Raw genomic sequence first — 56,350 nt, 5'->3', positions numbered from 1 at the left:
GGAGAAAGCAGCTTCACAAAACCTTCGATATATTCTCTCGGCAGTTCATTCGCTTTGTAGGCTTCATTAATGAAGACCATCAGCTGAGAAATGCCCGTGTTAAAACGAAGGGCTTCGAAGTTTTCTGTCACTTTCATGACCGTTTCATGATAGACGCGCTCAAGAGTTTCGCCCGCGCCTTCTGTCACTTTGCCCGTCAGCTCGCCGTTTTCCTCGATAAACAAACGCCATACGCGGTCAAGGAAGCGGCGCGCTCCGTCAAGACCTGATTCAGACCAGGCGATAGATGCGTCAAGCGGCCCCATAAACATTTCGTACAGGCGGAGCGTATCTGCTCCGTGAGACGCCACAATTTCATCCGGATTGACGACGTTTCCGCGGGATTTACTCATTTTTTCATTGTTTTCCCCGAGAATCATTCCTTGGTTATACAGCTTTTGGAACGGTTCTTTCGTCGGCACGACACCGATATCGTAGAGGAATTTATGCCAGAAACGCGCGTACAGAAGGTGAAGCACGGCATGCTCCGCTCCTCCGATGTAAATATCAACGGGCAGCCATTTATCCAGTTTCTCAGGTGAAGCGAGCTGATCCGGATTTTTCGGGTCGATAAAGCGGAGGAAATACCAGCAGCTTCCCGCCCATTGCGGCATCGTGTTCGTTTCTCTTCTGCCTTTTTTGCCCGTTTCAGGATCAGTGACTTCCACCCACTCTTTAATGTTGGCAAGCGGTGATTCACCTGTTCCGCTCGGTTTGATCTCATCGGTTTTCGGCAGAATCAGCGGCAGCTCTTCCGCAGGAACGGCTGTTGACGTGCCGTCTTCCCAATGAATAACCGGAATCGGCTCGCCCCAATAGCGCTGGCGGCTGAACAGCCAATCACGCAGGCGGTATGTCACTTTTTTCTCACCGTTTTTCGTTTCTTCAAGCCAGGCGATCATTTTTTCAATCGCTTCCGCTTTATTCAGTCCGTTCAGAAAGCCGGAATTGACATGCTCTCCGTCTCCCGTGTACGCTTCTTCTTCCGTGTTTCCGCCTTTTACGACTTCTTTGACAGGCAGGCTGAACACTTTGGCGAATTCAAAATCACGTTCATCATGCGCCGGCACGGCCATTACAGCGCCCGTTCCGTAAGAGGCGAGGACATAATCCGCTATCCAGATCGGCAGCTTTTCTCCGTTTGCAGGGTTTACGGCATATGCGCCCGTGAAGACGCCCGTTTTTGTTTTCGCAAGATCCGTCCGTTCCAGGTCACTTTTCGCCTGAACTTCTTTAACATAAGCGTCTACCGCTTCTTTTTGTTCAGGCGTCGTGATGGCCTCCACAAGCTCATGCTCAGGAGCCAGTACGGCATAAGCCGCGCCGAACAGCGTGTCCGGTCTTGTCGTAAACACCGTAAACGTGTCATCAGTGCCGTCGATCGCGAAATGCACGTTTGCGCCTTCTGAGCGTCCGATCCAGTTGCGCTGCATGTCTTTAATGCTTTCCGGCCAGTCAAGTTCTTCTAAATCTTCAAGAAGCCTGTCCGCATAAGCGGTGATTTTCAGCATCCATTGTCTCATCGGGCGGCGTTCAACCGGATGGCCGCCCCGCTCGCTTTTGCCGTCAATGACTTCTTCGTTCGCAAGCACCGTTCCGAGCGCCGGGCACCAGTTGACCGGCACTTCGTCTACGTAAGCGAGCCCTTTTTCGTACAGCTTAGTGAAGATCCACTGCGTCCATTTGTAATAGTCCGGATCAGTCGTATTGATTTCACGATCCCAATCATATGAAAATCCGAGTGATTGGATCTGGCGGCGGAAATTATCTATATTTTGTTTTGTGAACTCAGCCGGATCATTCCCCGTGTCAAGCGCGTATTGCTCGGCAGGAAGCCCGAACGCGTCCCATCCCATCGGATGAAGCACATTGTATCCTTGCATGCGTCTCATGCGCGAAAGGATATCGGTTGCCGTATAGCCTTCCGGATGTCCGACATGAAGGCCGGCTCCTGAAGGATACGGAAACATGTCAAGCGCGTAAAACTTCGGCTTGTCATTCTCTTCACTGACGGCAAACGTTTTATGATCCAACCAGTAATTCTGCCATTTCTTTTCTATTTTTTCGTGCTGAAAACTCAACGTAAAAACCTCCTTCTGATTGAATACGGCGTATGTAGTCCAAGTATTGACGGGATGAGGAAGATTATATTCAGATTATTCTAAAACTAAAAAAAACTCCCTCATCCCAAAAAGGGACGAGAGATTTTTGTTTCCCGCGGTACCACCCTCGTTAGCGCGCTTTTAAGCCGCACTCACTTGATACTTTTAACGCAGTTATGCGTCAGCGGTTTTGCCGCTGCAACTCTGAGGCGAGTTCGGAAACAGACTTGATTGACTTGCACCGGCCGTCAACTCTCTGATTGCAAAATCTGCTTCTTACTGCTCCTCTTCACTGTTCTTATCGCTACCGTAATCTTACCTGTATTTTATAGAATTCTGTTCATAAGTGCAAGCAGGTTTGTATACAATGGGAATGTACCCGGAACGGGTCGTGAGCGGGGATATTATTTTGATGGAGGATTTTTTTGCTGGTGTGGTTTTGCTTCGGCCGAATCACTGTTTTGTTCTCTGACAAAATCAAAGCTCCTGAGAACAGCTTCTCCGCCGTAGCCTGCGATTATGGATAAGATGACGAGTTGAATTCCTGAATCGGGGTCAGCGGATAAGACAAGTAAGATGGAAGCAGCCATTCCGATAAAACCATCTTCCAAAAAACCGAGATAGATAAACCGCTTTGTCATTCTGGGTTTCTCCAGCCTGCCTCTCTTTTTCACATGACCGAGAACCCCCATGATTCCTCCAATTACACAAGCAATTATTACCTGATGCAGCATCTTCATCACCTTCCTAAAGCCCTTATTTAGTAAAGCGACTTCAGGCCATCCAGCCCCCTTACGAATACGATGATTTTCGATATCTACATACCGGCGATTGAGCAGGAAAGTAAAAAGCTTGTTTCTTCCATTATATGTGAACACATGATCGGTAAGCTTGATGCATTAGATTCATTTTTCACCCAGTGACAATGACCTAGTCACTTACTTAGCGATGATGTGCCTTCCCCTTATATATTCAGTGTATATGAGGACAAGCCCGAATGACAAATTGCAAACTTCGGCTGCTTGAATCAGAACATATGTTATGCTACGGTTACTGTAGATTCATTTAAAAAGGGGAGAAACAATGGCTGAAAAAGCGCGCAGCTTTACGGCCAAAAGGGGGTTTTACATGGCTGACTCAAATGTATTCGGAAAACTGGAGCAGCTGGAGCTTATCAAAAAGGCGCTTGATCACGCACGTATCGGCGTGGTGATTACAGACCCCTCTCTTGAGGACAATCCCATCATATATACAAATCAGGGATTTATGGATATGACAGGCTACTCTTCCGAAGAGATATTAGGTAAGAACTGCAGATTTCTGCAAAGCAAAGAAACCGACCGTCAACAAGTCGCGAAAATAAGAAAGAGCTTAAACCAGAAAGAAAAGATCACGGTGCGGCTGAAAAATGTCAAAAAAGACGGCACCCCATTTTGGAATGAACTCAACATTGATCCTCTGTATGTTGAAGACAAGCTCTATTTTGTCGGTTTTCAAAAAGACATCACAGAGCAGAAAGAATACGAAAAGCTCCTTGAGGATTCCCTCGCAGAAATCACGACGCTGTCAACGCCGATTGTTCCGATCCGAAACGGCATCTCCGCTTTGCCGTTAGTGGGAAACTTAACGGAAGAACGATTTGATTCAATCGTGACAACTTTGACGGACATATTAACCGCATCTAAAGATGATTACTTAATTATAGACTTATCAGGTCTGGCCGAGGTAAACGAACAGACCGCAGACCGGATTTTCAAATTGCACCACCTGCTTAAATTAATCGGCACGGAATTGATTATCACCGGGATCAAGCCTTCCCTCGCCATGAGAATGAATCAGCTTGATGCCAGCTTTTCTTCATTAAAGACATATTTAAACGTTAAGGACGCGGTCAACGTGCTTCCGGTCGTATAAACAAAAAAATCCCGCCGAAACAGCGGGATTTTTTTATGTCGTCATCGCACTTGGACGTTTTGTTTACTAACGGTTTTCAGGCGTTTGTCGTACAGTACCGTCGCTGCGATGCTGACAACAAGAAGCACCATCAGGATCAACAGCAGCACGCTCATTCCGTACTGATCGACCAGCACGCCGCCAAGGAGCGGCCCGATCATTCTGCCGCCCGTCGCCGCACTGTTGACGAATCCTTGGTAAAACCCTTCTTTCCCCTTAGGCGCAAGCTGATTGGCAATGGTAGGAACGGCAGGCCAGACAAGCATTTCTCCGACGGTTAAAATCACCATTGCGGTGAGGTACATCGGAAATTGCTTGGCGCTGAGAAGCACGCCGAACGAGACGATAAAAATACAAAAGCCGATGACCATCTGCGTTTTTAACGCACCGGACCATTTTTTCAGAACCGCTCCTATGAGAGGCTGTCCGGCGACAATTAATATTCCGTTTACGGTCCAGAGCACACTGTATAATGAAAGCGGCATACCGATGCTTTGAGTATGTGACGCAACGGTTGTGGACCACTGCGAATAGGCAATCCACCCGAGAACATACCCGCCGCTCAATATGAGAAGCGCCGTAAATTTCGTTCTGCTGCTGACAGGCTCGTAGTCCAGGACAGAAACCTGGCTCGCATTTCCGGTTTTGATATTTCGAAACCCGAAAAATACGATAAGGAAAAACAGCACATACAGCATAGCATTGGCTAAAAACACGTACGTAAACGAGTACGCCGCAACCATCCCGCCGAGTGCCGAGCCGACGGCGACACCTGCGTTCTGAGCTACATAAATCGCATTAAAAGCTCTCCGCCCGCCTTCTTTCCATACCGCTCCCGCCATGGCGTAACTGGCCGGAAACACGATACCGGAACCGAAGCCGACAATGATGAGCAGCCAAATATAAACAGGCCATTGGTGAAACAGAACGAGTCCGAGAAGACTTGCCAATGTGATCATAATGCCGAGCATAATGGATTTGAATCCGCCGATTTTATCAAACAAAAATCCGCCGCATAAATTCCCCGCCACACTGGCACCGGAATTCAGCATCAGAACAATCCCCGCAACAGTCAGCGATTTCCCTAAATGATTATGAATATAGATCGTATTCAGCGGCCACAAAAAAGATGCGCCCGTCACATTGATAAACATTCCGATGATTAATATCTTCAAAGCGCGCGGCATACCGATCCCCCTCTCTCTATAAAAAATCCCATGAAAAAACGGAAACCGCAAGCCGCGGCTCCGTATCGAACACGTTATCATAGCACATTCATTCTATCGCCGCGGACGTCTTTTTTCAACACCAGAATCTGAAAAAAATAATGCCGGAATGTTGAAAAAATTACAAATGATTGTATTCATAAAAACAGGCCGGCCTCATGCTCTTTTCCTCAGCAGCCAAAACGGGATATACAGAATGAAAAAGCTCAATATCACCGCCGCTTCCATTGATAGAAGATACCACGGCCAAGGTCCGAAAACGTTCAGAAGCGAAGCGGTCTTCGGTTTTTTCATTAAATATAGGTAATTTGCATTCAGCACACGGTCAATAAAAAAGACACACGCCCCGTACAGATTTACGATCAGCACCGATACCCACAGCCCGCGCGCCGACGGCCTGTACCTTTCTGAAGCGGCCATGAATAGACAGGTAAGAAAAACACAGCCGTGGGAGACGAAAAACACGATGTACCGAAAATGCGGGAAAGAATACGCCCCTAAATCAGGTGTTGCCATCGCCTGTACGGCGCTGCCCAAACCGGCAAAATAGAGGAAGGCGAACAGTTTTTCGCTTTTTGTCATGACCATCAGCATCGCCAAATAGACGGAAAGGTCGCTCAGCTGCAGCGGCAGAGCTGTTTTCAGCGACCAGGCATGATGACATAGCAGCCATATATGATAGCTGATCTGCGACACGGCAAGGAGAATGAATAGTACATAGCGGAAAACGCGATTCGGCCGGCTGTGGTTGAGCTTTTTCCGGAACATGATCACGCCCGTCCCCAGCAATCCGATGATCAACAGCGTGAAAATGTGTTCCTTGGAAAAAAGATGAAAGGCCCCTGTTTCAGATTTCAATTGAAAGTACTTCTGCATAAGGCTCCCCCGCGCGAAAAAATGACGTATGTCTATTCTTTTAAAAATCGCTTTCTTCTATTCATACAAAAAAAGCCTCCGCTTATGCGGAGGCTCCTCAACTTGTTTTACAAGGCGGATTGAATGACCTTTTTATAGTATAGCACCGACAGCATGCCGAAGATGGAGTACAGCAGCGTATACAGCGCCATGACGATGATCATCGGCGTCCACACTTCCGTTCCGAATAAAAACCATCCTGACTGAACGGCAAAATAGCTGTGGAACAGCCCGAGAACGAGCGGAATCCCGAAATGATACGCCTGCTTCCGGCGGATGCCTTTCAGCAGATCCCCCGTTGTGAAGCCGAGCTTCCGCAATATTGTGTAATCAGCCTTCTCATCCTCACACTCGCCCATTTGTTTAAAATAAAGGATACAGCCTGAGGTGATCAGAAAGGTTAATCCCAAAAAGCCGACAATAAACATGATCAGCCCCATATTTTTCTTTTGGGTGTCAGCCGTTTCAAATTGTGAAAGCGCGCCGTCAGAATAGTGCTGCGCCTGAAACAGACCATCAGCTTTTTGGATGTCCTCTTCACGTTTGAGTGTAATGCCGAAAAACCGATTTGATTTTCCCTGGATGGACGGGTCGATATCTTTCTCGATCCGATCAAATACCTGCTGCGTGACGATAACGGTCGGCAGCCCTCCGCTTGTAAATGTATATGACAGGAGGAAGTCGTTCTTCAAGCCCTTATACGCCAGCGGTATTTTATCCGTTTTGCCGTTTATATCAATGGAACCTGACGTTTTCAGGTCGAGAAATCTTTTCATCATATCATTATATCCGGTAAACACGGCTTCTCCGTCAGAAAGCTCCGTCCCTTCTGCGTCTTTCTCGCTTATAATCGGCAGCGCCAAGCTGGACGGGTCTTGTTGAAAGCTTTTCATATCGCCGTTTATGATGTTCTTCATATTGACACCGGCTTGAATGGTCTTGATTGTTTTCACTTTGTGTTCAATTCCGTTTTTCTTCAATAAAGCGGTAAATGAGTCAGTCTCCTTTTGGTTATCAAAGGCAAAGTCCGCGGCTGTATTTTGCTCAGCCGATTTTTCCGCGGAATAGTACGAGATATAGCTTAGAGACAGCAAACCGATTGCCAGCGCCGAAAGAGTCGTAATAATCGTCAGCAGGACGGCGTTTGACTTCATCCGGAACATGATGGATGACAAAGACAGCACTTCACTGACATTCAGATATCCGCCTTTTGATTTCCGGATGAGATTTGCCAGAAAGCTGACCGAACCTTTATAAAACAGATAGGTTCCGATAATGACCGAGCCGAGAATAAACACCATTGCCGAAAACAGTTCATTCATGCTCGTAAAACTGCCTCCAAATAAATCCGCGGACACGGCATAGCCGGCGATAATGGCCCCGATACCGACAACGCCGATCGCCATCTGCACCCAAGAGAGCCGCCTTATGCCGCTTTCTGACGATGACGCGGTTTTAAATAAAGACAAAATGCTTTGCCGTTTAATAAATAAGTAATTCATCATCATAATCAGCAGGTAAATTGCCCCGAACACAATTAACGTCTGAACGAGCGCCTTGCTTGAAAAAAACAGTGAGACAGAGGCTTTCACACCGACTGTATGAAACAGCATCATCATACATAATTTCGAGAGAGAAAAGCCGGCAAAAATACCGATCCAAATCGATCCGAAATACAAAATGAAATTTTCTGTGCTGAGTATGCGGAAAATGTGCATTTTCGTCATGCCGATTAATCGGAATAAGCCGATTTCCCGGCCGCGCCGTTTAATAAAAATGGTGTTGGCGTATAAAAGAAATACCGACACGATCGCCACAAGCAGTACAGAGGCGGCCCGGATTGCCGCCGCTCCTTTTATGGAGCTTTTCATTTCATCAAGCGCCGGATCGTATTGCATCGTGACAAACGCGAAATAAAGGGCGGCGCTGAACACCAGCGCAAAAACGTAAAGGTAATAGTTTTTCATATTCTTTTTCAGGTTCTGGAAGATCAAATGATGAATACTCATGCCTGAACTCCGCCCAATACACTTTGCGTTTTCATAATATCCTGAAAAAAGTCCGGTCTGTCCTGGCCGCCTTTATTCAGCTGTGTATACACACGGCCGTCTTTAATGAAAACCACACGTCCGGAATAGCTGGCGGCAACCGGATCATGCGTCACCATCACAATGGTGGCGCGGCGTTTTTGATTCAGACGGCTGAGTTTATTCAGTAAATCCATGGCAGCCTTTGAATCGAGCGCTCCGGTCGGCTCATCAGCAAAAATAATGCCCGGCTCGTGAATAACAGCTCTTGCGGCAGACGTCCGCTGTTTTTGCCCGCCGGAAATTTCACTCGGATACTTATGTCGCAAATCATAGATCCCAAGCTCCTCTGCCGTCTCGGCAAATCGCAGGTCCGCCTCTTTCTTAGACATTTTCGTAATGGATAACGGCAGGAGTATGTTTTCTTTCACGGTCAGGGTGTCCAATAAATTATAATCCTGAAAAATAAAGCCAAGATGCCGTTTTCTGAATTCGGCAAGCTGTTTTTCTTTCATGGATGTAATCTCCGTCTCATTCAGTTTAATGGTGCCCGCGCTCACTTTATCAATGGAGGAAAGCACATTCAAAAGGGTCGTTTTCCCTGATCCCGATGGGCCCATAATGCTGACGAATTCCCCTTTGTGAATCTGAAGATCAATTCCTTTCAGCACCTCTTGTTTATTCAGCTTGTTTCCGTAGCTTTTTTGTATATTGCCTGCTTCTAAAATCATCACGTTATGATTCTCCTTTTACATTGGTTATCTTTATTTTAAAAACAGAAACCGTTTTTTTCGTTTGATTAAGCGAACAAAAGAGAAAAGCATGTGACACTTTTGTCACACGCTGAACATGCTGACGGCATCGTTCTGTTTCGGAAACACCAAGGTAAAAACCGTGCCGCTTTCCGGCTCAGAGCGCACGCTGATCCGGATAAGAAGCGGAGCCGCGGCTTTTCGAGCCAAATACAGGCCCATCCCCGTTGACGCGTGATCACGCCTCATTCGCGTCGAGGTAAATCCCTTTTCAAAAATGCGCGGAAGATCTTTGGGCTCGATGCCGATGCCGCGGTCTTCGATATCCACATGCACCCGGCCGTTTTGTTCATAGCTTTTTACGGTAATGTCATCCGCTTCACTGTATTTGACGGCATTGCTTAACAGCTGCCTGATGATGAAGGAAAGCCATTTTCCGTCACTGTGAACGTCTGGTGAATCAAGCTGAATGTCAAACCCGATCCCTTTTTGTATACACCATGATTGCAGATTTTTAATTTCTTTGAAAACGAGCGGTCTGAGCTGAATTCGCTGGAATGATAAATCATTTTCAATAAAGGACAATCGTTTCTGATGAAGCTGCTGGTCCAGGAGATGGTGAATCCGCAGCCATTCATACAGCAAAGGGGCTTTCAGCTGCTGTTCATCAAGGCGCTCGATCATGAGATGCATCGCTGTCAGCGGTGTTTTGACCTCGTGAATCCATGACATCAGATCGTCCTTTTCATGCTCTGACGCCGCCTGAAGATGAAGTGAGCTTTTTCTTAACTGCTCCGTCTGCCCTTCAATGCTTTCTTCAACGATAGACTCAAACGGACTGTCAGGCGCTTTAAGATAAGACATGTCTAAATTGGCGTCCCATTCTCTTAAGCTTTTATAATAGGCGGTCTCTTTACGATAGCGGAACAAGAGAAATACAAGAAACACAAGAAGCGACAGGTAAACGAAATACAGCACCGAAAAAAACGGAATAGACGGATCAATATATGCCGCAAAAAGGAGCACAGCCTGCTGCAAAAGAAACATCGCGATCCAGCTTTTTCTTTCGAGCAGAAATGATTTAATCATAAAGACCGTCTTCTTCCTTTGCGATGTATCCCTGCCCCACCTTGGTTTCAATCATTTTCCCGATGCCTAATTGATCGAGTTTTTTCCGCAGCCGGTTGACATTCACCGTCAGCGTATTATCACTGACGAAACGCTCATCATTCCATAGGCTTCTGATGAGTTCTTCCCGGCTGACGATTTTATTTTTCTGCTCAGCCAGCAGTTTTAAGATCAGCATTTCGTTTTTGGTCAGCTCGACCGAACCGTTTTTACGGCTGACCGTGTTGGTTTCTGTGTCAATGACCGCCCCGCACCATCTTTTCATCAGCGCCGGTTCTGTGCCGTATTGATGCACACGGCGGAACACCGCCTGTATTTTCGCGATTAACACATCAAAGTGAAAAGGCTTCTGAATAAAATCATCTGCCCCGAGCTGCATCGACATGACCATATCCGCGGGATGATCGCGCGAGGACAAAAAGAGAATCGGCACGTTTGATTGGGAGCGTATCATTCTGCACCAATGAAAGCCGTCAAATTTCGGCAGCTGTACATCAATGATCACCAAATCAGGCTTAATTTCGGAAAACTCCCGGATGACACGGCTGAAATCTTTTATTCCGTGCACCGCAAATGACCAGCCCGTTAATCTCTCTTTCATCTCGTGAAACAAAGTGTTATCATCTTCTATTAACAAAATGTGAAACATGGTATCCGCCCTTTTCTGATAGATAGAGGAAAAACCGGCTGATGTTCAGCCGGCTCTTTTCCTTTACAGTTCTCTTCTTAATGCAGTCAGAACATCGGTTTTTGTCGCTTTGCGGGCCGGATTCATACCGGAAATCACCGCGACCCCCGCACAAATGACAACTGCGATCACAACGAGGCTGAGCGGGATATAGGAGAAGGTATAATGAAGATCTTCAGCTCCGGTGTTTCCCCCTACCGCTTTCAAGATAACCGGCACAGCCAGATTGACGGCAAAACTCACTCCGTAAGAAATGATAATCCCGATGACAGAACCTAATATCCCGATATAGGCGCTTTCCATCAGGAACATTCTGCGGATGATGGACGGGCTTGCGCCGATCGCTTTCATAATCCCGATTTCCTGCGTTCGTTCCGTCACCGCCATCGTCATCGTATTGAAAATACCGATGGCAGAAATCACGACGGCGATAAAGCCGACAAAGATCAGGCCGATTTTAAAGACGAGGAAAAAGGTATTGACGCCCTTCAGCTCGGTTGTGACAGATCTGACATAAAAGCCGTCATCCGTGAGGTCATGGGTAAGCTGATCGACATGTTCGAATTTGTCCGCATACACATTGATGTTTTTTTCCACATTTCCATTCTTCAGATCCAAGAATGTTGAGAAGTCCTTCTTGAATTGATCACTCACAAAAATATTTGTATCCTCTATCCAATCTTGGGACGGTTTTTTTGTAATTCCGACTACTTTAAAGTCGTACGTTTTCGTTTTCTCAACGTCTCCGTCTTTGTTTGTTTTGGAGATGCTCAGCTGTATCGTTTTATTAAGCAGGTCTTTCGTATAGCCTTTTGGTTTTTTCACCTCCGACATGTCGCCTTGGTGATCCTTTAACTCTTTGTCGTAAGCGTCAGCCTCTTTTTTCGTCAATAAGTTCTTCGCAAAATCATAGCCGACCACGATTTCATTCTCTGTACGGGCGACCCTTCCCTGATCAAGCTCCATATTGGCTTTGACTTCATCGTTCATGTTTGTCAGCACAATGGCTGAATCTTCATTTGTTCGGTTTCCTAACGACGCTTTATTCGGTTCATACACTTGTGTTCTTTCAACGACAGACTTGACATTTTTATACTTTTCCAAGTCTGATTTCTTCACGGCTTTTCCGTTCTCTTGGCCGAGCACATTGATTTCCGTAACAATCTGCTGGCTCATCGTAATGTCTGTAATCGTTTTTTGGATGCCGAATCCGACGGACGCCAGCACGACCAAAAACGCGCACGCCATTGTCGTTGCCAGCACCGTCATGAAAACACGCAGCCGGTTTTTCTTCATATTTCTTCTGATAAAGTGAATCTGATCCTTAAATCTCAACAGTAACGCCCCCTTTTAATACACCGTCATGCAGCTGGAATTTTGAATGCGCGATTGAAGCGACTTCATCGTCATGCGTAATGATGACAAATGTAATCCCGCGCTCCCGGTTCAGCTGCTGAATTAACGCAAGCACCTCAAGCTCCGTTTCTGAATCGAGGCTTCCCGTCGGCTCATCAGCTAAAATAATCGACGGATTTAAAATCAGGGCTCTTGCGATACTGACACGCTGCTGCTGGCCGCCTGACAGCTCATTCGGATAATGATTCGCATGATTCTCAAGTCCGACCCGTTTCAGCATGTCCGCGACTTTTTGCTTGCGTTCAGACGGTTTGACGCCTTTTAAGGCAAGCGGCATTTCAACATTTTCATAGGTTGTCAGACTCGGAATGAGCTGAAAACTTTGAAAAATAAAACCGAAATGCCCGAGGCGGAACTGCGCCCACTCTTTTTCACTGAAGCCCGTCACATCAGTGCCATTAATGACGATACGGCCCTTCGTCGGCGCTATGTATCCGGAAATTAAATTCAGAAGCGTTGATTTTCCGGAACCGCTCCGCCCGACGATACAGGCGATTTCCCCTTTTTCAACGGTCAAAGAGACATCCTTCAGCACCGGAACCTCACTCTCTCTGCCTTTCCTGCCGATTTTAAATGAATGATCAATATGCTGTACTTCTATCACGTACACCACTCCCCCTTATATCTGTTTCGTTTTTTTATAGATGAAGTAATAACTGATGAAAAACCCGATCACCGCGCCGATAAGCATGCCGAATATGTAACCGGTATACGAACCGTTATAAGCATATCCGCATACCCCCGCACTTCCCAGCATACTGAGCACCATGACGAGCACTTGAATGGTGCGTTCAATGTGTTTGCTTAGGATAAAATGTCCGCTTCGTTCACTCGGCATTTTCAGGAAATTCGCATAGCCGAATAGATAGAAACAAAATCCCATAATTGCGGAGATTAACAATGCGTGTTTCATGTAATACATCCATGAGGTATGGATGTAAGCGGCAGGCATGAAATAGATCAGAAATCCGCTCCAAGGGAAATCAATATCCGGCACAGCCTGCCTGCCAAAAAGGAACTCAGCGTTTAACAGGTAAATCGTCATAACCACGATCGGAAAGACGGAAACCGTGAACGCCGTGATCAGCTGCGCCGCTAAATTGCCCGTTATCGTGCCGGCAGCTGTCACTAATGCATAAATCATCAAGCTGATGACCAGCATCCCTGCGCTGAATGATTGAAAATGATGGACAGCATCAGGTTTAAGCGCTAGAAACAATATGTCAGATACTCCGTAAGAAACAAACTGCGAGCCGGCTAACACGGCTGCTCCCAAGAAAAACTTCGTATGAAATATCCGGCTTCTCGAATACGGAAGACTCAGTGTAAACATCCTTTCAGCCCGGCCTGCTCTTATCAGAAAAAGCCCTATCATAACCGGAGGAATGAAATGCAGCCCAATCAAATTTTGATTGCTGTAATCAATGCTGAACGTACAAACTGAACCTGAATATTGATGAAGTGTTTTTAAACAATCCTTATAGTGAAAATACTCATTTATAATTGCCAAAGGGCCTAAAATAGCTAAGAACCCCGATGTAAGAAGCAGCAGCGTCTGCCGCTGCTTCCATTCTTTATAAAGCAAACCGCTAATCGGCACCTTGCCTTCCTCCAAACTGCTCATTTTCAAACAGATCTACATATGCTTTGACTGCCTGTAAACCGTAAAATAACTGATGAAAAACCCGATAATCGCGCCGAAGATAATGCCGGCTAAATAGCCGAACATCGTGTCTGTGACCCCATATCCGAAAACGCCGAAACCCATAACGGCAAAGGCAATCACCAATATCTGCACCGGCCGGTCCAATTTTCTCCAAAGAAAGAATCTGCCGTTCCGTTCATTCGGATGTTTCAGAAAGCTGACGTAACCGATCAGATAAAAGACAAGGCTCATCACAATCGGAATGATTAAAACCAAATCTCTTTCTCTGATCCAGTCGTTAAACACATATCCAATAGGGGTTACAAATATAAAAAGACGGGATTCGATATAACTGCTGATGAAAGAAAATTGATTTCCCACACTAATATCGAAAACGACCTCCAAATTCGCGGCCGGCAGACCGATGAGTAAAAAGGGCAGAACCGTGACGGTAAACGCCGTTAACAGCTGGGCGAATATCTGTCCCGTTAATGCACCGGATGCCATTAACAAGGCGTAAGCCATAAAACTGATGACAATCATTCCGATTGAAAAATGATCAAAATCGTACGTATGGCTCGGTTTCAGCAAAGATATCAGCAATGACGCCGCTCCATAGCCTATCGCCTGAGGAGCAACAATGACTGCCCCGCCGAGCCAGAATTTCGTCTGAAAGATTTGGCCTCTGCTGTAAGGCATGCTTAACAAAGCATCCATCGTTCCCTTTGTCCGTTCCAAGCCTAATAAGAAGACAGCAATGATGACACTCACAATCCAGCTGAAGGAAAGAAGCGACCCATTCGTATAATTGACAACGAATTCACAATCTTGAAGAGCTGGGTTATTCAAACATTCTTGATATGTTGAGTAGTTGTTATAAACCATAAAAGGGTTTGCCGCCATTAAAAGAATGCCGCTGCATAAAAACAACCACTGATTTTTCTTCCATTCTGTGTACAACAATCCCCGCGGTATCATTCCGGCCCTCCTCTCTTACACATGCTTCGTTTTTTTATAAATCACAAAATAACTGACCAAAAATCCGATCGCTCCTCCGACCAGCATCCCGGCCACATACCCTGTCATCGTATGTCCCGTCGAGTACCCCGCCAGGCCAAAACTGAGAACGGCGATTATGATCACCACAATCTGAATGGGCCGGTCAAGCTGTCTCCAGAGAAAAAAACGGCCGTTCCGTTCCACCGGCTGCCTGACATAGCAAAAGTACCCGATGGCATAAAATACAATGCTCATCACTGCCGGAATGATTAATATATACTTGCTGGCAGATACCCAGTCCGTATTAACATACATGATCGGAATCAGATATTGAAACGAATCGTTTAGGTAAGCATTGACTGATGGCATCAGCTCATGCATGCCGACCCTGAAGATAACTTCCGCATTTGTCAGCGGCAACGTAATAATCAGGTAAGGCGCTATCGACACGGCAAACGCCGTTAACAGCTGGGCGAACGTATTCCCCGTTAAGCAGCCCGCGCTCGCAACCAATGTAAAAGCCAAAACACTCACAATAATCTCTCCGACGCTGTAATGGTGAAAGAAATATACGCGCTCAGGCTTTAACAGAAGAATGAGCAGCTCAGCCAGCCCGTAGCCGATCACCTGAGCGCCGGTAATGAGCGCCGCCCCGAGCCAAAATTTAGTGTGAAACACCTGAGCGCGGGAATAAGGCAGACTGAACAGCGCATCAATCGTTCCTTTCGTACGCTCCAGTCCGAATAAGCAAACCGCCAAAATGACAGCGGGCGCCCAGTTCAAGTTCAGCATTCCGCTCTCCAAAGAATTCACATAAAACTTACAATATGCTCCGTGGGTATCCAGACAGCCCTGATAGACCAGATAGGTATTTAACACTTCAAATGGATTGACCGCCGCTAAAAAAATACCGACCATCACAAGAACAGTTCGATTCTGCACCCATTCTCTGTACAGCAATCCCCTGTCTACCATCTCCGGTTCCCTCCAAACTTCGCGATGAAGACTTCTTCTAAGTTCACAGGAAGTTCGTTCCATACTTTCGGCTGCAGCTCTTGCAGAAAGTTCTTTTTCTTTTCATCGTTCTTTTGAATCAGCACCGTATAAAACACACCGGCATGGTCGAGAATCGGTATGTTTTGTTCTCTGATCTTCAAGGCGACGTCCTCTTCAAATGCCATTTGAATTTTCATGTACTCTTCCTTCATATCATCCAAGTCCATCACATTCGTCAGCTGATTTCCTTCCAAAAACCCGATCCGGTTGCACATTCGCTCAATATCTTCTAAACGGTGTGAGGTAATCAGAATGCTCGTTTCCCGTTCAGCCACTTCATCCACCATAAGCTGAAGCACGTCATGACGCGTTACGGCGTCAATTCCGTCCGTCGGTTCATCCAAAAGGATAAGAGCCGGACGTGAAGCAAAGGCAAGGACGAGCGCAAGCTGTTTTTTCAGGCCTGTCGATAATTCACGGTATTTCTTCGTTTCTGGAATGCCGTACCTGTTCATCAGCTCATTGGCGTAAGTCACATCAAAATTCGGATAGATTCTGCTTACAATCGCAACAAGCTGTTTATATGTATACTTGTCATAAAAAGGATTTTCAACAGGCATATAAATGATGTTCTGTTTTACTTTCGGATGCCGCTTTATTTCCACCTGATTAAATAAAACCGTCCCTTGATCCGGCAGCAGAATCTGCTGAATGAGCCGGAGCAGCGTTGTTTTCCCTGATCCGTTTCGCCCGAGCAGCCCGAAAATTTCCCCTTTTCCGATGGTGAGCGAAATATCCTTGAGCACTTCTTTACCGTCTATTGTTTTTGAGAGATTCCGCAATTCAATCATGATCCTTGCCTCCTTTCAGATCAGCGCTGATTTCCTTTATCCATTCCTGCAGCTTCTCTAGCTCAACTCCCGCGTAATGGGCATCGATGATGAGCTGTTTCAATTGCTCTTTTATCATCGTCATCTTCCCTTCAACCAATGTCGTTTTTGCATTCTCCGATATATACGTTCCTCTTCCCCTCAGCGTTTCAATGACACCATCGCGTTCGAGCTCCTTGTACGCTTTGCTGACTGTGTTCGGATTGGCGATAATGATCGTTGCCAATTCCCTGACAGAAGGAAGTTTATCCCCCGGCTTCATGATCCCTTTTAAACAAAGCTCTTTCAGTTGCTGTATGATCTGCTCATAAATCGGAGTTGAGCTTCTCGGATCGATTTGAATCATTTACTTCCCTTCTTTCTTTTACGAGCTGCTCTCTTTCTTTAAATGTTCTGCCATTGAAATCCGATGACGACAAGAACGGCAAACAGACTGCTGGCCAAAACCGAGGCGGCGATAATAAGAGGCACATCTTGTTTTACGGATCTTTTGTTTTTCATGAAAGTTCCCCTTCCCTATGCTTAACATTTATATGTCGATTTCATTTTTTGAGTGTTTTATGTGTATTACATCAAGTAGTACACGTAATACAATAAACACACTCAGGCCTATTGTCAATTCTTTTTTAAAAGAAATACAAAAAACCCGCCGGGATTCCGGCAGGTTTGCTGAACCATTTGAAACGGCGCGGTCAGTAATCAAAATTACGCTGCAAAATCATATTGTTTTGCAAGGTCTGCAGCTGCAATCTCATTCGATAAAGCTGCTCTCTTTGCTGATCATTCGCAGATAATGACAGCTTGTTTAATTCATTCACCGCGTTTTCAAGCATCATTTGCGCTTCACTGTACTCATTATCATTATAATGCTCTTGTTTCGAAGCGGTCATAAATTGTTCATTCGCAAATTCATACGCCTGTTCGCTTCTTTGGAGATGTTCATCTACTGATTGTCTTGTTGCCAACGAAACCCCTCCTCAGTGAATGGGAAATCAAACTTAGTTTGAGCGGACCAAAAATAATAACACCCGAAGGTTGAAGGAAAGAGAACCAAATTTTCCGTGTTTAACTAAAGGAATGAGAATCCTGCCTGCAGTCATAATAAACAAAAGAAAGCCGCATCCTGTTTTCAGATTGTGAACCCCCATCATTCATGCTACAATTTTAGGATGCATCTGATGTGAGGGAGGCTTTTTGAACATTGAACGAGAATAACCCTTTTCCTTATTCAAATACGGAAAAACGGTACCATACATTAAATTATCATCTGCGGGAGCATTTCGGGCATAAAGTGTTTAAAGTCGCGCTTGACGGCGGTTTTGACTGCCCGAATCGGGACGGCACGGTTGCACACGGAGGCTGCACATTCTGCAGCGCGGCGGGCTCCGGCGATTTTGCCGGCAATCGGGCCGATGACTTACTCACGCAATTTCACGATATTAAAAACCGCATGCACGAAAAGTGGAAAGACGGCAAATATATCGCATATTTCCAAGCGTTCACGAATACGCATGCCCCGGTAGAGGAGCTGCGTGAAAAATTCGAATCCGTCCTCAAGCTTGACGGCGTTGTCGGCATGTCGATCGCGACCCGTCCGGACTGCCTGCCGGACGATGTCGTGGAATATTTGGCCGAACTGAATGAGCGGACCTATTTATGGGTTGAACTCGGGTTGCAGACCGTGCATGAGCGGACCGCCCTTCTGATCAACCGCGCCCATGATTTTGACTGCTATGTTGAGGGTGTCAATAAACTGAGGAAACACGGCATCCGCGTTTGTTCCCATATCATTAACGGGCTTCCGCTTGAAAACAGGGACATGATGATGGAGACGGCCAAAGCCGTCGCTGATTTGGATGTGCAAGGCATTAAAATTCACCTGCTTCACTTATTAAAAGGCACACCGATGGTGAAGCAATATGAAAAAGGAAAGCTGGAGTTCCTTTCTCAAGAAGAATATGTAAGTCTTGTATGTGATCAGCTCGAAATCATTCCCCCGGAAATGATTGTTCACCGCATTACGGGAGACGGGCCGATCGAATTAATGGTCGGACCGATGTGGAGCGTCAATAAGTGGGAAGTACTGGGCGCCATTCAAAAAGAGCTGGAAACACGGGGAAGCTATCAAGGGAAGCTCTTCAGAAAGATCGGGGAGGAGACCGCCCTATGACCTTGATGCACATCCTCCCTTTCAGTAAAGAATTGCTGAAGTCCGCCGCACAGGAAGGTGATATCACGGTTGACGCGACGATGGGCAACGGACATGATACATATTTTCTGGCCGGCCTTGTCGGTGAGACAGGACATGTTCATGCTTTTGATATTCAAGCGGACGCACTCGCTAAAACGAAGGAGCGGCTCGGTGCCGACTTCGGCCCGCGCGTCACGCTTCACCATAAGAGCCATGATCAAATAAAGGCATCGCTGCCTGAAGATGCGCACGGTCGTGTGGCTTGCGCCGTCTTTAATCTCGGCTATCTGCCCGGCGGCGATAAAAGCATTACGACAAACGGTCACTCAACCATTTCCGCGATCGAACAGCTCCTTGAACTGCTGAAGGAGAACGGGCTGATCGTTCTCGTTGTGTACCACGGGCATCCTGAAGGCAAGACGGAAAAAAGTGCATTACTGGAGTACTGCAGCAATCTTGATCAGGAAAAAGCGCGCGTGCTGAGCTACGGCTTTCTCAACCAGCGAAACGACCCGCCGTTTATTATAGCGATTGAAAAGAAATCTGCCGGCAAATAAAGAATCGGCCTGTCATAAGCGGGCCGACTCTTTTTGTGTTTACTTTTCAAGAAAAATCAATTACTATGAAATAATGGAAAAAAGCACATCTTTAAGTGTAACATCTGGGAGGAGCGGCAGTTTGAATATTCTTCGCATCATATTTTCAAGTGTTCCCTATGTGATGTTCGTCATCATTTTATCAAGACATTTAGGATTTGAGTTCGCGAAAACCTATTACTGGTGGTTTGCTGCATTTTTTGTCATCGGGCTGATCGGCAAATTCGCAATGCACCTTGCGGCAAAAAAGAAACCGTTAAAAAAAGAGACAGCGTAAAATGCGCATGTCTCTTTTTATTTACTGTTTTGCAGCACGCTGCGTGTATAAGCGGGATTGTTTGTAAAGACACCATCTGCTTTTTGTTTCAGCATAATAGGCGTCAGCGTATGCTCGTCTTCCTTATCAAAAAACACGTGCACTTTCATCTTATTGTGATGAATGCGCTTCACGACTGCTTCATTTGCCAATTTGGCGTTGAGCCCGACTGTATCAGCATACGTTCTGATGGTTTGCAGCTGCTTATCATTTATCTCCTCAGCCTCGTTATCTTTTAATAATCGAACAAGAGGAACTTTTTTATTCATAGATCGAACTTTCTTTAAGCTCTTCCCGCTAAAAGACTCAATGACTGCTTTATGGCTGGAAATCAGCTTATGTTTTTGTAATATGTCAATCAGTTTCTTTTCCATCACCAGGCTGCCGTTGCTTTCTCTTGTCTCAATATAGTAATTGGCAGTTTGTCCGAATTTCTGTATGATTTCTTCTAATGTTAAAATCTTTTCTCCTTTTCCCGCATTCAGTTTCTTAATCTGAGCCAAAGACAGATCATCTGTCATCCCTTTACCATCTGTTGTCCGATCTACCGTTTTATCGTGAATTGCAATCAGATGGCCGTCCTTTGTCTCCCGTAAGTCTATCTCAATATAATCTGCTTTGTCTTTAATGGCACGCGCATAAGACAAAGCTGTATGTTCCGGCTCAATCGAAGAAGAGCCCCTGTGCGCTATCAAGACAGGATGATAGCCGGCGGAAGCATGGATGACGGAGCAGCCTCCGGAAATGGAAAGTAATGCTATGACCGCTAAATACTTTAATTTTTTCATAAAATTAAAGTATCATATTCTGCAGGCGCAAACAATGTTTCATTTCATACTTCACGTCATAAATAAAAAACTGCGCCGTCATGATTTACACGAGAGGCGCAGTTCACCCATTACGAACTTTTCGTCCAAGCCATCTTCTGAAATTTGCGGTAGGCTCTTCCGTTGATATAAAAGAAAAATGACGTTTTTCCGCTTGCCCTGATCAGCTTTCGCGCGAGGCGGCCCATTTCTTTTTGGCCGGCGACTTTGTCATCGGATAAATAGACGCCGAGCAGCCCCCTGTTGATCAGCCGGTGAAAATTTTCATGCGGAATGCCTTTCAAATGTTCATCCGCTTTTTCAATAAAATGCTGCAGTCTCTGCATCATTTCTTCATGAGACTGATAATACGTACAGAAATTCAGATCGCCTTCAAGCAGATCCTCTTCCTGGTCAATTAAATAATCGAGCAGTATATGCAGCCCTTGTATGTACGGAAAATAACTGCTGCGGATTTTCTCAGCGGTATGTTCGTTAAAATCAGGCTGGAATGAGTAAGCAACGAGACAGAAAATGCCTAACGTCGATCCGGCGCAGGCCGAGAATTCAAACCACTCCATTTCCGGAAGCTGTGACCGGTACTGCTCAAACCAGCCTTTAAGCCTCGGAACGCGTTCATGCTCAACGACATGCTTATGAACCTGAAGATCGCAATAATAATCACATAGCTCAAGCAAATAAGGTTTAATGATACCGTAATGTTCTATTGACCCGAGCACCCGCTGGCATGTTCTGACCAGCTCATGAAGATAACCGCCGTCATCCCGCTCCTCTCTGTACTGATAGTACGGCCGCACCTCGGCACCGACCGTCAGCGCGTCACGCATGGAGAGATGAAGCATGCGGAAGTCCTCGGGATCAAGCGAGGTGCTGCGGTCGCACAGATTGTCCAGATAATCACTGATTGTCTGATACGCGATGATAAATTGCACGCATTTCTGTTTCTGCTCTCCCGAAAGCAGGGCTAAAATGCCGCCTCCTTCACAATGAAACGATTTATCGCGGATACTTGCGGCCGCCTGCTGCCGCAGTTCGGTATTTTTAATGGAATCTGATTTTTCCCGCCACATGTTCAATTCCTGATGAACGAGCGGAAAAATTTCCCGATACACTTTTGCCATAAGGTTAAAAGGATGTTCCGGTACTGTCAACATATGCACCCCCAGCGAATTCAAATATACTGATCTGTAAAGGCTTTTGCCGCCTTAAACACAGTTTCTCTTTCCGGTTCATTAAAAATTTCATGATAAAGCCCTTCCCATTCCCGGTACGATTTATTATGGGAAGCCACACCGGAAAACCATTTGCGGACCTTCATTTTATCGACGATTTTGTCATCACCGCCCTGCATAAGCAAAAGCGGCACCTTTAAAAACGCATCAGTCGGCACCATAGCGGCATCAATGGTTTTTAAAAGCTCTCTGTACCATCTTACGGATACCTTCGTGACATATAAAGAGTCGTTTTGATCCGCTTCAATCATATCCGCATTCCTCGTTGCCATATCAGGTGATAAGCCGGAATCCACTCTGAGGGACGGAGCGAGGACGTTCAGTCCTTTAGACGCAAAATCTAGGACTTTATTGACTTTTATTTGCAGACCCAGACAAGGTGATGATAAAATGAGTGCCGTAATGCGGGGATTTCTCTGCTGCTTAAACCATTCTATCGCAATCAGGCCGCCCATGCTGTGGCCCAAAAGGAAAACGGGCGCTTCAAGCGTTCTCGCTTTATCAATCCATATATCTACTTCATCAATGTATTCTTGGAAAGAGCGAATATGCCCTCTGGCGCGGGTCGACGTTCCCTGACCGGGCAAATCGCCCATCACCACGTTATATCCGGAAGATCTCCACATTTCAACGAGCCATTTATAACGCCCGTGGTATTCGCTCGCCCCGTGGATAATGACAATGGTACCGACGGGCCTGTCTGCTTTCCAAGTCCACATGCAGTTCACCTCTTACATAAATTTAGAGAAAGAAGGATGAGACATGATAATCTACCCTTATAAACAATTTACGCCGGACATACATCCTGAAGCGTTCATTGCGGATAACGCCGTCATTACGGGCGACGTCGTGATCGGAGAACAATCAAGCATTTGGTTCTCAGCCGTCATCCGGGGGGATGTTGCGCCGACAAGGATCGGAAAAAGAGTCAGCATACAAGACTTGAGCTGTCTGCATCAAAGTCCGAACCGCCCGCTTCTTATTGAAGATGACGTCACGATCGGCCATCAGGTTACACTGCACAGCGCAATCATCAAAAAGAATGCTTTAATCGGTATGGGCTCCGTCATTCTTGACGGGGCGGAAATCGGAGAAGGCGCGTTTATCGGCGCCGGAAGTCTCGTTCCTCCGGGCAAAACCATTCCTCCCGGCTGTCTTGCGTTCGGCCGGCCCGCAAAGGTTATCCGCCGGCTGACAGAAGAAGACATACGGGACATGGAAAGAATCAGAACGGAATATGTTGAAAAAGGGCGATATTATAAAACACTGCAAAAGAAATAAAAATAGATCAGCTTTGTTTTTACTACTGTACCATTTTTCAAAATATTATTTAAGTAAAAACCATTTGCATTCTCCCGATTGTCAGGAAACAGAAGCAAAATGTTCAGGAATTTGTTTTATTCTTCCCCCGCCGGCCCGATCCTATGAAAAAAAGAGCCCATGTCCCGGGCTCTTTTTTTACGCTTTTTCGGCGAATGTCTGTCCGTTTTCCAGATCTATGTCTTTTCTTTTATGGAAACCTTTCCCGTAATAGGCGGCTAATAATATACCGAACCAGACAGGACCGATGATGACGGCCACCCTGGTCTCTGCATCAAAAGCCATCAGCACAACGACAAAAGCCAGAAATGCCAGCGAGATATATGAGGAAAAGGGGTATAAAGGCATTTTATATTTCAGTTTTTTCCGTTGTTCCGGCTGTAAGCTTTTACGATATTTCATTTGGGAAAGCAAAATAATCGACCATGTCCAAATCGCCCCGAACGTCGCAATGCTCGTCACCCACGTAAACACTTTCGCCGGCACCACGTAGTTCAGCAAAACGCCGATGCATAACGCGCCCGCTGAAACCAATACCGCTTTTCCCGGCACACCGCCTTTTGTGACCGTACCGTATGCTTTAGGCGCTTCATTTTGTTCCGCCAGATTGAACAGCATGCGCCCCGTGCTGAAGATCCCGCTGTTGCAGGAAGAAAGAGCCGCCGTCAATACGACAAAATTAATGATTCCGGCTGCAGCGGGGATTCCGATTTTTTCAAATGTCAAAACAAACGGGCTTCCGCCTGAACCGATTTCCTGCCACGGATAAATTGACATAATGACAAACAAAGCTCCGACGTAAAAAATGAGAATGCGCCAAAAAACAGTATCTATGGCCCGCGCCAGTGATTTTTCCGGATTTTTGACCTCACCGGCTGTGACACCGATCAGCTCAATCCCGAGATAGGCAAACATGACCATTTGAAGCGACAGCAGCACCCCTTTAATCCCATTCGGGAAAAAGCCGCCGTGGCTCCATAAATTGCTGATTCCGAGCGCAACGCCTCCGTTTCCGAGACCGAATACGATCATCACCAGACCGATCGCGATCATTGACAGAATCGCCAAGACTTTAATGAGCGCAAACCAGAATTCAAGCTCACCGTACGCTTTAACCGCCAGAAAGTTGACAGCCGTCATAATGACGAGTGCACAAAGCGCCCAGATCCATGACGGCACGTCAGGGAACCAGTAGCCCATATAAATGCCGACCGCGGTGATTTCCGCCATGCAGGTAACAACCCATAAAAACCAATAATTCCAGCCTGTTAAAAACCCGGCAAGCGGACCGAGATAATCTCTGGCATACCGGCTGAATGAGCCGGCTACAGGCTTTTGAATCGCCATTTCCCCTAATGCCCGCATAATAAAAAACATAATCAGTCCGCTGCAGGCGTAAGCGGCTAAAATCCCCGGCCCGGCAAGCTTTATGGCAGAAGCCGACCCGAGAAACAGCCCGACTCCAATCGCGGCGCCCAACGACATAAGCGAGATATGCCGCTCTTCCAAGCCGCGGTGAAGCGTTTTTTCTTTGTTTTGCATAACTCTCCCTCCCCCTGATTTTGACAAAGAAACAACAAACCGAGACGAAATAGCCAGAAAACACTTTCCGGAATCTACCCGATTAGTCCTATTATAACTTTTTTCTGAATATTGCGTAATACTTTGTCGAAAACAGAGCGGAATAGACGGTTTACAAAAAAACAATAGAAAAAAGGCTTTCGATAACATCGAAAGCCTTTTGGATTAAACGAAAATGACTTCTTTCGGCTGATGATTCAGCTCTTCCGGCACCAGTCTTTTTTCAACATTGATGCTGTGCCAGATCATGAAGATCAGCACGGTCCAGATTTTGCGGCTGTTGTCCGCTCTGTCGGCACAATGATCTTCTAGAAGCTGAAGGACATAATCCTTTTCAATATAAGCATCTGTTTCACTTTCACGAATGATGTTGCGAACCCATTCGTTCATTTCATTTTTCAGCCAGTGGCGGATCGGCACAGGGAAGCCGAGTTTTTTGCGGTTAAGCACATGATCAGGCACTACCCCTTCAGCAGCTTTGCGCAGAAGGTATTTCGTCGTGCCGTTTTTCGTTTTCAGTTCATCCGGAATTTTAGAAGCCACGTCAAACACGACTTTATCAAGGAACGGCACGCGCAGTTCCAATGAGTTGGCCATCGTCATTTTGTCAGCCTTTAACAGGATGTCGCCGCGCATCCACGTATGGATGTCAACATACTGCATTTTATTAATGTCGCTGTATGAACGGCTTTCCGTAAAGTACGGCTTCGTGACATCACGGTATGAAAGCTCTGGATTGTAATGTTTGAGCAGCTGTTTTTTCACGGGCTCTTCAAAAATCTTCGCATTACCGATATAACGCTCCTCAAGCGGTGTGCAGCCGCGGACTAAGAGGCTTTTCCCTCTCATTCCTTCAGGCATGACGGACGCCACATGAAGAAGCATTTTTTTCAGACCGGACGGAATGCGTTCAAACGGTTTAAGCGAAAGCGGTTCGCGGTAAATATTGTACCCGCCGAACAGCTCGTCCGCGCCTTCCCCGGATAACGCGACCGTTACATGTTTTTTCGCTTCTTTTGCGACAAAGTACAAAGGAATCGCCGCCGGATCTGCAAGCGGGTCATCAAAGTGCCAGACGATTTTAGGAAGCTCGTTCATATACTCCTCAGGAGAAATGACTTTGCTGATATTTTCAATCCCGAGCGCGGCAGCCGTTTCCTTCGCTACGTCAACCTCACTGAAGCCCTGCTGCTCAAAACCGACGGAAAATGTTTTAAGGCTCGGGTGAAATTCTTTCGCAACTGAGACGATAAAAGAAGAGTCGATACCGCCGGATAGAAACGAACCGACAGGCACGTCACTTCTCATGTGAACTTTGACAGAGTCAAAGATTGCGTCTCTGACTTCTTTCACCAATTTATCTTCATCAGACTGAACAGGCTTGAAGTTCGCTTTGAAATATGTTTTAAACGCGATGTCGCCTTCCGGGCGGATCGTAAACTGGCTGCCCGGCTCGACTTTTTTCACTTCAGCGTCAAGCGTGCTCGGTTCAGGAACGAATTGGAAAGACATATATTGCTGTAAAGAAGCTGTATCAAGATCAATGCCGTTTTGAGCGGCCATTAAACTTTTTCTTTCAGATGCAAAATATACTTTGTCCCCGATGGTTGTGTAATACAGCGGTTTAATGCCGAACGGGTCTCTCGCGCCGTACATGACGCGGTCAGCTTTGTTCCAGATTAAAAACGCAAACATTCCGCGAAGCTTTGAAGCGGCTTCTTCTTTATAATGACGGTATGTCGCAAGGAGCACTTCAGTATCGGAATCTGTATTGAAAGTGTAGCCTTTCGCTTCAAGCTCTTCTCTCAATTCAATGTAGTTATAGATTTCGCCGTTAAAAATGATCCAATATTTTTCGTCTTCATATGATAAAGGCTGTCCGCCGTTTTCTACGTCAATAATACTGAGCCGTCTGAAGCCGAATCCGACGTGCTCGTCATGATAATACCCATCGCTGTCAGGACCGCGGTGAACGATCATTTGGTTCATTTGTTTGATTAGCTCTTCTTGATCTGCGGTTTGAGTTAATGGATGCTTATTAAAAACACCGACAAATCCACACATAGTATAGCCTCCATAAGTGTAATTTTCTAATTGGACCCCCTTTTTATAGACGCTGTGTTACGCCATTGGTTTCACGCTATGTAAAAAATAAGCATGGCAGCATCTACAAAAAGGGAAAGCCGCTTAAGTAAGCGGCTATAAAATTATTCTCCTAGTGCTTCTTTGCGAAGCGCATCCGCCTTGTCAGTACGCTCCCAAGGAAGATCCACATCATGACGTCCGAAGTGGCCGTAAGCAGCAGTCTGTTTATAGATCGGGCGGCGCAGATCAAGCATTTTAATAATGCCGGCAGGTCTCAGGTCGAAGTTATTCCGTACGACTTCGATCAGTTTTTCTTCAGAAGCTTTTCCTGTATCAAATGTATTGATGGAAATAGAAACAGGCTGTGCCACGCCGATTGCGTATGCAAGCTGCACTTCACAAGAATCAGCAAGGCCTGCTGCCACGATGTTTTTCGCTACGTATCTCGCAGCGTATGCCGCAGAACGGTCTACCTTCGTCGCATCCTTACCGGAGAATGCGCCGCCGCCGTGGCGTGCATATCCGCCGTATGTGTCAACGATGATTTTACGGCCGGTAAGACCCGCGTCACCTTGAGGTCCGCCGATTACGAAACGTCCCGTAGGGTTGATGAAGTATTTTGTTTCTTCATCGATCAGTTCCTCAGGCACGACAGGATTAATGACATGCTCTTTCAGATTGCGCTGAATCTGCTCAAGCGTAATTTCCGGGTGGTGCTGAGTTGAAATGACGATCGCGTCGATGCGGACCGGCTTGTTGTTTTCATCATATTCAACGGTAACTTGCGTTTTGCCGTCAGGGCGAAGGTACGGAAGAATGTCTTCTTTGCGGACTTCGCTCAAACGGCGGGCTAATTTATGCGCCAAAGAGATCGGAAGCGGCATAAGCTCTTTCGTTTCGTTACACGCATAACCGAACATCAGGCCTTGGTCTCCCGCTCCGATTGCTTCGATTTCAGCATCGCTCATTGTGCCTTCACGCGCTTCAAGAGCCTGATCGACACCCATTGCGATATCCGCAGACTGTTCATCAATTGATGTTAAAACAGCGCAAGTCTCCGCATCAAATCCGTATTTGGCGCGTGTGTAGCCGATTTCTTTAATCGTTTCACGGACTGTTTTCGGAATGTCAACGTATGTTGATGTAGTAATCTCTCCGCTTACCAGCACAAGTCCTGTCGTTACAGATGTTTCGCAGGCCACGCGCGCGTTCGGGTCATTTTTTAAAATCTCATCTAAGATACTGTCAGAAATTTGGTCACAGATTTTGTCCGGATGACCCTCAGTAACAGATTCAGATGTAAATAGTCGACGGTTTTTACTCATTCACTTTTCCTCCTGAAAAAAGATCTTTTGCAAGACCTTCTCATATGATACGGAACTCGCTCCCTCTTAATACAATGTCATACTATATCAGAGAATGTTAATTGGCATATTTTATGAAATAAAAAAACCTTTTCCACTCGAGGAAAGGGTTTGGTCTGTGTGCCTTTCACTCTTATCGCTCAAGGAAAATATTAAACCTTGCATCAGGTTAGCACCTTGGTTTCCCACAGTGTTTTCACCTGCTTTTTTACAGAGAAACCGGTTGCTGGGCTTCATCGGGCCTGTCCCTCCGCCAGCTCGGGATAAGAGTATCCGCTCAATGAAATATCTTATCGTAAAAGGGCGGAAAGTGTCAATATGAATTAAAGCGATTACGCGCCTTTATTTCGGGAAGCAATGGAAAAACACAAACAAAAAACCGTAAATAGTATAGACTATTTTCAGATATATGTTATACTAATTCCACATTCAGCGAAATACAAATAAACCGGCAAAGGAAGGTTTTTATGAAATTAGTTGATTTAACCGCAGATCTTCAAGCATTACTTGCAAGTCCGAATGTGCATCATAATTTATCGGCTCCAAAACTTACCGAAAAAGTGATCAGCCGAAATGAAGGAACGCTGACATCAACGGGCGCCGTACGCGCCACCACCGGCGCTTATACAGGCAGGTCACCTAAAGATAAATTTATCGTCCGTGAACAAAGCACAGAAAATCAAATTGATTGGGGCGCGGTGAATCAGCCCATTTCTGAAGAGGCGTTTGAAAAGCTGTACGCCAAAGTCGTCAGCTACTTAAAACAGCGGGATGAACTGTTTGTTTTTGAAGGATTCGCAGGAGCGGATGAAAAATACAGACTCCCGATTACGGTCGTAAATGAATTTGCATGGCACAATTTATTCGCACGCCAGCTGTTTATCAGACCGGAGACGGATGAAAGAGATCCGCAAGCGCAGCCTTTCACCATTCTCTCGGCTCCGCATTTTAAAGCAGATCCGGAGACGGACGGCACGCATTCGGAAACATTTATCATTGTCTCTTTCGAAAAGCGCGTCATTTTAATCGGCGGCACCGAATACGCCGGAGAAATGAAAAAATCAATATTCTCCATTATGAACTTCCTGCTTCCGCAGCAGGATATACTGCCGATGCACTGCTCAGCCAATGTCGGTGAAAAAGGCGATGTCGCCCTGTTTTTCGGTCTTTCCGGCACAGGGAAAACGACGCTTTCAGCCGATGCGGACCGCAAACTGATCGGCGATGACGAGCACGGCTGGTCAGATTCCGGCGTTTTCAACATTGAAGGCGGATGTTACGCTAAATGTATCAATCTGAGCGAGGAAAAAGAACCGCAGATTTTTCGTGCGATCCGCTTCGGGTCTGTTCTTGAGAATGTCGTGCTTGATGAAAAAACGGGTGAAGCGGATTACGATAATTCCTTCTACACGGAAAACACAAGAGCCGCATATCCGATTGAGATGATCGGCAATATCGTGCAGCCGAGCATTGCCGGCCATCCGCAGGCAATCGTCTTTTTAACGGCGGACGCATTCGGTGTGCTCCCTCCGATCAGCAAACTGACGAAGGAACAGGCGATGTATCACTTCTTAAGCGGGTACACCAGTAAACTCGCGGGAACCGAGCGCGGCGTGACATCTCCGCAAACGACTTTCTCGACGTGCTTCGGTTCACCGTTCCTTCCGCTTCCGGCGCATGTATATGCCGAAATGCTCGGGCATAAAATCGACGAACACGGCGTTCAAGTCTTCCTGGTCAACACAGGCTGGACCGGCGGAGGGTACGGAGTCGGAGAACGGATGAAACTTTCGTATACAAGAGCGATGGTCAAGGCCGCTATTGAAGGCAGACTGAACCAGACTGACATGACGGCAGACAGCATTTTCGGCCTGCGCAGTCCCGTTCATGTTCCGGGCGTTCCGGATGAAGTTCTTCAGCCTGAAAACACATGGAGCGATAAACAAGCATACAACGAAAAAGCGCTGTTTTTAGCCAATGAGTTTAAAGAAAACTTTAAAAAGTTTTCCCATGCAGACTCGATTGCCAAAGCCGGCGGACCTCTCGTGTAATCAAAAAAGCCAAGGGCGTTTATGCCCTCGGCTTTTGTTTTTTCAGTTTGTCGAATGAAGCGACGTGAGTCTGTATGTAATGCTTGTCCGGCCGTTCGCCCATTCGAGCTTTTGGACCTCGCCGGTGCCGGATTTCTCGCCGGTTTTCGTTTTGCGCACGTCCATCGGAATATCAAGAGGATAGACGCGATAGCCCTCTTTCTCCAATAAAAAGATATTTTCCTCTATCCGTTTTTCATTGCCTTTTGTCACAATCATGGTATTAAATTCAACAGGCATTCCCAAAATGAAAATCCCCTTTCATTCTCTTATTCTTTATTATCATATCATAAATCAGGCATCTTACCGTGTCTTCATCCATTCCGCCAGCCGCCGGACAATGCGTCTGTTTTCCTGCGGCGGAAAATAATGCGTAAAACCGCTGTAATACCAGGTTTCCACCGGTTTCCCCGCCTCTTTCAGCTTGTCCTCGATCATCCGGGCGTGTTCGATCGAAACATTCTCATCATTCTCTCCATGGATGAGCAGCACAGGGGCCTGAATGCGGTCTGCTTTTTCAAACGGCGAACGCCATCTGTATTCATCCGGCACCTTTTTCGGCGTGCCGCCGATCACACGCTTCATCATCCGCCGCATATCCTTCCGCTCTTCATAAGTAAGCACCATATCGCTCACACCGCCCCATGATACGAGCGAAGCCGCTTGATGCCCCATTTCAATCGCGGTCAAAAGCCCCATGATTCCGCCCCGGGAAAAACCGAAAATATGCACCCGCCCTTCCCTGACGTTCGGATGCTCCCGAAGCAGGCGAAAAGCGGAAAACGCGTCCTCTCTGTCCTCTCCCGCAAAATCTTCATTTCCCTCGCCGCCCTGGTTGCCTCTGTAATAAGGCGCAAACACGACAAAGCCTTGGGAAGCGAATTGAACGATTCTTCCGGGGCGTACCATGCCGACATTTTTTATGCCGCCGCGCAAATATAAAAAACCGTCATATGTTCCCGGCTCAGCAGGCTCGGCAAGGAGCCCCTTTACCTTCAGCCCTTCTGACTCATAGCATACCGCAAAGAGGCGGACATGCGGACTCGGAGACGGGAACCTTTTCTTTTCTACCAGCAAAACAATGAGCCTCCTTATATCATCAGTTTTTTTATTCTTTCCCAACGTGAATATGGGCACTCACACATTTTTTATACCCATCATACGATATGTAAAGCAGAAAAGGTTATTTTAACGCTTAAAACAAGGAGGTTACACCGTGAACAAATGGCTCAAAACGGGCTGCGTTTTTGTCATATGCGCCTTTTTCCTGCTCATTCTTCCGGCCTGCAGACAGGAAGAAAGTCTGACGAAGGTAAAGGTGGCGGAAGTCACACACTCCATCTTCTACACGCCTATGTATGTCGCTGAAGCAAAAGGTTTCTTTAAAAAAGAAGGGCTCCAAGTGTCACTTCAAACAACATGGGGCGGAGACAAAACGATGACATCGCTTTTGTCAAACGGGTCTGATATCGCGCTGGTCGGTTCTGAAACATCCATTTACGTGGAGGCGCAGGGAGCAAAAGATCCAGTCATCAACTTCGCGCAGCTGACACAGACGGACGGCACATTTCTCGTGTCGCGGAAGGATGAGAAATCATTCAAATGGAGCGATTTAAAAGGAAAAACATTTCTCGGCCAGCGAAAAGGCGGCATGCCTCAAATGGCCGGTGAGTACGTCCTGAAAAAGAATCACATAGAGCCGAAAAAAGACATTAACCTCGTTCAAAACATTGATTTCGCCAATATTTCCAACGCATTCGCATCCGGAACGGGTGATTATGTGCAGCTGTTTGAACCGACGGCATCCCAATTTGAAAAAGAAGGCATCGGCCATATCGTCGCATCCTTCGGAGAAGCTTCCGGCCAAGTGCCATACACAACCTTTATGGCAAAAGAAAGTTATTTGAAAAGCAATGAAAAGACGGCGGAAAAATTCACCCGCGCCATCTATCGCGCCCAGCAATGGGTGGAAAGCCATCCGGCCAAAGACATCGCAAAAACGATTCAGAAGGAATTTGCCGATACAGATCCGGCCATTATCGAAACATCAATAGAGCGCTATAAAAAACAAAAGTCATTCTCTGCAGACCCAGTTCTGCAAAAGGATGAATGGGAACAGCTTCAATCTATTATGGATGAAGCCGGAGAGCTCCCGAAACACATTCCGTACAGCAAACTCGTCAACACAAAAATCGCCAAAAAAGTCACCTCAGAACAATAGGAGGAACATGAATGTCTTTTTTACATGTCGATCATGTAACACATACTTATTTCTCGCTGAAAGAAAAGACAACCGCCGTGAAAGATATACATTTTCAGATTGAAAAAGGGGATTTCATCTCCTTTCTCGGGCCGAGCGGATGCGGAAAAACCACACTCCTGTCCATTCTGGCCGGCCTTATCACCCCTGCGCAAGGCCGGGTGCTGATTGAAGGAAGCGTGCCGAACCATAAAGAACACCAAATCGGTTATATGCTTCAGCAGGATTATTTATTTCCTTGGAAATCAATTGAGGAAAACGTGCTGCTCGGTTTACACATTTCAAAAACATTAACAGAAGAAAAAAGAGCTGAAGTTCTCAGCCTTCTGCCTAAGCTCGGATTAATCGGCGTTGAAAAGAAATACCCGAAAGAGCTGTCAGGCGGGATGCGGCAGCGGGCGGCACTTGCCAGAACTCTTGCGCCGGACCCGGGCCTGCTGCTCCTTGATGAACCGTTTTCCGCGCTGGACTTTCAAACGAAGCTTTCTTTAGAAAACCTTGTCTTCAGAACATTAAAGGATTTTCAAAAAACCGCCGTGCTCGTCACCCACGATATCGGTGAAGCCATCGCCATGAGCGATACGATCTATTTATTTTCGAATCAGCCGGGCACCATCCACCAAATATTCACCGTGCCTAAGGAGCTCGCGGCTTTAGATCCGTTTGACGCGCGTCAGGATCCGGCCTTTCAGCCGCTGTTTCAAACCATATGGAAGGAGCTGAATTCCCTTGAAAAACAGCAGCGGCACGATTGAACAGCTTCATCAGCAGTTTAAGAAAAGACACCAAAAAGAAAAGCTCCGGATCCGTGCGTATCAGGCCGCCATTTTCATCGTATTTTTTGCCGGATGGGAAATATCGAGCAGGGCGGGCTGGATCGATCCGTTAATCTTCAGCTCACCCTCCGCCGTTTGCAGGCTTTTAGTTGAAAAGATTGCGGACGGATCCCTTGCGGCGCACATCGGCGTAACCTTAGGAGAAACCGTTCTCGGCTTTTTGCTCGGCACGCTTCTCGGCACATGCCTCGCCGCTCTGTTATGGTGGTCAAACAGGCTCGCCCGGGTTTTAGACCCGTACCTCGTCATTTTAAACGCGATGCCGAAGGTCGCACTCGGACCGATTCTCATCGTGGCTCTCGGACCGAATTTCACAAGCATTGTCGCCATGGGAGCAGTCATCAGTGTCATTATCACGACAATCGTCGTCTTTACGGCTTTTCAGGAAGTGGATGAAAACTATATTAAGGTCATGAAAACCTTCGGAGCGAAAAGAAGCATCATGTTTAAAGAAGTCATTTTGCCGGCGTGCGCCCCCGCGATTATTTCCGCGCTTAAAGTGAACGTCGGTTTATCCTGGGTCGGTGTCATCGTCGGCGAGTTTCTCGTTTCCGAAAAAGGTCTGGGCTACATGATCATTTACGGATTCCAGGTCTTCAATTTCACTCTTGTGTTCTTAAGCCTTCTGATCATCGCGATTTTTGCGACATTGATGTATCAGGGAGTCGAACTGTTAGAAAGAAAATGGACGAAAGGAAAAATATAAAAAAGACCCGTGCGTAAACGCCGGGTCTTCGTTTTTATGATTGAAATACGCCGTCCTCTTTCAGCTTTTTCAGACTGATCGGAAGCACCGAATCTTTCATAATGAAACTGAATTTTTTATTTCGGGGGAGATTCTCCGGCAGTTCGCTGAACAGCACCGGCCCCTTTGTTTCAAAATAGTCAGCCTGTTTTTCAAGCTTTTCAATATCGGCAAAATAAATATTCTTCACGATTACCTTTTCCCTGCCGAGAACTTTATACTGTCCGACGTACTTCAGATGTCTTACCGCGGCGCCGGTTTCTTCTTTCACCTCGCGCAGGGCCGCTTCCTCCGCACATTCCATCGGCTCCACTTTTCCGCCCGGAAATTCAAACCCCCGGTCTTCATGCTCGGTCAAAAGCCACTTATCTCCATATCGGCATATGACCCATACGTGCTTCGGGCTGTCTGAAAAAGGCTGGTGTTCAAAGGAGAGCTGAACAGTGTTCTGATAATAGTCTTTAAACTCGTACATGTTTATCCCTCTAATCCGTTCCTTCATATCTTCCATACATCATACCACAGTTGCGTTTGTTCGGAAGCCCTTTATCAAAAATTCAGAGGAAAACCATCATACCCGCTAGTATAGCCTCCTTTGAAGCAAATGTTACGGTTTGCGCTTGAATTTATTTTTCAGGGTATCCAATAGGTCGACGAGCACCTGCGGAACCGGTATGCCCAGCGAGCTTGCCGTAATCACGATCTGAACCGATTCGTATAAGATATAAAACATGATAGCCAAATTACGGATGGCGCCTTCGGTATGAAGCAGCTGGTCAAAAAAATGGCAAACTGAGACTAATGCCAGGGTCACGATTTTTTTGACCAGCCGCGCAAAAAGCTTTCTTGCGCTCAGCTGCTGCAAAAGAGATTCTTTTAAGCTTGTACTGATAAACTCAATCGCCATGACCGATAGCAAAATCAGAAACGAATACTGAAAACCTCCGAAGAAAAACCCCGCTGCCGACACGATCACTGCAAAAAACGAAAAGATGCCAAAGTCTTTGCCCACTTGATCCAACATCCTTTCACAGAAACGGCCTTACATTATTCTATGAAAAGTGAATGGAACGGACTGGATTTTTCAGAAAAATGGACAACACCTCTCTTCGGCAGCCAAATAAAAGACCGAGTGCTTTATAGCCCCGGTCTTCCCTTGTTGATTATCCTAAATACGCTTTCAGCATCCAGTTATGTTTCTCGATATTCTGGTGAATGGCAAGCAGCATATCACCGGTCGTTTCGTCTCCTACCTCATCTGCGAGGTCCATGCCGCTTTTCAGCTCTTCCGCAATGACAGTGAAATCATCATAAATGTTCTGTACCATTTGTTCTGCGCTCTCATTGCCTTCCGCTTCTTTTACAGACGCTGTCTTCAATGATTCCGTCATTGTGCCGATCGGCTTGCCGTTTAATGCCAGCAGACGTTCTGCCAGATCATCAATATATGTAGCCGTTTCGTTATACAGCTCCTCGAACTTTTCATGCAATGTGAAAAAGTCCTTCCCTTTGACGTACCAATGATAGTTATGTAATTTCACATACATGACCGTCCAGTTTGCAACTTGCTTATTGACTGCATCCAATAGTTTTTCTGACATGCCTATCTTCCTCCTTTGGTTTACTATTGATATACCCTATATATCGTGTGTTAAAACATAAATTTTTAGCCCTTGATTTTACGGATGGAAAATATGTTATGATTTGTTAAAAAGGAGGGATTTCATGCTGCTTCTTCTGAGCTTCGGCTTTCTTATCGTGCTCGCCGTGCTGCTTTTATCCATCTGGTCGACTGTAAGAGCTTATAATGTAAAACATACGATTGACCCGCCGGAGGACGCATCAAAAGGCTTGACGGATAAAAAAAATCCTTAATGATGATGCGTCTGTTCCTTATGGCCGGAGGAATCATCGGCAGCTTCAGCATCCCCGACACGCACTTTTACAGTCGGCATATTATGCTGCTGTTTTGCCGTTACGTGGGATTGAACGGTATAGACACCCTCTTCATCAAATTCAGTCCGCAGGTGATACGCCCCTTTTTCCTCCTTGGCCTTGCTTGTTTTGCTGCTGCCTTTTTTTCCTTCTTTCCATACTTCAAACATGACTTCATCCGCATCCGTGACACGCTTGCCGCCGTAAAAAACCTCCGCCTTGTATTCCGCTTTTTCATGCGGTGCTGCCGTTTCCGGTCCTGTAAGCTTGACCTCAAGCGCTTTAGGCTCCTCATCCGCGGAGGTTTTGTCCGAATTACCCCCGCAGGAAGATAATAGAAATACCATACCGCACATACCTGCCAATACAGCCCGTTTCATCCCATCACTCCTTTATGTTTGCTTCTATTTTAGCAAACGCTTACACACAAGGTGTGACATTTTTTAGAAATATGTAAAAAAGCCTTTTTGCATGTCAGCAAAAAGGCCTGTTTTTTATCCGAACACTTTCAGCAAATCTTCTTTATCCTGTGACAGCCAGAAACGCATCAGGCGTTTCGCGCCTTCTAAATCATGAAGTTTCGCCTGGCCGCACTGTTTTTCGTTGGCCGCCGGAATCTCCGTAATATCGATGGCTTCTTTCAGCGTAGCGTCAAGCAGGTCTACAATTTCTTCCGCTGTCGGCTCGCCGCTGACAACAAGATAATAGCCTGTCTGGCAGCCCATCGGTGAGATATCTATGATGTCGAAGTGATCGTATTTCTCAGAATGTGTGCGAATCGTAAACGCAAGCAAGTGCTCAAGCGTATGAATCGTATCCGGCTTCATCGCCTGTTTGTTCGGCTGGCAGAAGCGAATGTCAAACTTATTCACGACGCCGTCTGTTCCGACTTTATGCACTCCGCAATGTCTTACATACGGAGCCACAACCGCATTATGGTCAAGCTCAAAACTTTCTACTGAAGGCATAATGGCACTCCCTTTTTTCAGAATATGCATCCATTATAACACAGTTTTCCGATAAGAATTGTGGCGGAAGCTTTTCAATCTGAAATTTTTTTTCTATACTAGCATCAGAAAGGTGGTTTTTTGATGAAAACCATAATGATTGCGTTCATCCGCGGATACCAGAAGTTCATCTCTCCGCTGACGCCGCCGTCATGCCGCTTTTATCCGACGTGTTCGCAGTACGGAATCGAAGCCGTCAAGACTCACGGCGCATTAAAAGGCGGATGGCTGACACTGAAACGGATTTTAAAGTGCCACCCTTTTCATCCGGGCGGTGTTGATCCCGTACCGGACAAAAAACAAAAACATTAGTCCATATGCTGGTAGCCGTCGATCACCAGATCAAGTTTACCGGTTTCAGGATCAATCACCAGACCGTGCACCGGCACATTGTCAGGGAATAGCGGATGGTGTTTAATGACGTTTACGCTGTCTGTAACACTCGCTTCTACTGAATCAAAGCTTTTCAGCCATTGATCAAGATCAACTCCTGAGTGCTTCAGCATGTCAATCCGCTCTTTCGGAATACCGCGGTCGATAATTTTATCAAGCATATCCTCGCTGTTGATTTTGCTCATGCCGCAATCATGGTGGCCGATAACGCAGACTTCATCGGCGTTTAATTCGTATACGGCCACTAAAAGGCTGCGCATGATACTTCCGAACGGGTGGGCGACAAGCGCGCCGGCACTTTTAATAATTTTCACATCGCCGTTTCGCATGTTCATCGCATGCGGAAGCAATTCTACAAGACGCGTGTCCATACAGGACAAAATCGCCATCTTTTTATCCGGGAATTTAGATGTTTGGTATTTTTCATAATCTTTGTTTTTAGTGAACTGCTCATTAAATTGCATGATATCGTTTAGAAGACTCATCTTGGTGTTTCCTTTCTGCTTTTTATTCACAATATAACATAAGGCGGGGCATTTCGTCACTCCCCGCACGAGATGACAAAGTGCTCAATAAATAAGACAAACCCCATTGGGCTTGTCTTATTTCCCCATATTGTATTTTTTGTTGAACTGTTCGACTCTCCCGCCTTTTTCGTTGAATTTTTGGCGGCCTGTATAAAACGGATGCGTATCTGAGCTGACTTCTACTTTAATCAGCGGGTATGTTTTTCCGTCTTCCCACTCTGCCGTTTCCTCTGACGTTTTCGTAGAATGGCTTAAAAAGCGGTAGCCGCTGTTCACATCTTGAAAAATCACCTGATGGTTATCCGGATGAATATCTTTTTTCATGCTGATCTCCCTTTCTCAAATCGTAATAATTACGTTTTATTTTAAACCTTAAATAACCGCTTGTCAATCATATATGCCCTGATCCCTTGGTTTCTAAACCCTGCACATATATGGAATCAGAAGAATAATCTAATCGCTTCAGCAAATAATATAACCACATTACATAAAACGGTAATTTAGAAAGGCGGTTTATGATCGTGGATGATTTAGTGTTAGCCAGAAGCCTGTTCGGGACAACCATGGGCTTTCATATTATTTTTGCGACGCTTGGTGTCGGCTTGCCTCTGATGATTTTAATGGCTGAATTGATTTATCAGAAAACAAAAGATCCGCATTATGCCATTATGGCGAAAAGGTGGACGAAGGCGCAGGCTGTTCTGCTCGGCGTGGCGATACCGACCGGAACGATCGCGGGTACACAGCTTGCCCTTTTGTGGCCCGGATTCATGGAAGTCATCGGCAGGGTGATGTCACTCCCGTTTCAGATTGAAATTTATGCTTTCTTTATCGAAGCGCTGTTTATGTCCATTTATGTCTACGCCGCTGACCGGCTGACTCCGGCGATGCGCATCATTGCCGTTATTTTCGTTTTGATCGGCGCCGCGGCATCCGCCGTCTTAATCACAAATGTTCACGCATTTGAAGGAACGCCGGCCGGCTTTAAAATTTTAAACGGCAAAATCACTGACGTCGAACCTTGGGCAGCGTTTTTTAATCCAAGCTTTTTCACCACCGCGGGCCATGTCGTACTGACGGCTTTCATGACCGGTGCATTTATCGTTGCGTCAGTTGCGGCTTATAAAATGCTGAGAACGAGAAAACAGGAGCAGGTATACCGCTTTCACCGAAAAGCGCTGCTGCTCGCCTTAACGATCGGCGGAATCTTTTCCATTCTTGCCTCTTTAAACGGTCACGAGTCAGCCCAGCTTCTTTACGAATACCAGCCTGAGAAGCTTGCGGGCGCAGAAGGGCTGTTTGAAACTAGATCACACGCTCCGCTTGCGATCGGGGGTTTTACTGACGCAAAAGAAGAAAAAGTAAAATGGGCGATAGAAGTACCCTGGGCTTTAAGCTTTTTGGCTGCAAACAGCTTTGATACCGTCGTCAAAGGATTGAACGCGTTTCCGAAAGACGAGTGGCCGCCTTTATTCATCCATACACTTTTTAACGGAATGGTCGGCATCGGGATGCTGCTCATTTTGTACTCAATCGTCGGCATCGTCTGGAGAAAAATTTTAAAGAAAGACAGCTTTCCGACTTGGCTTTTGATTTTATTTTTAACCGCAGGACCGCTTAGTCTGATCGGAATTGAATTCGGGTGGATATTCGCTTGTACGGGACGGCAGCCATGGGTGATTTACCATCTCCTGAAAACGTCTGATGTCGTCACGACAACCGGTTCAATCGGTTTGCTGTTCATCCTGTTTACGGTCGTTTACGCCATTTTGGCAGCCGCAGTCATTTATGTGCTGCTTTATTATTTCCGCAAACATCCCGTTGAGGAGGATGTAAAAGCGGCGGAATCCTAACAATAGAAAGGGCTGAATTGAAATGGACATTACCATGGATGCTCTCATTGCGATATCAATCGTATGGGGCTTCGTGTTTATCTACGCGGTCATGGCAACGATGGACTTCGGAGCAGGCTTTTGGTCGATGATTTATTTAAATAGAGAACAAACAAAGGCGACAAACATCGCCAACCGTTATTTGTCCCCGACATGGGAAGTGACCAACGTCTTTATCGTCGCGATCGTTGTCGCCCTATTCAGCTTCTTTCCAGGGGCAACCTTCGTGCTGGGAACCGTTTTATTGATCCCGGGGAGTATTATTTTGCTGCTTTTGGCCATCCGCAGCGGCTTTCTCGTCTTCTCCAATACGGCGAAGGAAAGAAAAATCATGAGATATATCTCCGGAATTTCGGGCTTCATTATTCCCGCTGTTCTGATTTTGGTCCTTCCGGTCACACACGGAGGATTTATTGAGAAGACGGGCGGAGTGTATCACCTGAATTTGGCAAATGTCTTTACAAGCCTTAATGCGTATGCGTTTATCGGCTTTGCCATTTTAAGCACTTTATTTTTATCTTCACTGCTTCTGGCCGATTTTTCAAATGTTGCGGAAGAGGAGCATGCGTACCGCATCTACAGACGGAGCTCTTTACTAACAGGGCCGCTGTCGCTTCTGTTTGCCTTCTTCATTATGCTGACATTACGCTCTGAAGCCGGCTGGCTGTATACGGGGATGATGAAAGACAAGACATGGCTCATTCTGTCTGTCATTACATTTATCATTGCCGGCGTGGCTCTGTTTTTGCCGAATAAGCGCTTCGGCCGCAACCTCGGCAAACCGAGAATCGCCATGATCGCCATTGCGCTTCAATACTTTCTGGCAAGCTATGCATACGGACGGGCGCATCTTCCTTATATGATTTATCCGGATATTACGGTCATGTCAGGATTTACGGAGCCGGCAACCTTCAGGGCGCTGTTTATGACGTATATCGTCGCTTTCATCATTTTGTTTCCCGGGTTTTATTTCTTCTGGAAGCTCTTTATGAAAGACAGACGTTATATCCGCCAGGAGGAATAACAGAAATCAGGGCGGCTCATACTAATGGCGTACCTTTTATCTTGGAGGGGAGCCAGCATGGACCAAAAAATTCTGTGTGAAGTCAATAACTGTTCATATTGGGGCAGAGGAAACAAATGCACGGCCGACGCTATTTATGTGGTCAGCCATACAGGCGAAACCGCTGAAAAAAGTGAAGAAACGGATTGCAAAACCTTTAAACCGCATGATTTATAAAAAAAAAGAGCTGTTTTATACAGCTCTTTTTAATTTCCGCGCCGCAAGCCTTTTTGAAATCAGCCCCTGAGCCGGAGAAAACAGAAAAGCCAGCAGAAAAAACACGCCGGTCATCGCAGCCATCGCACCTGAAATTGACACGTTGAGCCATGTGGCGGCGCCATATCCCAATACGGCTGACAGCCCGCCGATACCCGCGCTGATGAAAAGCATGGAAGAAAGGCGGTTTGTCAGTAAATAGGCGGCTGCAGGCGGTACAATCAGCATCGCAACGACTAAAACCGCTCCCACTGAATCAAAAGAAGCAACCGTCGTAAGCGACAGCATACCCATCTGCACATAATGAATGACCAGGACAGGAATGCCGATGGCTATCGCCATTTCCGGGTCAAAGGCGGCGATTTTAAATTCTTTATAGCAGCAGACAATCAGCAGCACATTGATGATAAGCACAGATAAAATCATCCAAAACGCTTTAGGGCCGATATCGAAGCCGAACAGCTGAGCTGTATTCCACGGAACGAAAGCAATTTCTCCCATAAGCGAATGTTCTATATCAAGATGTACATGCTTGCCGTATACAGACAGCAGAATGACGCCGACCGCAAACAAGGACGTAAAGACGACACCGATAGCCGCGTCAGACTGCACGCCTTTACTGTGCAGAAACTGTACGAAAAAAGCCGTCAGCAGCCCGGATGCCGCAGCCCCGATAAACATCGGAATTCCGTTAAGGGCTCCCGTCACAAGGAAAGCGCCGACAATTCCGAGCAGCACCGTGTGGCTGATCGCGTCAGCAAGCATCGCCATGTTTCTCAGCACAAGAAAAGTGCCGATTAACGCGCAGCTCACGCCGACTAAGATTCCCGTTGCGATAATCCACGCTTCATAACTCATTGTAAGCGCCTCCTTTCTCCTTTTGAAGTGATTCATTCGGCATTCGCCCGTGCAATCGTAAAAGCTGCAAAAGCTTTTCTTTCAGTTCTTTCGGCAGAAGATCCGGATGAAATTCGTCCCTGGCGGCCGTTTCTATACCGGCCAGTTCCGTTTCATGCATGAGGTAAACTTCATACATGCGCTGTGATAAGACAATTTCGTATCCCTTCGTCAGCCCTGCCTCCGTCATCCGCCATTGTTCGGCTCCGCTGCGCTTGAGGTATCCCTTTTTCTCCAGTTTCCTGATAGGGCGCTCCCATTCTTTTTTCAACATCTGCCCGGTGACTGAGGTTTCATTCGTTTGTTCACTCATCTCGTAAATAGCTGAGAGCGTTTGCTCAAAAGCGGTCTTTTTTCTCAGCCGGAAAAGTTTAACCGTCTTTGACACCAGTCCGCGATCCGGAGCGAATAATAGAGAAAACAGAAAAACGGAAGCCGCGCTTAAAATAATTAACGGCCCGGTCGCCATACCGTCCGTCGTCGTACTTAAAAGCGTTCCCGCCACACCGGATAACCCGCCGATTAATCCGGACAGCACGATCATGACCGTTAAACGCTCCGTCCAATACCTTGCGGCGACCGCCGGCGTAATAAGCATGGCCGCCATTAAGATGACACCGACCGTCTGCAGCCCGATCACAACCGCACAAACAATTAAAAAAACCAGCAGTCCGTTCAGAAACCTGACAGGCAGTCCCGCCCCTTTCGCAAATGCCATATCAAATGTGATCAATTTGAATTCCTTAAAAAAGACGGCGCACAATAAAAGCAGAACGGCAGAAATGACTCCGATGATGACAATGTCCTGTTTAACGAGTGACGCCGCCTGACCGAATAAAAAAGAATCAAGCCCGCTCTGGCTTCCGGAACCGAGTCTTTGAATATAGGTCAGAAGAATAATGCCGATCCCGAAAAACACGGACAATACGATGCCGATCGCAGAATCCTCCTTCGTTTTTGAATGCTCCGTGATGTTCTGGATGCACCAAGTCCCCGCAAGCCCCGCGGCAGCCGCTCCGATCAAGAAGAACAGCATCGTCTTTTCTCCGGCAATGAGAAACGCAAGACATACTCCGGGCAAAGCCGAATGAGCCATGGCGTCGCCGATCAGACTCTGCCTCCTGAGAAGCACAAAGCTTCCCAGCACGCCGCTTGCCATGCCGAGAAGCAAAGTTCCCGCCAACACCCATTGGGTATTCGGTTCCTGAAGCTGAAGCCATATATGATGCAGCGCCATCAGCCCGTTCCCCCTTCGGCCAGGAGGTGATCTTTCAAAAATGCCAGCCTTCCTCCGTACGTTTTTTGTAAATTTTCGATTGTAAACACGTGTTCAGTCGGTCCGAAAGCAATCTTTCTCATGTTCAGCAGCAGCATCCAATCGAAATACTCCTTTGCCGTCTGCAGGTCATGATGGACGACGAGCACAGTTTTTCCTTTTTGTTTTAATTCCGTCAACAGCGTGATAATCGCCCGCTCCGTAGCGGCGTCAACTCCCACAAACGGTTCATCCATAAAGTATATATCCGCATCCTGACATAAAGCCCGGGCCAGAAAAACCCGCTGCTGCTGGCCTCCTGAAAGCTGGCTGATCTGCCTTTTGGCATATTCAAGCATACCGACCTTATCCAAACAGGTTTCAGCAAAATCAATATCACGTTTTTTCGGACGCCTGCACCAGCCGATATGCCCATATCTTCCCATTAAAACGACATCCAGAGCGCTTGTCGGAAAATCCCAATCCACAGAACCGCGCTGCGGAACATAGCCGATCCTCTTCCGCTCCTTTTCTGATGATTTCCCATAAATAGAGACCGTTCCGGAGGCGCTTGGCGTTAATCCTAAAACAGCTTTTATCAACGTTGATTTTCCGGCTCCGTTCGGCCCGATAATCCCGATCAGTTTTCCTTCCGGCACCTGCATGGTGACGTTCTGCAGGACCGGTTTTTTGTGATAGGCTACCGTCACATTTTCAATGCTGACAGGATACACGTCATTCTCTCCCTTCCTGTTTATTTTAATGAGCTGACAATCGTATCTATGTTATGGGCGAACATACCGGCGTACGTGCCCTCTTTTGTCCCCTTTTCGCCCATGGCATCTGAATACAGCCAGCCGCCGACCGAAACATCATGACCTTTTTCTTTGGCGCCCTCAACAACCGCGTTTATTGACTTTTTCGATACGCTGCTTTCCGTAAACACAGCTTTAATTTCCTTATTCGCAAGCAGACTGACAAGCTTTTGAACATCTTTCAGTCCGTAATCAGAGTCCGTGCTCAGCCCTTGAAGTCCTCTGACCTCAAATCCGTATTCCTTGCCAAAATACGCAAAGGCATCATGTGCCGTAACTAGTACACGGCTTTTTTCGGGAATTGTCCCGATTTTTTCTCTCGATTTTTTATCTAAAGATTTCAAATTCTCTTTATACTCTTGAGCGTTTTTGGTAAAGTCGTCTGCATATTCGGGTTTTGCTTTTTTTAACTGCGCTTCGATTTCGTCAACGGCATACAGCCATAACGGAATGCTGAACCATACATGCGGATCATACATATTCTCACCCGCTGGAATCAATTTCTCCTTCGGTATTGATTCAGCCACTGCTGCGGACGGCTTTTGCCTGCTGATTTTCGTTAACATATGCTCCATTTTCCCCTCTAAGTGAAGTCCGCTGTATAAAACAACATCCGCCTCCGTTAATTTTTTCGTATCTCCTTGTGATGCTTTATAAAGATGCGGATCGACTCCAGGCCCCATCAGTGACGTCACTTCAACATGGTCTCCGCCGATATGTTCAGCGGCGTCAGCCACCTGAGAAGTGGTAGCCGTAATCGTGAGCTTTCCTTTTTGTCCGCCTGAAGATTCAGAGCTGCATGAAGACAATGCAAAACAAACCATCAGCACAGACGCCATTACACTGCTTTTTTTCATATCCGTCCCCTTTCCTTTGTCCCGTTCTCTTTTAAATGTGATGTTGATGTCAGTCTTATGACAATTCTTTATATTTAAGAACAAATGATTGATACAGGACAAAAAGTTTCCTTTGTGCAAAATTATCGCACACACTCACATTTGTCAAGTGTCCGCTCATTAAAAAAACCGGCTGATACAGCCGGTTCAAACGGGGGAAGGGGTGATGATGAACAGTTTCAATATAACAGCAGCTTACAGGCAGCTCAACTCGCTGAAATGTCTTTTTATCAGTTGTTTGTCGTAAAAACGTCCATTTGGGTGACGTATTTTCTCATTATTTCCTGATTGACTTCGACACCCAGTCCGGGACCGTCCGGAACAGAGATGAACCCCTCTTCGATACGGATGTCGGGAGTGACAATATCCTCCTCCCAGTATCGGTCTGATGAGGAAATGTCACCCGGTATCGTAAATTGCGGCAGCGAAGCAAGCGCGACTGTCTGCGCTCTCGAAATGCCGGTTTCAAACATTCCGCCGCACCAAACCGGCATGTGATGCTCTCTGCATAAGTCATGTATTTTTAAAGCCTCTGTCAGGCCTCCTACACGCGCCGGTTTTATGTTAATGATTTTACAGCTCCCAAGCTCAATCGCCCGCCTTGCGTCATCATATGAGCATATGCTTTCATCAAGGCATACCGCGGTTCTCAAGTGTTTCTGCAGGTGGCGGTGATCGACAATATCATCTGCCTGAAGCGGCTGTTCTATCATCATGAGCTGGAATTCATCCAACTCTTTCAGCCTGCTGATGTCTTTCAGTTCATATGCCGAGTTGGCATCCGCCATCAGCGGTACGTTCGGAAAACGGCTGCGGATGGCTCTGACCAGATCAACGTCATGGCCGGGCTGAATTTTTATTTTTATACGTTGATAACCTTCTTTTACGTATTGCTCAATTTCCCGAAGCATCTCATCAGCCGAAGCCAGACCCACCGCCACGCCGGCGGGCACTTTATCTCTTTTGCCCCCTAAGGCTTCTGCGAGTGATATCCCTTTTTTCTTGGCATATAGATCCCACACGGCTGATTCAAGCCCCGCTTTTGCCATGCGGTTTCCTTTGAAACGCGCGAGACTGTCAGGCACCTCTGACGGATGAAAAAACTCGCGGCCTACGACATTCGGGATGAAAAAATCTCTCAGCATATGCGCGCATGTCTGAATCGTTTCTTCTGTATACCACGGAGAAGAAAACGCCGATACCTCCCCCCAGCCGGTTCTCCCGGTTTCATCGATCGCTTCCACGATCAAAAATTTACGGTCCTGCAGCGTTTCAATACTTGTTTTAAACGGTTTTTTCAGCCTCATACTTACATGATAAAGGGTGATTTTTTCAATCTTAATCATGACAATTCTCCTTTACGAAGCTCATTCAGCCGATGTCTCATCAGTTTATTGGACGCGTTCCGCGGGAGCTCGTCAACCTCGAAAAAAGCAGCCGGTATTTTATATTTTGCAAGCCGCTCACGGCAAAAGACGGTCAGCTCCTCAGAACTGACAGAAGAAGTCAGCACGAGAAAAGCATGCGGCACTTTCCCCCACTTCGGATCTTCGGCTCCCGAAACACCGGCCTCCGCTACAGCCGGATGGGCAAGCAGCGCCGCTTCCACTTCTGCCGGGTAGATGTTCTCTCCGCCTGAAATAATGAGGTCCGACCGCCTGTCCAGCACGTATAAAAACCCTTCATCATCCAAATAGCCAAGATCGCCCGTTTTAAACCATCCATTATGAAAAGCGGCCTGGTTTGCGTCGTCACGATGATAATACCCTTTCATCACATTCGGGCCTTTCACCGTAATTTCACCGTGTTCAAACGGCGCACAAGGGTTTCCGTCTTTTTCAATTCTAATTTCGCATGAAAACAGCGGTTTACCGGCCGAGCCGAGCTTGTCCATGCTGAATTCCGGAGAAAGCGTGACAATCTGTGAGCAGGTTTCAGTCAAGCCGTAAGATTGGAATACCGGAAATTGTTTCCTGCGGCATTCTTCAAGGAGCGGCAGCGGTGCCGGCCCCCCGCCAAGCAGAATGCAGCGCAGTGATTCAGGACATTGTTCAGTTTCCGCAAGCAGGCCCGAAAGCATGGTCTGCACCGCTGAAATGATCGTGACCTGATGGCAGCTGATGCTGTCAAGCACATCGGTGACAGAAAATTTTTGATGAAGCACGACAGGCATGCCGTAAATGACCGACTTAAACAGCGCAGACAGACCGCTGATATGAAACAGCGGCAGCGCAATAAGCCAGCGGTCCCGCTCCGTGACCCCCAGATTCAGCGCAGACGATACAGCGCTGGAATAATGATTACCGAAAGTCTGCTGCACCCCCTTCGGCCTTCCCGTTGTTCCTGACGTATACATGAGAGTCGCCGTATCATCAAGCGTTACATAAGCTTCAGGTTCCATGTCTCCCGCGGCTTTGGCCTGCAGCTCGTCCACGTCCGCGGCGGCGACCGCAGATTCATAATCTTCGCGGCAAAAACCGTCCTCCGTCAATAAAAGCTTTGCCTGTGAATCTTCGAGCTGAAACAACCGTTCCTGTTTTGAGAGTTTCGTATTCAACAGCACAGCTTCCGCCCCTAATAAGAAGCAGGCGTGAACGGCATAAACCATTTCCGGTCTGTTAGAAAGCAAAATCGCGGCACGGTCTCCTTTTTTAAGCGAGCAGTATTTGGACAGCCGCGCGGCCATTTGTTTAGAAGCATGATATAATTCTCTGAATGTCATCTGTTTGTTTTCAAATATGAGAGCGATTCTCTCTGGTGTCAGCTGAGCCCTTTGAATGAGCCAATTCGGCTGTTCTGTCAGCATGTTATCATCTCCGAGGTAAAAGTACTTTTTTTGAAAAGAAAACAGCTTGGACCAGAGCGGCTCAAGCTGTTTCGTAGTGTCATCTGATCACGGAAAACGAGGGAATTGACCGAAATCGGGACTGCGTTTCTCTTTAAAGGAATCGCGGCCTTCTTTCGCTTCGTCAGTCGTGTAATAAAGAAGCGTTGCATCTCCTGCAAATTGCTGAATTCCGGCGAGGCCGTCTGTATCTGCGTTAAATGCCGCTTTAAGGAAACGAAGGGCTGTAGGGCTTTTCTCAAGCATTTCTTCACACCATTTAATTGTTTCCTCTTCAAGTTTCTCTAATGGGACAACCGTATTGACAAGCCCCATGTCGAGCGCTTCCTGCGCGTTGTATTGACGGCACAGGTACCAGATTTCACGGGCTTTCTTATGTCCGACGATACGCGCCAGGTAACCTGAGCCGTAACCGGCATCAAAGCTTCCCACTTTCGGTCCGGTTTGGCCGAAAATCGCGTTATCGGCCGCAATCGTTAAATCACAGACGATATGAAGCACATGGCCTCCGCCGATGGCATAGCCTGATACCATCGCTACGACCGGTTTAGGAATAACACGGATCAAACGCTGAAGATCAAGCACATTCAGACGCGGGATCTGATCGTCTCCGACATATCCGCCGTGACCGCGGACTTTTTGGTCTCCGCCTGAACAGAATGCTTTATCTCCCGCTCCCGCAAGAACGATGACACCAATATTGGAGTCATCACGCGCACAAGCAAACGCGTCAATCATTTCTGATACCGTCTTAGGAGTAAATGCGTTATGTACCTCCGGGCGGTTAATTGTTATTTTTGCAATACCGTTATACGTCTCGTACAGGATTTCATCGTACTGACGTTCACTTTTCCATTCTGCAGCCATTGATATGACCTCCTTCATTTTTGCCTGAGTCCGGCCGAAAAGCTATTTTCTTTATGCTTTACAAGCCGTATAAAAACTCACTTACTATCTTACCAAAAATTCGCGGCTGTTCCACATGTACCGTGTGCCCCGCCTGTTTGACAACCTCTATTTTACTTGATGGGAGCAGGTTATGCACCTTTTGATTAATAGCGCAAAACTTTTCATCCCATTCACCGCATATGAGCAGGACGGGCGCCTTGATGCGGTGTAATGCCTCCCACCAGGAAGGCTGTGAGCCCGTCCCCATTCCGAGCAGGCTTCCTGCAAGTCCGGACGGATTATTTTTCAGCCTGCCGGCACGGATGGATGCCTTTACGCTGTCCGGCAGAGAAAGCTGCGTGGCAAACAACGGAATGCTCTCCCAATAATCGACAAACGATGTTATACCTTCCCGCAATATAAAGTCAGCAAGCTTCCGGTCTGACTGAATCCGCTTCTTGCGTTCCTGAAGCGTGCTCAGGCCCGGGGTTGTACTTTCCAAAACAAGCGCTGACACCCGATGCGGAAATGCCTGTGCAAAGGAATACGCAAGTCTCCCCCCCATAGAATAACCAATAAGTTTCACTTTGTGAAGTTTTAATTGATCAAAAACGGCGGCAAGGTCCGCAACCTGCCGGCTCGTACTATACCTTGCCGCTTGCACAGGCGCGTCTGTCTCCCCGTGACCCAGGCAGTCAATCATCACCATTCGTTCGCCGGGAAGCATGCCGCGTAAAAACATCCATGATTCTTTGCTGCCCGTAAATCCATGCAGACAAACAATAGCATCAGACGATTCGTGTCCGCTATCAGCAGCCCGATAGCATACGCCGTCGGCCGTTCTAACAGTTACAGTTTCCATTCTTTTTTCACTTCCCGCACTGCGGCCTGCAGCAGATCGCGATGGAATTGAACTCTTGATGTCCGATCTGTTTTCAGCTCGATTATATGAAGTCCGGGCTTGTCCGCCTGCGGCTGATACGCATCCTTAAATGCTTCCCATGTCTCAGGGCAAGTATACGTCCCGCCGTACAGTGCGGCGGCATGCCGGAAATCAAGACCCGTCGGCGTACCGAACAGTTCTTCAAAATGAGTCTTATCAGATGCCTGCGGCAAAAACGAGAAAATCCCGCCGCCATCATTGTTTATTAAAATAACCGTAAGCGGAATTCCAAGTTTTTTAGCCGCTAACAGCCCGTTTAAATCATGGTAAAACGATAAATCTCCAATTACAAGCGTGACAGGAGCTTTTGTACCCTCACACAGTCCCATAGCCGAGGAGACAACTCCGTCAATGCCGTTAGCGCCGCGGTTGGCATAAACACGGAAGGAACGATCTTGTTTTTCAAAGAACGTATCCACGTCGCGAATCGGCATGCTGTTGCCGACAAAAATCGAACTGCCTTCAGGGACAAGGTGCTGAAGCTGACGATATACATTTCCTTCAAATGATAAATCATCCATGTTCGCGGCCTGTAAATGACTCCGGAACCGGTCATTGACAAATTGCCATTTCTCAAGCCATTCGGACGGCCGTTTTCCGGTTTCAGCTGAACGGACCGCTTCCAAAAACACCGACGGATGGCAATGAATCATATGCGCGCCGGCCTGGGTGGGATCTCTCCATCCTCCGTCTTCATCGACGATAAACTGCTCAATGGCAGGATCATCTCTGAGCCATAAAAAGAGCGGTTTGGAAACCGGCATCGGACCGAAGCGGATCACAGCGTCAGGGCGCAGCGCCTCTTTTATTTCTTCATCTTTTAAAAACGAGTCATAAGCATCAATAATCAGCGTCTTATCATGCTCCCCGTTTCGGAGGTTTGAAAGCGGATCAGCCAAAATCGGGAACTGAAGCATCTCGGCAAGCGCGATGATTTGCTGCTTTTCTGCTTCACCGTGAATTTCGCCGCAGACGATCATACCTCTTTCGGTCCCCGCGAGACGCTCTGTAATATGACAGAGAGAATCTTGATCAGCTGACTGAATCCCTGTTGTGACTGAGACGTGCCGCCCCTTTCTCATTCTTTCAAAAGGTCCGGCTGATAAATCCGGCATCAAAGGCTCTCTGAGCGGCACATTGATATGGACCGGCCCCATCGGGCGCTTCCCGGCTTCACTTACGGCTCTGCCGGCCAATGTTCTGATATAGCTCAGCATTTGAGGATTTTCCTCAGGCAGAGCCGAGTCTGTGAAAAACTTAACAAAGTTACCGAACAGAAAATGCTGGTTAATCGCCTGAGGCGCCCCCACTTCCCTCAATTCATGAGGCCGGTCAGCAGTCAGGACAATAAGAGGCACTCTTGAATAATGAGCTTCAATCACGGCCGGATAGAAGTTAGCCGCTGCCGTTCCTGACGTACAAATCAGCATGACCGGACGCTGGCGGGCTTTTGCAAGACCGAGTGCGAAAAAACCTGCGGATCGTTCATCAATCTGTATATGGACTTGAATATCCGGGTGGGCCGCCGCCAAAACCGCCAAGGGAGTTGACCTCGACCCCGGGCAAACAACCGCGTCGGTGACACCCGATAGAGCGAATTCATCAATAAAGCTTCCGATATAATGTGTAATCGGGTTTGTCAAAGCCTTTCACCTCCTAAAGCAGAGATCATCGGCTTTAGTTTAATTTGTGTTTCTTCATATTCTGATTGCGGATCTGAATCTTCAACAATGCCGCAGCCTGCGAAAAGCCGCGCACTTTTGCCTTCAATCAGTCCTGATCGGATAGCCACGACAAATTCTCCGTTTTCCCCGCCGTCCATCCAGCCGATCGGTGCCGCGTACCATCCGCGTGTCATCGGTTCAATATCAGCGATAACTTCAACAGCTTTCTGCTGGGGAGCTCCGCCCAATGCCGGTGTGGGATGCAGCTTTTCAATTAAATCAAACAGCGAAGCGGACGTTTTAAGATGGCCTGTGATCGGCGTATATAGATGCTGAACACTTTTTGTTTTATATAATTGCGGACCTGCAGGCTTTTTCACATCGCTGCAGCTCGACAAGAAAGAATCGTGTATCATCTGAACCACAAAATCATGTTCCGCGAGATTTTTTTCGTCATGCAGCAATTCCTTGCCGAGACGCTCATCTTCTTGTTGATTTTCTCCGCGCTTAATTGAACCTGCCAGACAGGTGGACATGACGTCTTTGCCGGATTTTTTGATCAGCCGTTCCGGTGAAGCGCCGACAAAGCATTTATCTCCCTGCTCAATCGCAAAAACATAGCTTGTCGTTTGGTCCGTCAAAAGCTTACGGACAACGCTCTCTGCCGGAATAGGCCCATCATATGACAAAACGACTTCCCTTGCCAGCACGACTTTATCATATTGATTTGCTTTCATATCATTTGTTGCTGTTTTAATGGCTTCAAGCCAGTTTTCCACATCAAGTTCTTCCGCTTTTGTTAAAACAGGATATTCTTCATACTCGATTGAAGAAACTGAAAAAGCTTCCGAAAAAGATTTCAGACGTTTCAGCGTATCTTCTGCCTGATTACCGTCTGCCGCCCATTGATTGACGGTTAAATAATCACCATCTGCCGTCTTTGTCAGCATGAGTGAGGGAATAAAGAACAGTCCTTCTTCGAACCCGTTCCATTCGTCTCCTCTCTCTTCAGCGGGATTAAATGAAAAGCCGCCGAATAAAACAGGGCCGACCGCGGTATGCGCCGCCTCTTCTTCTTCATGAATATGAAAAGCCGTCTTTTTAAAGCGCTCCCATTGTTCAAAAACGTCGTGATAACGCTTTCCATTTTTTTCATTCGATTGGAACAGCGCTTCTGTGCCAAGACCGACTATTGTTAATTCACTACCGGGTTCTGACCAAAAAAATCGTTTGCCTTTATATTTTTTTGCTCCGTCTTTGAAAAATGATAGAGGGTCTAAAGACGCAATACGTCTTGAATAGCTCAATAAGACAGCATGGTTGACTTGTTTGGCTTTATGTAATGCATGATCTGCTTCCTCTCGGAACGTATGCTGCACCGTTGTCACCATGAGACATTCCTCCATAATCCGTTAAATGCTTTTAATACAATACACCTGTGATGACTTTGTGTCAAACACACAGATTTGAGCACGACAAAATGCCTGCATTTCTTATTATAAACCTTTTTGCGCAAATGAATAAAGAAACAAACTTGAATTTTCTTTCCCCACTCTCGGCAATCACTGTATCCTTTTACTTCCTCATGGGAAAATGACTATTTTTATCCACCATTTTTCTGCGCAAAAGCGTTCATACTAACAGTAAGCATCACATAGAAACGAGGGATTGATGTGCTTACAAACGAACAGATCACACACTTAAAAAAAGAATTGGAAGAAGCCAGACATGATATTTTAAGCCGCTTTAAAGAAAATGATCAATTTCAGTTAACTGATGAATTCCCGTATCAGTCATCCGGCGAATTGTCTTCCTATGACAATCATCCCGGCGATCAGGCGACCGAATTATACGAGCGGGAAAAAGACCTGGCTCTGCTCGACCATGAACGGGAGCACCTTCGCGACATTGATTACTCTCTGAAACAAATTGAAAACGGCACATACGGCACATGTGAAGTCAGCGGCAAGGACATTCCTTATGACAGGCTCGAAGCTCTGCCGACGGCTACGACATTGGCGGAATATTCCTCTCAGGATGCCGTTTCCAAAGACAGGCCGATTGAAGAGGAAACACCGTTCGGACAGTTTGAATTTGATGATGATGAATCAATTCGGGCGGCTTACGATAGTGAAGATGCTTATCAGGATGTTGAGGAATACGGAAACTCAGAAACGCCTCAGGATTTAGAGGATCCGCCGCTCAGCTATGGGGATATGACAATGAACTCAGAAGAAAACATCGGCTATGCTGAGGATTATGAAAACTTTATCGCGACAGATATTACCGGCAAAAACATTTCCGTGTATCCAAGCAAAGCACACGAAAAATATGAACAGGAACTGGACAAAGAAGGAATAATGACGACCTTTGGCGATCTTCATGCTGATTAAAACCCCGGCCTGCCGGGGTTTTTGAATACAAATAAATGGTTTGCTGCATTTTCACACTGAAAACCCATACACTTAATGGTGCATGAACCTTTTAAAAGGTTTAATATTTCCAAAAAAGGGAACTAACGTATTAACATTGAATGGCGGAGGGAACAAATGAAAAAGAAGTATATCGGTGCGATTATTGTATTTATCATTACATATGTCTTGTTTTCTTTAGCGGGGTTTCTCTTTCCCATCGACCGGGAATGGTATGACGCGCTGCAAAAACCTGACTGGACGCCGAGCGGATCAGTGATCGGCATCATATGGGCGGTTTTGTTTGCGCTTATTTCGCTCTCAGCAGCCTTGATATACGCAAAGTTTTCATGTAAAGAATCCAAAGCTTTTTGGGTGATGCTTCTCATCAATTATATCGTGAATCAAGGATTCAGCTATTTTCAATTCACACAGAAAAATTTGCTTGCTGCATCTATCGATTGCCTGCTTGTGGCGGTGACAACACTCATTCTGTTGCTCATGGCCGGTAAATACAGTAAAGCTTCAGCCTGGCTTCTGGTTCCTTATTTATTATGGAGCGCTTTTGCCACATACCTGTCTTTTACCATTTACGCTATGAACGCATAATAAAAAACCTTGCATAGTATGCAAGGTTTTTTAATGACCCGTACGGGATTCGAACCCGTGTTACCGCCGTGAAAGGGCGGTGTCTTAACCGCTTGACCAACGGGCCTTATGGCGGAGAAGGAGGGATTTGAACCCTCGCGCCGCTTACACGGCCTACACCCTTAGCAGGGGCGCCTCTTCAGCCACTTGAGTACTTCTCCGTATGGCTCCACAGGCAGGATTCGAACCTGCGACCGATCGGTTAACAGCCGATAGCTCTACCACTGAGCTACTGTGGAAAAATCATCATGGTGGGCCTGAGTGGACTCGAACCACCGACCTCACGCTTATCAGGCGTGCGCTCTAACCAGCTGAGCTACAGGCCCATGACAATATAAAAATGGAGCGGGTGATGGGAATCGAACCCACGACATCAGCTTGGAAGGCTGAGGTTTTACCACTAAACTACACCCGCATGTTGTTTGGGGCGATTGATGGGAATCGAACCCACGAGTGCCAGAGCCACAATCTGGTGCGTTAACCACTTCGCCACAACCGCCAAAACAATATTAAATTAAATGGTGGCTCGGGACGGAATCGAACCGCCGACACACGGATTTTCAGTCCGTTGCTCTACCAACTGAGCTACCGAGCCTTTTTATAAATGGCGGTCCGGACGGGACTCGAACCCGCGACCTCCTGCGTGACAGGCAGGCATTCTAACCAACTGAACTACCGGACCATTTTTTGGTTGCGGGGGCAGGATTTGAACCTGCGACCTTCGGGTTATGAGCCCGACGAGCTACCGAACTGCTCCACCCCGCGATGATAATTAAATTAGATATGGCGGAGGAAGAGGGATTCGAACCCCCGCGGGCTTTGACACCCCTGTCGGTTTTCAAGACCGATCCCTTCAGCCAGACTTGGGTATTCCTCCGTATAAGTGGTGGACCTTGTAGGACTCGAACCTACGACCGGACGGTTATGAGCCGTCTGCTCTAACCAACTGAGCTAAAGGTCCAATGGTAGCGGCGGAGGGGATCGAACCCCCGACCTCACGGGTATGAACCGTACGCTCTAGCCAGCTGAGCTACACCGCCAAAAAACAATTAAAATCAAGTGGAGCCTAGCGGGATCGAACCGCTGACCTCCTGCGTGCAAAGCAGGCGCTCTCCCAGCTGAGCTAAGGCCCCAAAATGGTCGGGAAGACAGGATTCGAACCTGCGACCCCATGGTCCCAAACCATGTGCTCTACCAAGCTGAGCTACTTCCCGTTTTCAAAAGTATGTATGGCGCGCCCGAGAGGAGTCGAACCCCTAACCTTTTGATCCGTAGTCAAACGCTCTATCCAATTGAGCTACGGGCGCAACAATAAGTGCCGAGGGCCGGACTTGAACCGGCACGGTAGTCACCTACCGCAGGATTTTAAGTCCTGTGTGTCTGCCAATTCCACCACCCCGGCATGGATGTTATAGTATAGTTGGAGCGGAAGACGGGATTCGAACCCGCGACCCCCACCTTGGCAAGGTGATGTTCTACCACTGAACTACTTCCGCGTTTGGCAATGCGGATGAAGGGACTTGAACCCCCACGTCTGTAAAGACACTAGAGCCTGATTCTAGCGCGTCTGCCAATTCCGCCACATCCGCAAGAAAAACATGGTGAGCCATGAAGGACTCGAACCTTCGACCCTCTGATTAAAAGTCAGATGCTCTACCAACTGAGCTAATGGCTCTTATTACAAGAGACTTATATAGTATAACATATAAAGGTGGTGCCGGCAAGAGGACTTGAACCCCCAACCTACTGATTACAAGTCAGTTGCTCTACCAATTGAGCTACACCGGCTTAATACGCCAACTTATGTATGATAGGAATGGTGGAGGATGACGGGCT

57 protein-coding genes, 20 tRNA genes, 1 riboswitch and 1 other annotated feature (1 of these 79 cut by a window edge) are annotated in these 56,350 nt (G+C 46.9%); of the genes, 16 read left to right on the top strand and 61 right to left on the bottom strand.

The window, feature by feature from the left end; genetic code table 11:
* Together leuS and AR442_RS04480 are read right to left on the bottom strand one after the other, a co-directional pair.
* Positions 1 to 2,120: the 5' portion of a leucine--tRNA ligase gene (gene leuS, locus AR442_RS04485; RefSeq protein ID WP_014418679.1), read on the bottom strand. The gene continues 295 nt to the left of window position 1, outside the view; 2,120 of the gene's 2,415 nt are visible here — the first part of the coding sequence; the start codon lies at positions 2,118 to 2,120; its stop codon lies off the left edge, out of view.
* A 109-nt stretch (positions 2,121 to 2,229) separates the two neighbouring features.
* Positions 2,230 to 2,443, bottom strand: a binding site (T-box leader).
* Between the two features lie 102 nt (positions 2,444 to 2,545).
* Entirely contained in the window at positions 2,546 to 2,881 is a 336-nt protein-coding gene (locus tag AR442_RS04480; RefSeq protein ID WP_015418038.1) for a DUF4257 domain-containing protein, read from the bottom strand.
* Between the two features lie 388 nt (positions 2,882 to 3,269).
* On the opposite strand from AR442_RS04480, the gene ytvA reads away from it, so the two are divergent.
* Positions 3,270 to 4,055, top strand: coding sequence for a YtvA family blue-light photoreceptor (gene ytvA, locus AR442_RS04475; protein ID WP_022553638.1), 786 nt, complete (start codon positions 3,270 to 3,272; stop codon positions 4,053 to 4,055).
* A gap of 41 nt (positions 4,056 to 4,096) precedes the next feature.
* On the opposite strand, the gene AR442_RS04470 is transcribed toward ytvA, so the two are convergent.
* The 14 genes from AR442_RS04470 to AR442_RS04405 all read right to left on the bottom strand — a co-directional run bounded on the left by AR442_RS04470 (position 4,097) and on the right by AR442_RS04405 (position 17,741).
* Entirely contained in the window at positions 4,097 to 5,281 is a 1,185-nt protein-coding gene (locus tag AR442_RS04470; RefSeq protein ID WP_014418681.1) for an MDR family MFS transporter, read from the bottom strand.
* Positions 5,282 to 5,476: 195 nt separating this feature from the next.
* Positions 5,477 to 6,196, bottom strand: a complete 720-nt coding sequence (locus AR442_RS04465; RefSeq protein ID WP_053284955.1) for a YwaF family protein — start codon at positions 6,194 to 6,196, stop codon at positions 5,477 to 5,479.
* Between the two features lie 107 nt (positions 6,197 to 6,303).
* Entirely contained in the window at positions 6,304 to 8,244 is a 1,941-nt protein-coding gene (locus AR442_RS04460) for an FtsX-like permease family protein (RefSeq protein WP_029974132.1), read from the bottom strand.
* On the bottom strand, positions 8,241 to 8,996 hold the full coding sequence (locus AR442_RS04455; protein WP_007408812.1) for an ABC transporter ATP-binding protein: 756 nt from the start codon (positions 8,994 to 8,996) through the stop codon (positions 8,241 to 8,243). The genes AR442_RS04460 and AR442_RS04455 overlap by 4 nt, the downstream gene beginning before the upstream one ends.
* A 102-nt stretch (positions 8,997 to 9,098) precedes the next feature.
* Positions 9,099 to 10,103 (bottom strand): sensor histidine kinase, encoded by a 1,005-nt coding sequence (locus AR442_RS04450; RefSeq protein WP_053284956.1) that lies wholly within the window; start codon positions 10,101 to 10,103, stop codon positions 9,099 to 9,101.
* Positions 10,096 to 10,791, bottom strand: coding sequence for a response regulator transcription factor (locus tag AR442_RS04445; protein ID WP_014418686.1), 696 nt, complete (start codon positions 10,789 to 10,791; stop codon positions 10,096 to 10,098). Before AR442_RS04445 ends, AR442_RS04450 begins: the two co-directional genes overlap by 8 nt.
* 63 nt (positions 10,792 to 10,854) lie before the next feature.
* Complete coding sequence (locus AR442_RS04440) at positions 10,855 to 12,165, bottom strand: ABC transporter permease (RefSeq protein WP_053284957.1); 1,311 nt, start codon at positions 12,163 to 12,165, stop codon at positions 10,855 to 10,857.
* A complete protein-coding gene (locus tag AR442_RS04435) occupies positions 12,155 to 12,850 on the bottom strand; it encodes an ABC transporter ATP-binding protein (RefSeq protein WP_007408816.1) in 696 nt (231 codons plus the stop codon). The genes AR442_RS04440 and AR442_RS04435 overlap by 11 nt, the downstream gene beginning before the upstream one ends.
* A gap of 15 nt (positions 12,851 to 12,865) precedes the next feature.
* Positions 12,866 to 13,846 carry an ABC transporter permease gene (locus tag AR442_RS04430; RefSeq protein ID WP_053284958.1) on the bottom strand — a complete coding sequence of 327 codons (981 nt, stop codon included), beginning with the start codon at positions 13,844 to 13,846 and terminating at the stop codon, positions 12,866 to 12,868.
* A 36-nt stretch (positions 13,847 to 13,882) separates the two neighbouring features.
* A complete protein-coding gene (locus AR442_RS04425; protein ID WP_053284959.1) occupies positions 13,883 to 14,869 on the bottom strand; it encodes an ABC transporter permease in 987 nt (328 codons plus the stop codon).
* A 15-nt stretch (positions 14,870 to 14,884) separates the two neighbouring features.
* The gene (locus AR442_RS04420) at positions 14,885 to 15,865 is read right to left on the bottom strand and encodes an ABC-2 transporter permease (protein ID WP_053284960.1); all 981 of its coding nucleotides are present in this window, start codon (positions 15,863 to 15,865) and stop codon (positions 14,885 to 14,887) included.
* The gene (locus AR442_RS04415; protein WP_003152276.1) at positions 15,859 to 16,737 is read right to left on the bottom strand and encodes an ABC transporter ATP-binding protein; all 879 of its coding nucleotides are present in this window, start codon (positions 16,735 to 16,737) and stop codon (positions 15,859 to 15,861) included. The genes AR442_RS04420 and AR442_RS04415 overlap by 7 nt, the downstream gene beginning before the upstream one ends.
* A complete protein-coding gene (gene ytrA / locus AR442_RS04410; protein WP_014418691.1) occupies positions 16,730 to 17,122 on the bottom strand; it encodes a GntR family transcriptional regulator YtrA in 393 nt (130 codons plus the stop codon). The genes AR442_RS04415 and ytrA overlap by 8 nt, the downstream gene beginning before the upstream one ends.
* A 346-nt stretch (positions 17,123 to 17,468) precedes the next feature.
* Positions 17,469 to 17,741, bottom strand: a complete 273-nt coding sequence (locus AR442_RS04405; RefSeq protein ID WP_003152272.1) for a YtzC family protein — start codon at positions 17,739 to 17,741, stop codon at positions 17,469 to 17,471.
* 236 nt (positions 17,742 to 17,977) lie between these two features.
* On the opposite strand from AR442_RS04405, the gene mnmL reads away from it, so the two are divergent.
* From mnmL to AR442_RS04390, 3 genes are all read left to right on the top strand, one after another.
* Positions 17,978 to 18,946 carry a tRNA modification radical SAM protein MnmL/YtqA gene (gene mnmL, locus AR442_RS04400; protein ID WP_007408822.1) on the top strand — a complete coding sequence of 323 codons (969 nt, stop codon included), beginning with the start codon at positions 17,978 to 17,980 and terminating at the stop codon, positions 18,944 to 18,946.
* Positions 18,943 to 19,524, top strand: a complete 582-nt coding sequence (mnmM, locus tag AR442_RS04395) for a tRNA 5-(aminomethyl)-2-thiouridylate-methyltransferase MnmM (RefSeq protein WP_007613246.1) — start codon at positions 18,943 to 18,945, stop codon at positions 19,522 to 19,524. The genes mnmL and mnmM overlap by 4 nt, the downstream gene beginning before the upstream one ends.
* Before the next feature lie 121 nt (positions 19,525 to 19,645).
* On the top strand, positions 19,646 to 19,840 hold the full coding sequence (locus AR442_RS04390; RefSeq protein WP_003152265.1) for a hypothetical protein: 195 nt from the start codon (positions 19,646 to 19,648) through the stop codon (positions 19,838 to 19,840).
* Positions 19,841 to 19,857: 17 nt separating this feature from the next.
* Here the strand turns inward: AR442_RS04390 and AR442_RS04385 are convergent, their stop codons facing one another.
* The 3 genes from AR442_RS04385 to AR442_RS04375 all read right to left on the bottom strand — a co-directional run bounded on the left by AR442_RS04385 (position 19,858) and on the right by AR442_RS04375 (position 22,657).
* Complete coding sequence (locus AR442_RS04385; protein WP_014418692.1) at positions 19,858 to 20,667, bottom strand: glycerophosphodiester phosphodiesterase family protein; 810 nt, start codon at positions 20,665 to 20,667, stop codon at positions 19,858 to 19,860.
* Positions 20,668 to 20,777: 110 nt separating this feature from the next.
* Positions 20,778 to 21,857, bottom strand: coding sequence for a tetraprenyl-beta-curcumene synthase family protein (locus tag AR442_RS04380; RefSeq protein ID WP_032863656.1), 1,080 nt, complete (start codon positions 21,855 to 21,857; stop codon positions 20,778 to 20,780).
* A gap of 20 nt (positions 21,858 to 21,877) precedes the next feature.
* Positions 21,878 to 22,657, bottom strand: coding sequence for an alpha/beta hydrolase (locus AR442_RS04375; RefSeq protein WP_003152261.1), 780 nt, complete (start codon positions 22,655 to 22,657; stop codon positions 21,878 to 21,880).
* Between the two features lie 46 nt (positions 22,658 to 22,703).
* On the opposite strand from AR442_RS04375, the gene AR442_RS04370 reads away from it, so the two are divergent.
* Positions 22,704 to 23,219: a gamma carbonic anhydrase gene (locus AR442_RS04370; protein WP_032863655.1), complete on the top strand. Its 516-nt coding sequence runs from the start codon at positions 22,704 to 22,706 to the stop codon at positions 23,217 to 23,219.
* A 177-nt stretch (positions 23,220 to 23,396) separates the two neighbouring features.
* Here the strand turns inward: AR442_RS04370 and alaP are convergent, their stop codons facing one another.
* The 3 genes from alaP to metK form a co-directional block, all read right to left on the bottom strand.
* Positions 23,397 to 24,800, bottom strand: a complete 1,404-nt coding sequence (gene alaP / locus AR442_RS04365; protein ID WP_014418695.1) for an alanine permease AlaP — start codon at positions 24,798 to 24,800, stop codon at positions 23,397 to 23,399.
* Positions 24,801 to 25,004: 204 nt separating this feature from the next.
* Positions 25,005 to 26,903, bottom strand: coding sequence for an asparagine synthase (glutamine-hydrolyzing) (gene asnB, locus AR442_RS04360; RefSeq protein WP_003152255.1), 1,899 nt, complete (start codon positions 26,901 to 26,903; stop codon positions 25,005 to 25,007).
* Between the two features lie 143 nt (positions 26,904 to 27,046).
* On the bottom strand, positions 27,047 to 28,249 hold the full coding sequence (gene metK / locus AR442_RS04355) for a methionine adenosyltransferase (RefSeq protein WP_003152253.1): 1,203 nt from the start codon (positions 28,247 to 28,249) through the stop codon (positions 27,047 to 27,049).
* Between the two features lie 169 nt (positions 28,250 to 28,418).
* Positions 28,419 to 28,558: riboswitch (SAM riboswitch) on the bottom strand.
* Between the two features lie 197 nt (positions 28,559 to 28,755).
* Here metK and pckA point away from each other — a divergent pair.
* Entirely contained in the window at positions 28,756 to 30,339 is a 1,584-nt protein-coding gene (pckA, locus tag AR442_RS04350) for a phosphoenolpyruvate carboxykinase (ATP) (protein ID WP_007613256.1), read from the top strand.
* A 42-nt stretch (positions 30,340 to 30,381) separates the two neighbouring features.
* Here the strand turns inward: pckA and AR442_RS04345 are convergent, their stop codons facing one another.
* Together AR442_RS04345 and AR442_RS04340 are read right to left on the bottom strand one after the other, a co-directional pair.
* Positions 30,382 to 30,624, bottom strand: coding sequence for a DUF2584 domain-containing protein (locus tag AR442_RS04345; protein ID WP_003152249.1), 243 nt, complete (start codon positions 30,622 to 30,624; stop codon positions 30,382 to 30,384).
* Between the two features lie 57 nt (positions 30,625 to 30,681).
* On the bottom strand, positions 30,682 to 31,455 hold the full coding sequence (locus AR442_RS04340; protein WP_014418696.1) for an alpha/beta hydrolase family protein: 774 nt from the start codon (positions 31,453 to 31,455) through the stop codon (positions 30,682 to 30,684).
* A gap of 139 nt (positions 31,456 to 31,594) precedes the next feature.
* On the opposite strand from AR442_RS04340, the gene AR442_RS04335 reads away from it, so the two are divergent.
* From AR442_RS04335 to AR442_RS04325, 3 genes are read left to right on the top strand one after another with little or no spacing between them, the layout of a single operon-like run.
* On the top strand, positions 31,595 to 32,599 hold the full coding sequence (locus AR442_RS04335; RefSeq protein ID WP_014418697.1) for an ABC transporter substrate-binding protein: 1,005 nt from the start codon (positions 31,595 to 31,597) through the stop codon (positions 32,597 to 32,599).
* A gap of 11 nt (positions 32,600 to 32,610) precedes the next feature.
* Positions 32,611 to 33,393 (top strand): ABC transporter ATP-binding protein, encoded by a 783-nt coding sequence (locus AR442_RS04330; RefSeq protein ID WP_003152246.1) that lies wholly within the window; start codon positions 32,611 to 32,613, stop codon positions 33,391 to 33,393.
* A complete protein-coding gene (locus AR442_RS04325; protein ID WP_014418698.1) occupies positions 33,368 to 34,180 on the top strand; it encodes an ABC transporter permease in 813 nt (270 codons plus the stop codon). The genes AR442_RS04330 and AR442_RS04325 overlap by 26 nt, the downstream gene beginning before the upstream one ends.
* A 34-nt stretch (positions 34,181 to 34,214) precedes the next feature.
* On the opposite strand, the gene ytkD is transcribed toward AR442_RS04325, so the two are convergent.
* From ytkD to AR442_RS04310, 3 genes are all read right to left on the bottom strand, one after another.
* Positions 34,215 to 34,694: an RNA deprotection pyrophosphohydrolase gene (gene ytkD / locus AR442_RS04320; protein ID WP_003152244.1), complete on the bottom strand. Its 480-nt coding sequence runs from the start codon at positions 34,692 to 34,694 to the stop codon at positions 34,215 to 34,217.
* Between the two features lie 132 nt (positions 34,695 to 34,826).
* A complete protein-coding gene (locus AR442_RS04315; protein ID WP_007408834.1) occupies positions 34,827 to 35,231 on the bottom strand; it encodes a phage holin family protein in 405 nt (134 codons plus the stop codon).
* Positions 35,232 to 35,382: 151 nt separating this feature from the next.
* Complete coding sequence (locus AR442_RS04310; protein ID WP_007408835.1) at positions 35,383 to 35,820, bottom strand: Dps family protein; 438 nt, start codon at positions 35,818 to 35,820, stop codon at positions 35,383 to 35,385.
* Between the two features lie 124 nt (positions 35,821 to 35,944).
* On the opposite strand from AR442_RS04310, the gene ytzI reads away from it, so the two are divergent.
* Entirely contained in the window at positions 35,945 to 36,094 is a 150-nt protein-coding gene (gene ytzI / locus AR442_RS04305) for a YtzI protein (RefSeq protein ID WP_007408836.1), read from the top strand.
* Here ytzI and AR442_RS04300 read toward each other — a convergent pair.
* Both AR442_RS04300 and AR442_RS04295 read right to left on the bottom strand, forming a co-directional pair.
* Positions 36,091 to 36,534, bottom strand: coding sequence for a FixH family protein (locus AR442_RS04300; protein WP_029974113.1), 444 nt, complete (start codon positions 36,532 to 36,534; stop codon positions 36,091 to 36,093). The two genes, ytzI and AR442_RS04300, sit on opposite strands and share 4 nt — an antisense overlap.
* Before the next feature lie 114 nt (positions 36,535 to 36,648).
* A complete protein-coding gene (locus tag AR442_RS04295) occupies positions 36,649 to 37,122 on the bottom strand; it encodes an S-ribosylhomocysteine lyase (RefSeq protein WP_003152237.1) in 474 nt (157 codons plus the stop codon).
* A 123-nt stretch (positions 37,123 to 37,245) separates the two neighbouring features.
* Here AR442_RS04295 and yidD point away from each other — a divergent pair, with 123 nt between their 5' ends.
* Entirely contained in the window at positions 37,246 to 37,473 is a 228-nt protein-coding gene (gene yidD, locus AR442_RS04290; RefSeq protein ID WP_007408838.1) for a membrane protein insertion efficiency factor YidD, read from the top strand.
* On the opposite strand, the gene AR442_RS04285 is transcribed toward yidD, so the two are convergent.
* Together AR442_RS04285 and AR442_RS04280 are read right to left on the bottom strand one after the other, a co-directional pair.
* Complete coding sequence (locus tag AR442_RS04285; protein ID WP_003152233.1) at positions 37,470 to 38,039, bottom strand: beta-class carbonic anhydrase; 570 nt, start codon at positions 38,037 to 38,039, stop codon at positions 37,470 to 37,472. The two genes, yidD and AR442_RS04285, sit on opposite strands and share 4 nt — an antisense overlap.
* Positions 38,040 to 38,156: 117 nt before the next feature.
* Complete coding sequence (locus AR442_RS04280; protein WP_003152229.1) at positions 38,157 to 38,405, bottom strand: type B 50S ribosomal protein L31; 249 nt, start codon at positions 38,403 to 38,405, stop codon at positions 38,157 to 38,159.
* A gap of 197 nt (positions 38,406 to 38,602) precedes the next feature.
* Between AR442_RS04280 and AR442_RS04275 the strand changes: the two genes are divergently transcribed.
* Genes AR442_RS04275 through AR442_RS19775 form a run of 3 tightly spaced genes read left to right on the top strand, consistent with a single transcriptional unit; the run spans position 38,603 to position 41,213 of the window.
* Complete coding sequence (locus tag AR442_RS04275; protein WP_025649757.1) at positions 38,603 to 39,934, top strand: cytochrome ubiquinol oxidase subunit I; 1,332 nt, start codon at positions 38,603 to 38,605, stop codon at positions 39,932 to 39,934.
* 22 nt (positions 39,935 to 39,956) lie between these two features.
* Positions 39,957 to 40,997 carry a cytochrome d ubiquinol oxidase subunit II gene (locus tag AR442_RS04270; RefSeq protein WP_014418703.1) on the top strand — a complete coding sequence of 347 codons (1,041 nt, stop codon included), beginning with the start codon at positions 39,957 to 39,959 and terminating at the stop codon, positions 40,995 to 40,997.
* A 57-nt stretch (positions 40,998 to 41,054) separates the two neighbouring features.
* The gene (locus tag AR442_RS19775) at positions 41,055 to 41,213 is read left to right on the top strand and encodes a DUF1540 domain-containing protein (RefSeq protein ID WP_007408842.1); all 159 of its coding nucleotides are present in this window, start codon (positions 41,055 to 41,057) and stop codon (positions 41,211 to 41,213) included.
* Positions 41,214 to 41,228: 15 nt separating this feature from the next.
* On the opposite strand, the gene AR442_RS04265 is transcribed toward AR442_RS19775, so the two are convergent.
* The 10 genes from AR442_RS04265 to AR442_RS04220 all read right to left on the bottom strand — a co-directional run bounded on the left by AR442_RS04265 (position 41,229) and on the right by AR442_RS04220 (position 52,846).
* Positions 41,229 to 42,110 (bottom strand): metal ABC transporter permease, encoded by an 882-nt coding sequence (locus AR442_RS04265; RefSeq protein ID WP_014418705.1) that lies wholly within the window; start codon positions 42,108 to 42,110, stop codon positions 41,229 to 41,231.
* On the bottom strand, positions 42,100 to 43,386 hold the full coding sequence (locus AR442_RS04260) for a metal ABC transporter permease (RefSeq protein WP_053284961.1): 1,287 nt from the start codon (positions 43,384 to 43,386) through the stop codon (positions 42,100 to 42,102). Before AR442_RS04260 ends, AR442_RS04265 begins: the two co-directional genes overlap by 11 nt.
* Entirely contained in the window at positions 43,386 to 44,138 is a 753-nt protein-coding gene (locus AR442_RS04255) for a metal ABC transporter ATP-binding protein (RefSeq protein ID WP_053284962.1), read from the bottom strand. The genes AR442_RS04260 and AR442_RS04255 overlap by 1 nt, the downstream gene beginning before the upstream one ends.
* Positions 44,139 to 44,158: 20 nt before the next feature.
* On the bottom strand, positions 44,159 to 45,076 hold the full coding sequence (locus AR442_RS04250) for a metal ABC transporter solute-binding protein, Zn/Mn family (RefSeq protein WP_021494499.1): 918 nt from the start codon (positions 45,074 to 45,076) through the stop codon (positions 44,159 to 44,161).
* 269 nt (positions 45,077 to 45,345) lie between these two features.
* Entirely contained in the window at positions 45,346 to 46,461 is a 1,116-nt protein-coding gene (gene menC / locus AR442_RS04245; protein ID WP_003152223.1) for an o-succinylbenzoate synthase, read from the bottom strand.
* Positions 46,458 to 47,921 (bottom strand): o-succinylbenzoate--CoA ligase, encoded by a 1,464-nt coding sequence (locus AR442_RS04240; RefSeq protein WP_053284963.1) that lies wholly within the window; start codon positions 47,919 to 47,921, stop codon positions 46,458 to 46,460. The genes menC and AR442_RS04240 overlap by 4 nt, the downstream gene beginning before the upstream one ends.
* Positions 47,922 to 48,008: 87 nt before the next feature.
* Positions 48,009 to 48,827, bottom strand: coding sequence for a 1,4-dihydroxy-2-naphthoyl-CoA synthase (menB, locus tag AR442_RS04235; protein ID WP_003152221.1), 819 nt, complete (start codon positions 48,825 to 48,827; stop codon positions 48,009 to 48,011).
* Between the two features lie 58 nt (positions 48,828 to 48,885).
* Positions 48,886 to 49,710, bottom strand: a complete 825-nt coding sequence (menH, locus tag AR442_RS04230; RefSeq protein ID WP_022553657.1) for a 2-succinyl-6-hydroxy-2,4-cyclohexadiene-1-carboxylate synthase — start codon at positions 49,708 to 49,710, stop codon at positions 48,886 to 48,888.
* Positions 49,698 to 51,434, bottom strand: coding sequence for a 2-succinyl-5-enolpyruvyl-6-hydroxy-3-cyclohexene-1-carboxylic-acid synthase (gene menD, locus AR442_RS04225; protein ID WP_021494500.1), 1,737 nt, complete (start codon positions 51,432 to 51,434; stop codon positions 49,698 to 49,700). The genes menH and menD overlap by 13 nt, the downstream gene beginning before the upstream one ends.
* Positions 51,431 to 52,846, bottom strand: coding sequence for an isochorismate synthase (locus AR442_RS04220; RefSeq protein WP_053284964.1), 1,416 nt, complete (start codon positions 52,844 to 52,846; stop codon positions 51,431 to 51,433). Before AR442_RS04220 ends, menD begins: the two co-directional genes overlap by 4 nt.
* A gap of 282 nt (positions 52,847 to 53,128) precedes the next feature.
* On the opposite strand from AR442_RS04220, the gene AR442_RS04215 reads away from it, so the two are divergent.
* Positions 53,129 to 53,848 (top strand): TraR/DksA C4-type zinc finger protein, encoded by a 720-nt coding sequence (locus AR442_RS04215; RefSeq protein ID WP_053284965.1) that lies wholly within the window; start codon positions 53,129 to 53,131, stop codon positions 53,846 to 53,848.
* A gap of 156 nt (positions 53,849 to 54,004) precedes the next feature.
* A complete protein-coding gene (locus tag AR442_RS04210; RefSeq protein WP_053284966.1) occupies positions 54,005 to 54,475 on the top strand; it encodes a TspO/MBR family protein in 471 nt (156 codons plus the stop codon).
* 34 nt (positions 54,476 to 54,509) lie between these two features.
* Here AR442_RS04210 and AR442_RS04205 read toward each other — a convergent pair.
* The 20 genes from AR442_RS04205 to AR442_RS04110 form a co-directional block, all read right to left on the bottom strand.
* Positions 54,510 to 54,581, bottom strand: a tRNA-Glu gene (locus tag AR442_RS04205).
* A gap of 3 nt (positions 54,582 to 54,584) precedes the next feature.
* A tRNA-Ser gene (locus AR442_RS04200) sits at positions 54,585 to 54,675 on the bottom strand.
* Positions 54,676 to 54,678: 3 nt separating this feature from the next.
* Positions 54,679 to 54,753: transfer RNA gene (locus AR442_RS04195), tRNA-Asn, on the bottom strand.
* 10 nt (positions 54,754 to 54,763) lie between these two features.
* Positions 54,764 to 54,840 (bottom strand) — tRNA-Ile (locus tag AR442_RS04190).
* Positions 54,841 to 54,855: 15 nt separating this feature from the next.
* A tRNA-Gly gene (locus tag AR442_RS04185) sits at positions 54,856 to 54,929 on the bottom strand.
* An 8-nt stretch (positions 54,930 to 54,937) separates the two neighbouring features.
* Positions 54,938 to 55,013: transfer RNA gene (locus AR442_RS04180), tRNA-His, on the bottom strand.
* A gap of 20 nt (positions 55,014 to 55,033) precedes the next feature.
* A tRNA-Phe gene (locus AR442_RS04175) sits at positions 55,034 to 55,109 on the bottom strand.
* Positions 55,110 to 55,119: 10 nt separating this feature from the next.
* Positions 55,120 to 55,196, bottom strand: a tRNA-Asp gene (locus AR442_RS04170).
* 6 nt (positions 55,197 to 55,202) lie between these two features.
* A tRNA-Met gene (locus AR442_RS04165) sits at positions 55,203 to 55,279 on the bottom strand.
* Between the two features lie 19 nt (positions 55,280 to 55,298).
* A tRNA-Ser gene (locus AR442_RS04160) sits at positions 55,299 to 55,391 on the bottom strand.
* Positions 55,392 to 55,398: 7 nt separating this feature from the next.
* Positions 55,399 to 55,475, bottom strand: a tRNA-Ile gene (locus AR442_RS04155).
* Positions 55,476 to 55,477: 2 nt separating this feature from the next.
* Positions 55,478 to 55,554 (bottom strand) — tRNA-Met (locus AR442_RS04150).
* A gap of 20 nt (positions 55,555 to 55,574) precedes the next feature.
* A tRNA-Ala gene (locus AR442_RS04145) sits at positions 55,575 to 55,647 on the bottom strand.
* A gap of 4 nt (positions 55,648 to 55,651) precedes the next feature.
* Positions 55,652 to 55,728, bottom strand: a tRNA-Pro gene (locus AR442_RS04140).
* Between the two features lie 16 nt (positions 55,729 to 55,744).
* Positions 55,745 to 55,821, bottom strand: a tRNA-Arg gene (locus AR442_RS04135).
* A 9-nt stretch (positions 55,822 to 55,830) separates the two neighbouring features.
* A tRNA-Leu gene (locus AR442_RS04130) sits at positions 55,831 to 55,916 on the bottom strand.
* A gap of 19 nt (positions 55,917 to 55,935) precedes the next feature.
* Positions 55,936 to 56,010: transfer RNA gene (locus AR442_RS04125), tRNA-Gly, on the bottom strand.
* A gap of 9 nt (positions 56,011 to 56,019) precedes the next feature.
* Positions 56,020 to 56,103 (bottom strand) — tRNA-Leu (locus AR442_RS04120).
* 10 nt (positions 56,104 to 56,113) lie between these two features.
* A tRNA-Lys gene (locus AR442_RS04115) sits at positions 56,114 to 56,189 on the bottom strand.
* Between the two features lie 37 nt (positions 56,190 to 56,226).
* Positions 56,227 to 56,302 (bottom strand) — tRNA-Thr (locus AR442_RS04110).
* Between the last annotated feature and the right edge of the window lie 48 nt (positions 56,303 to 56,350).

It is taken from the genome of Bacillus velezensis, assembly GCF_001461825.1.
Taxonomy (GTDB): Bacteria; Bacillota; Bacilli; order Bacillales; family Bacillaceae; genus Bacillus; species Bacillus velezensis.
Note: the sequence above shows the minus strand (reverse complement) of the source record. Positions and strands in the feature narration are given on the sequence as shown.

Excerpts from the sequence above, each read along its gene's own strand:
- AR442_RS04480 (WP_015418038.1), bottom strand. The coding sequence starts at position 2,881 with ATGAAGATGCTGCATCAGGTAATAATTGCTTGTGTAATTGGAGGAATC.
- ytzI (WP_007408836.1), top strand. The coding sequence starts at position 35,945 with ATGCTGCTTCTTCTGAGCTTCGGCTTTCTTATCGTGCTCGCCGTGCTG.
- AR442_RS04265 (WP_014418705.1), bottom strand. The coding sequence starts at position 42,110 with ATGAGTTATGAAGCGTGGATTATCGCAACGGGAATCTTAGTCGGCGTG.
- ytrA (WP_014418691.1), bottom strand. The coding sequence starts at position 17,122 with ATGATTCAAATCGATCCGAGAAGCTCAACTCCGATTTATGAGCAGATC.
- pckA (WP_007613256.1), top strand. The coding sequence starts at position 28,756 with ATGAAATTAGTTGATTTAACCGCAGATCTTCAAGCATTACTTGCAAGT.
- menC (WP_003152223.1), bottom strand. The coding sequence starts at position 46,461 with ATGATTAAGATTGAAAAAATCACCCTTTATCATGTAAGTATGAGGCTG.
- AR442_RS19775 (WP_007408842.1), top strand. The coding sequence starts at position 41,055 with ATGGACCAAAAAATTCTGTGTGAAGTCAATAACTGTTCATATTGGGGC.
- AR442_RS04310 (WP_007408835.1), bottom strand. The coding sequence starts at position 35,820 with ATGTCAGAAAAACTATTGGATGCAGTCAATAAGCAAGTTGCAAACTGG.
- AR442_RS04385 (WP_014418692.1), bottom strand. The coding sequence starts at position 20,667 with ATGAAAAAATTAAAGTATTTAGCGGTCATAGCATTACTTTCCATTTCC.
- AR442_RS04465 (WP_053284955.1), bottom strand. The coding sequence starts at position 6,196 with ATGCAGAAGTACTTTCAATTGAAATCTGAAACAGGGGCCTTTCATCTT.
- AR442_RS04415 (WP_003152276.1), bottom strand. The coding sequence starts at position 16,737 with ATGATTGAATTGCGGAATCTCTCAAAAACAATAGACGGTAAAGAAGTG.
- AR442_RS04260 (WP_053284961.1), bottom strand. The coding sequence starts at position 43,386 with ATGGCGCTGCATCATATATGGCTTCAGCTTCAGGAACCGAATACCCAA.
- AR442_RS04450 (WP_053284956.1), bottom strand. The coding sequence starts at position 10,103 with ATGATTAAATCATTTCTGCTCGAAAGAAAAAGCTGGATCGCGATGTTT.
- asnB (WP_003152255.1), bottom strand. The coding sequence starts at position 26,903 with ATGTGTGGATTTGTCGGTGTTTTTAATAAGCATCCATTAACTCAAACC.
- metK (WP_003152253.1), bottom strand. The coding sequence starts at position 28,249 with ATGAGTAAAAACCGTCGACTATTTACATCTGAATCTGTTACTGAGGGT.
- mnmM (WP_007613246.1), top strand. The coding sequence starts at position 18,943 with ATGACCTTGATGCACATCCTCCCTTTCAGTAAAGAATTGCTGAAGTCC.
- AR442_RS04470 (WP_014418681.1), bottom strand. The coding sequence starts at position 5,281 with ATGCCGCGCGCTTTGAAGATATTAATCATCGGAATGTTTATCAATGTG.
- AR442_RS04375 (WP_003152261.1), bottom strand. The coding sequence starts at position 22,657 with ATGTGGACTTGGAAAGCAGACAGGCCCGTCGGTACCATTGTCATTATC.
- AR442_RS04425 (WP_053284959.1), bottom strand. The coding sequence starts at position 14,869 with ATGATACCGCGGGGATTGTTGTACACAGAATGGAAGAAAAATCAGTGG.
- AR442_RS04280 (WP_003152229.1), bottom strand. The coding sequence starts at position 38,405 with ATGAAAAAAGATATTCATCCGGATAACCATCAGGTGATTTTTCAAGAT.
- ytvA (WP_022553638.1), top strand. The coding sequence starts at position 3,270 with ATGGCTGACTCAAATGTATTCGGAAAACTGGAGCAGCTGGAGCTTATC.
- AR442_RS04445 (WP_014418686.1), bottom strand. The coding sequence starts at position 10,791 with ATGTTTCACATTTTGTTAATAGAAGATGATAACACTTTGTTTCACGAG.
- AR442_RS04250 (WP_021494499.1), bottom strand. The coding sequence starts at position 45,076 with ATGAAAAAAAGCAGTGTAATGGCGTCTGTGCTGATGGTTTGTTTTGCA.
- AR442_RS04295 (WP_003152237.1), bottom strand. The coding sequence starts at position 37,122 with ATGCCTTCAGTAGAAAGTTTTGAGCTTGACCATAATGCGGTTGTGGCT.
- AR442_RS04210 (WP_053284966.1), top strand. The coding sequence starts at position 54,005 with ATGAAAAAGAAGTATATCGGTGCGATTATTGTATTTATCATTACATAT.
- alaP (WP_014418695.1), bottom strand. The coding sequence starts at position 24,800 with ATGCAAAACAAAGAAAAAACGCTTCACCGCGGCTTGGAAGAGCGGCAT.
- AR442_RS04330 (WP_003152246.1), top strand. The coding sequence starts at position 32,611 with ATGTCTTTTTTACATGTCGATCATGTAACACATACTTATTTCTCGCTG.
- AR442_RS04300 (WP_029974113.1), bottom strand. The coding sequence starts at position 36,534 with ATGAAACGGGCTGTATTGGCAGGTATGTGCGGTATGGTATTTCTATTA.
- AR442_RS04285 (WP_003152233.1), bottom strand. The coding sequence starts at position 38,039 with ATGAGTCTTCTAAACGATATCATGCAATTTAATGAGCAGTTCACTAAA.
- menB (WP_003152221.1), bottom strand. The coding sequence starts at position 48,827 with ATGGCTGCAGAATGGAAAAGTGAACGTCAGTACGATGAAATCCTGTAC.
- AR442_RS04270 (WP_014418703.1), top strand. The coding sequence starts at position 39,957 with ATGGACATTACCATGGATGCTCTCATTGCGATATCAATCGTATGGGGC.
- AR442_RS04460 (WP_029974132.1), bottom strand. The coding sequence starts at position 8,244 with ATGAGTATTCATCATTTGATCTTCCAGAACCTGAAAAAGAATATGAAA.
- AR442_RS04420 (WP_053284960.1), bottom strand. The coding sequence starts at position 15,865 with ATGGTAGACAGGGGATTGCTGTACAGAGAATGGGTGCAGAATCGAACT.
- menH (WP_022553657.1), bottom strand. The coding sequence starts at position 49,710 with ATGGAAACTGTAACTGTTAGAACGGCCGACGGCGTATGCTATCGGGCT.
- AR442_RS04240 (WP_053284963.1), bottom strand. The coding sequence starts at position 47,921 with ATGCTGACAGAACAGCCGAATTGGCTCATTCAAAGGGCTCAGCTGACA.
- ytkD (WP_003152244.1), bottom strand. The coding sequence starts at position 34,694 with ATGTACGAGTTTAAAGACTATTATCAGAACACTGTTCAGCTCTCCTTT.
- yidD (WP_007408838.1), top strand. The coding sequence starts at position 37,246 with ATGAAAACCATAATGATTGCGTTCATCCGCGGATACCAGAAGTTCATC.
- AR442_RS04220 (WP_053284964.1), bottom strand. The coding sequence starts at position 52,846 with ATGGTGACAACGGTGCAGCATACGTTCCGAGAGGAAGCAGATCATGCA.